46 protein-coding genes and 4 tRNA genes are annotated in these 42,004 nt (G+C 63.3%); 31 read left to right on the top strand and 19 right to left on the bottom strand.

The genetic code is table 11. The annotated features are described in order from the left end of the window. Positions 1 to 268: 268 nt before the first annotated feature. Genes EKH80_RS21645 through ftsY form a run of 4 tightly spaced genes read right to left on the bottom strand, consistent with a single transcriptional unit; the run spans position 269 to position 3,774 of the window. Positions 269 to 541, bottom strand: a complete 273-nt coding sequence (locus EKH80_RS21645; RefSeq protein WP_126686880.1) for an oxidative damage protection protein — start codon at positions 539 to 541, stop codon at positions 269 to 271. Between the two features lie 25 nt (positions 542 to 566). Continuing rightward, positions 567 to 1,616, bottom strand: a complete 1,050-nt coding sequence (mutY, locus tag EKH80_RS21640; protein ID WP_126686879.1) for an A/G-specific adenine glycosylase — start codon at positions 1,614 to 1,616, stop codon at positions 567 to 569. Next, complete coding sequence (locus tag EKH80_RS21635; RefSeq protein ID WP_329955495.1) at positions 1,613 to 2,698, bottom strand: AsmA family protein; 1,086 nt, start codon at positions 2,696 to 2,698, stop codon at positions 1,613 to 1,615. Before EKH80_RS21635 ends, mutY begins: the two co-directional genes overlap by 4 nt. After that, on the bottom strand, positions 2,698 to 3,774 hold the full coding sequence (gene ftsY, locus EKH80_RS21630; protein WP_126686878.1) for a signal recognition particle-docking protein FtsY: 1,077 nt from the start codon (positions 3,772 to 3,774) through the stop codon (positions 2,698 to 2,700). Before ftsY ends, EKH80_RS21635 begins: the two co-directional genes overlap by 1 nt. Positions 3,775 to 3,848: 74 nt before the next feature. Here ftsY and rsmD point away from each other — a divergent pair, with 74 nt between their 5' ends. The 7 genes from rsmD (at position 3,849) to EKH80_RS21595 (ending at position 9,618) form a co-directional block, all read left to right on the top strand. Then, positions 3,849 to 4,424, top strand: a complete 576-nt coding sequence (gene rsmD, locus EKH80_RS21625) for a 16S rRNA (guanine(966)-N(2))-methyltransferase RsmD (protein WP_126686877.1) — start codon at positions 3,849 to 3,851, stop codon at positions 4,422 to 4,424. Between the two features lie 29 nt (positions 4,425 to 4,453). Next, positions 4,454 to 4,987: a pantetheine-phosphate adenylyltransferase gene (gene coaD, locus EKH80_RS21620; RefSeq protein ID WP_126686876.1), complete on the top strand. Its 534-nt coding sequence runs from the start codon at positions 4,454 to 4,456 to the stop codon at positions 4,985 to 4,987. Further along, positions 4,980 to 5,489, top strand: a complete 510-nt coding sequence (locus EKH80_RS21615) for a hypothetical protein (protein WP_126686875.1) — start codon at positions 4,980 to 4,982, stop codon at positions 5,487 to 5,489. The genes coaD and EKH80_RS21615 overlap by 8 nt, the downstream gene beginning before the upstream one ends. Positions 5,490 to 5,618: 129 nt before the next feature. Beyond that, entirely contained in the window at positions 5,619 to 5,873 is a 255-nt protein-coding gene (locus EKH80_RS21610; RefSeq protein WP_126686874.1) for a YfhL family 4Fe-4S dicluster ferredoxin, read from the top strand. Further along, positions 5,870 to 7,585 carry a gamma-glutamyltransferase gene (gene ggt, locus EKH80_RS21605; protein WP_126686873.1) on the top strand — a complete coding sequence of 572 codons (1,716 nt, stop codon included), beginning with the start codon at positions 5,870 to 5,872 and terminating at the stop codon, positions 7,583 to 7,585. The genes EKH80_RS21610 and ggt overlap by 4 nt, the downstream gene beginning before the upstream one ends. Positions 7,586 to 7,703: 118 nt before the next feature. Then, positions 7,704 to 8,552: an MBL fold metallo-hydrolase gene (locus EKH80_RS21600; protein ID WP_126686872.1), complete on the top strand. Its 849-nt coding sequence runs from the start codon at positions 7,704 to 7,706 to the stop codon at positions 8,550 to 8,552. Between the two features lie 25 nt (positions 8,553 to 8,577). Continuing rightward, positions 8,578 to 9,618, top strand: coding sequence for a TMEM43 family protein (locus EKH80_RS21595; RefSeq protein WP_126686871.1), 1,041 nt, complete (start codon positions 8,578 to 8,580; stop codon positions 9,616 to 9,618). Between the two features lie 188 nt (positions 9,619 to 9,806). Here the strand turns inward: EKH80_RS21595 and EKH80_RS21590 are convergent, their stop codons facing one another. After that, complete coding sequence (locus EKH80_RS21590) at positions 9,807 to 10,373, bottom strand: NUDIX hydrolase (RefSeq protein WP_126686870.1); 567 nt, start codon at positions 10,371 to 10,373, stop codon at positions 9,807 to 9,809. Positions 10,374 to 10,517: 144 nt separating this feature from the next. Between EKH80_RS21590 and EKH80_RS21585 the strand changes: the two genes are divergently transcribed. Further along, positions 10,518 to 13,097 carry a LysM peptidoglycan-binding domain-containing protein gene (locus EKH80_RS21585; RefSeq protein ID WP_126686869.1) on the top strand — a complete coding sequence of 860 codons (2,580 nt, stop codon included), beginning with the start codon at positions 10,518 to 10,520 and terminating at the stop codon, positions 13,095 to 13,097. 72 nt (positions 13,098 to 13,169) lie between these two features. Here the strand turns inward: EKH80_RS21585 and EKH80_RS21580 are convergent, their stop codons facing one another. Both EKH80_RS21580 and EKH80_RS21575 read right to left on the bottom strand, forming a co-directional pair. After that, positions 13,170 to 14,066, bottom strand: a complete 897-nt coding sequence (locus EKH80_RS21580; protein ID WP_425481170.1) for a 5'-3' exonuclease — start codon at positions 14,064 to 14,066, stop codon at positions 13,170 to 13,172. Between the two features lie 4 nt (positions 14,067 to 14,070). Next, entirely contained in the window at positions 14,071 to 14,640 is a 570-nt protein-coding gene (locus tag EKH80_RS21575; protein ID WP_126686868.1) for a nitroreductase family protein, read from the bottom strand. Positions 14,641 to 14,768: 128 nt separating this feature from the next. Here EKH80_RS21575 and EKH80_RS21570 point away from each other — a divergent pair, with 128 nt between their 5' ends. Continuing rightward, positions 14,769 to 15,662 (top strand): alpha/beta fold hydrolase, encoded by an 894-nt coding sequence (locus tag EKH80_RS21570; protein ID WP_158628917.1) that lies wholly within the window; start codon positions 14,769 to 14,771, stop codon positions 15,660 to 15,662. Here the strand turns inward: EKH80_RS21570 and cdd are convergent. After that, on the bottom strand, positions 15,654 to 16,067 hold the full coding sequence (gene cdd, locus EKH80_RS21565) for a cytidine deaminase (RefSeq protein ID WP_126686866.1): 414 nt from the start codon (positions 16,065 to 16,067) through the stop codon (positions 15,654 to 15,656). The genes EKH80_RS21570 and cdd overlap by 9 nt on opposite strands. Positions 16,068 to 16,154: 87 nt before the next feature. Between cdd and EKH80_RS21560 the strand changes: the two genes are divergently transcribed. After that, positions 16,155 to 17,255 (top strand): NAD(P) transhydrogenase subunit alpha, encoded by a 1,101-nt coding sequence (locus tag EKH80_RS21560; RefSeq protein WP_126686865.1) that lies wholly within the window; start codon positions 16,155 to 16,157, stop codon positions 17,253 to 17,255. Positions 17,256 to 17,284: 29 nt separating this feature from the next. Here EKH80_RS21560 and EKH80_RS21555 read toward each other — a convergent pair whose 3' ends face one another. Genes EKH80_RS21555 through EKH80_RS21545 form a run of 3 tightly spaced genes read right to left on the bottom strand, consistent with a single transcriptional unit; the run spans position 17,285 to position 18,762 of the window. After that, the gene (locus EKH80_RS21555; protein ID WP_126686864.1) at positions 17,285 to 17,800 is read right to left on the bottom strand and encodes a DUF3106 domain-containing protein; all 516 of its coding nucleotides are present in this window, start codon (positions 17,798 to 17,800) and stop codon (positions 17,285 to 17,287) included. 3 nt (positions 17,801 to 17,803) lie between these two features. Beyond that, a complete protein-coding gene (locus EKH80_RS21550; protein WP_126686863.1) occupies positions 17,804 to 18,178 on the bottom strand; it encodes a DUF3619 family protein in 375 nt (124 codons plus the stop codon). Then, positions 18,175 to 18,762 (bottom strand): RNA polymerase sigma factor, encoded by a 588-nt coding sequence (locus EKH80_RS21545; protein ID WP_126686862.1) that lies wholly within the window; start codon positions 18,760 to 18,762, stop codon positions 18,175 to 18,177. The genes EKH80_RS21550 and EKH80_RS21545 overlap by 4 nt, the downstream gene beginning before the upstream one ends. A 204-nt stretch (positions 18,763 to 18,966) precedes the next feature. Between EKH80_RS21545 and EKH80_RS21540 the strand changes: the two genes are divergently transcribed. Next, positions 18,967 to 19,275 carry an NAD(P) transhydrogenase subunit alpha part 2 gene (locus tag EKH80_RS21540; protein WP_126686861.1) on the top strand — a complete coding sequence of 103 codons (309 nt, stop codon included), beginning with the start codon at positions 18,967 to 18,969 and terminating at the stop codon, positions 19,273 to 19,275. Then, complete coding sequence (locus EKH80_RS21535; protein WP_126686860.1) at positions 19,275 to 20,744, top strand: NAD(P)(+) transhydrogenase (Re/Si-specific) subunit beta; 1,470 nt, start codon at positions 19,275 to 19,277, stop codon at positions 20,742 to 20,744. Before EKH80_RS21540 ends, EKH80_RS21535 begins: the two co-directional genes overlap by 1 nt. Here EKH80_RS21535 and EKH80_RS21530 read toward each other — a convergent pair. Beyond that, on the bottom strand, positions 20,741 to 21,184 hold the full coding sequence (locus EKH80_RS21530) for a hypothetical protein (protein ID WP_230473872.1): 444 nt from the start codon (positions 21,182 to 21,184) through the stop codon (positions 20,741 to 20,743). The genes EKH80_RS21535 and EKH80_RS21530 overlap by 4 nt on opposite strands. Before the next feature lie 211 nt (positions 21,185 to 21,395). Here EKH80_RS21530 and sufT point away from each other — a divergent pair, with 211 nt between their 5' ends. Next, the gene (sufT, locus tag EKH80_RS21525) at positions 21,396 to 21,953 is read left to right on the top strand and encodes a putative Fe-S cluster assembly protein SufT (RefSeq protein ID WP_126686859.1); all 558 of its coding nucleotides are present in this window, start codon (positions 21,396 to 21,398) and stop codon (positions 21,951 to 21,953) included. A 156-nt stretch (positions 21,954 to 22,109) separates the two neighbouring features. Here the strand turns inward: sufT and EKH80_RS21520 are convergent, their stop codons facing one another. The 4 genes from EKH80_RS21520 to wrbA form a co-directional block, all read right to left on the bottom strand. Further along, on the bottom strand, positions 22,110 to 22,601 hold the full coding sequence (locus EKH80_RS21520) for an asparaginase domain-containing protein (protein ID WP_126686858.1): 492 nt from the start codon (positions 22,599 to 22,601) through the stop codon (positions 22,110 to 22,112). A 55-nt stretch (positions 22,602 to 22,656) separates the two neighbouring features. Beyond that, on the bottom strand, positions 22,657 to 24,300 hold the full coding sequence (locus EKH80_RS21515; protein ID WP_126686857.1) for an acyl-CoA dehydrogenase family protein: 1,644 nt from the start codon (positions 24,298 to 24,300) through the stop codon (positions 22,657 to 22,659). Positions 24,301 to 24,371: 71 nt separating this feature from the next. Next, the gene (locus EKH80_RS21510) at positions 24,372 to 24,707 is read right to left on the bottom strand and encodes a DUF2069 domain-containing protein (RefSeq protein ID WP_126686856.1); all 336 of its coding nucleotides are present in this window, start codon (positions 24,705 to 24,707) and stop codon (positions 24,372 to 24,374) included. Beyond that, positions 24,704 to 25,303 (bottom strand): NAD(P)H:quinone oxidoreductase, encoded by a 600-nt coding sequence (gene wrbA / locus EKH80_RS21505; RefSeq protein WP_196240420.1) that lies wholly within the window; start codon positions 25,301 to 25,303, stop codon positions 24,704 to 24,706. Before wrbA ends, EKH80_RS21510 begins: the two co-directional genes overlap by 4 nt. 71 nt (positions 25,304 to 25,374) lie before the next feature. Between wrbA and EKH80_RS21500 the strand changes: the two genes are divergently transcribed. The 3 genes from EKH80_RS21500 to EKH80_RS21490 are packed head-to-tail and all read left to right on the top strand — an operon-like array spanning position 25,375 to position 27,399. After that, entirely contained in the window at positions 25,375 to 26,664 is a 1,290-nt protein-coding gene (locus EKH80_RS21500) for a YihY family inner membrane protein (protein ID WP_126686854.1), read from the top strand. Continuing rightward, on the top strand, positions 26,661 to 27,128 hold the full coding sequence (locus tag EKH80_RS21495) for a TlpA family protein disulfide reductase (RefSeq protein WP_126686853.1): 468 nt from the start codon (positions 26,661 to 26,663) through the stop codon (positions 27,126 to 27,128). Before EKH80_RS21500 ends, EKH80_RS21495 begins: the two co-directional genes overlap by 4 nt. 4 nt (positions 27,129 to 27,132) lie before the next feature. Continuing rightward, positions 27,133 to 27,399: an acylphosphatase gene (locus EKH80_RS21490; RefSeq protein ID WP_126686852.1), complete on the top strand. Its 267-nt coding sequence runs from the start codon at positions 27,133 to 27,135 to the stop codon at positions 27,397 to 27,399. A gap of 44 nt (positions 27,400 to 27,443) precedes the next feature. Here the strand turns inward: EKH80_RS21490 and EKH80_RS21485 are convergent, their stop codons facing one another. From EKH80_RS21485 to hemA, 3 genes are all read right to left on the bottom strand, one after another. Next, positions 27,444 to 29,546, bottom strand: coding sequence for an O-linked N-acetylglucosamine transferase, SPINDLY family protein (locus EKH80_RS21485; RefSeq protein WP_126686851.1), 2,103 nt, complete (start codon positions 29,544 to 29,546; stop codon positions 27,444 to 27,446). Between the two features lie 190 nt (positions 29,547 to 29,736). Further along, positions 29,737 to 30,816 carry a peptide chain release factor 1 gene (prfA, locus tag EKH80_RS21480; RefSeq protein ID WP_126686850.1) on the bottom strand — a complete coding sequence of 360 codons (1,080 nt, stop codon included), beginning with the start codon at positions 30,814 to 30,816 and terminating at the stop codon, positions 29,737 to 29,739. A 67-nt stretch (positions 30,817 to 30,883) separates the two neighbouring features. After that, positions 30,884 to 32,158: a glutamyl-tRNA reductase gene (gene hemA, locus EKH80_RS21475; RefSeq protein WP_126686849.1), complete on the bottom strand. Its 1,275-nt coding sequence runs from the start codon at positions 32,156 to 32,158 to the stop codon at positions 30,884 to 30,886. A 63-nt stretch (positions 32,159 to 32,221) separates the two neighbouring features. Between hemA and EKH80_RS21470 the strand changes: the two genes are divergently transcribed. The 15 genes from EKH80_RS21470 to EKH80_RS21400 all read left to right on the top strand — a co-directional run. Continuing rightward, positions 32,222 to 33,979 carry a tetratricopeptide repeat protein gene (locus EKH80_RS21470; RefSeq protein WP_126686848.1) on the top strand — a complete coding sequence of 586 codons (1,758 nt, stop codon included), beginning with the start codon at positions 32,222 to 32,224 and terminating at the stop codon, positions 33,977 to 33,979. Further along, on the top strand, positions 33,976 to 34,584 hold the full coding sequence (lolB, locus tag EKH80_RS21465) for a lipoprotein insertase outer membrane protein LolB (RefSeq protein WP_126686847.1): 609 nt from the start codon (positions 33,976 to 33,978) through the stop codon (positions 34,582 to 34,584). The genes EKH80_RS21470 and lolB overlap by 4 nt, the downstream gene beginning before the upstream one ends. A gap of 26 nt (positions 34,585 to 34,610) precedes the next feature. After that, a complete protein-coding gene (locus tag EKH80_RS21460; protein ID WP_126686846.1) occupies positions 34,611 to 35,132 on the top strand; it encodes a GNAT family N-acetyltransferase in 522 nt (173 codons plus the stop codon). A gap of 119 nt (positions 35,133 to 35,251) precedes the next feature. Next, positions 35,252 to 35,328, top strand: a tRNA-Gln gene (locus tag EKH80_RS21455). Between the two features lie 206 nt (positions 35,329 to 35,534). Continuing rightward, positions 35,535 to 36,473, top strand: coding sequence for a ribose-phosphate diphosphokinase (locus EKH80_RS21450; RefSeq protein ID WP_126686881.1), 939 nt, complete (start codon positions 35,535 to 35,537; stop codon positions 36,471 to 36,473). Positions 36,474 to 36,688: 215 nt separating this feature from the next. Then, complete coding sequence (locus EKH80_RS21445) at positions 36,689 to 37,345, top strand: 50S ribosomal protein L25/general stress protein Ctc (RefSeq protein WP_126686845.1); 657 nt, start codon at positions 36,689 to 36,691, stop codon at positions 37,343 to 37,345. Positions 37,346 to 37,431: 86 nt separating this feature from the next. Beyond that, complete coding sequence (gene pth, locus EKH80_RS21440) at positions 37,432 to 38,016, top strand: aminoacyl-tRNA hydrolase (protein WP_126686844.1); 585 nt, start codon at positions 37,432 to 37,434, stop codon at positions 38,014 to 38,016. Between the two features lie 57 nt (positions 38,017 to 38,073). Next, complete coding sequence (gene ychF / locus EKH80_RS21435) at positions 38,074 to 39,165, top strand: redox-regulated ATPase YchF (RefSeq protein WP_126686843.1); 1,092 nt, start codon at positions 38,074 to 38,076, stop codon at positions 39,163 to 39,165. A gap of 256 nt (positions 39,166 to 39,421) precedes the next feature. Next, positions 39,422 to 40,132, top strand: coding sequence for a class I SAM-dependent methyltransferase (locus EKH80_RS21430; protein ID WP_158628916.1), 711 nt, complete (start codon positions 39,422 to 39,424; stop codon positions 40,130 to 40,132). 96 nt (positions 40,133 to 40,228) lie between these two features. After that, positions 40,229 to 40,732 carry a GNAT family N-acetyltransferase gene (locus EKH80_RS21425; protein WP_126686841.1) on the top strand — a complete coding sequence of 168 codons (504 nt, stop codon included), beginning with the start codon at positions 40,229 to 40,231 and terminating at the stop codon, positions 40,730 to 40,732. A 41-nt stretch (positions 40,733 to 40,773) separates the two neighbouring features. Then, positions 40,774 to 41,262, top strand: coding sequence for an acyl-CoA thioesterase (locus EKH80_RS21420; RefSeq protein ID WP_126686840.1), 489 nt, complete (start codon positions 40,774 to 40,776; stop codon positions 41,260 to 41,262). A gap of 105 nt (positions 41,263 to 41,367) precedes the next feature. Next, positions 41,368 to 41,453, top strand: a tRNA-Tyr gene (locus EKH80_RS21415). A gap of 110 nt (positions 41,454 to 41,563) precedes the next feature. Further along, positions 41,564 to 41,637 (top strand) — tRNA-Gly (locus tag EKH80_RS21410). Positions 41,638 to 41,752: 115 nt separating this feature from the next. Beyond that, positions 41,753 to 41,828, top strand: a tRNA-Thr gene (locus tag EKH80_RS21405). 81 nt (positions 41,829 to 41,909) lie between these two features. Then, on the top strand, positions 41,910 to 42,004 hold a 95-nt coding region (locus tag EKH80_RS21400), incomplete at its 3' end, for a GTP-binding protein (RefSeq protein ID WP_038054197.1).

The raw sequence follows: 42,004 nt of genomic DNA, 5'->3' as shown, positions 1-42,004 counted from the left end.
TGGCTGCCGGCTTACTCCGATCCCGCCCCTTGCCGGAGCGGGATCTACGAAACCCTACTGAGACTCGACGCTAATCAAGTGCAAGCAGGGGAGGGAGCTGCATGCCGCACAGCTGAGACATGGCGCTAATCAGGTGCAAGCAGGGGAGGGAACGACCTATCGTGCGGCTCAGATTCGTCGCTGATCACGGCGCGGGGAAGGGGGCGACCAGAGACCCCATTGAAAAAGGCCACCGCGTGGGGTGGCCTGGGTCGATAAGCGAGAGAACTTAAGCCTCCGGGGGCTTGTAGCCTTCGGGCTTCTTCGCCTCGCCCCCGAACAGGAATTTTTCCATTTCCCCGCTCAGGAACTGGCGGGACTTGGGATCGAGCGGGTTGAGGCGGTATTCGTTGAGCAGCATGGTCTGGTGGGCCAGCCACTGCTGCCAGGCGGGCTTGGAAATCTCCGCGAAAATGCGCTGCCCCAGCGGGCCGGGCCAGGGGGCGAAATCCAGGCCTTCGGCTTCAATGCCGAGCTTGGCGCAATGAACGGTACGGCTCATCGAGATATCTCTGCTCTTTATGGGTTTACAACGCGGTGGGTTCGGGCAGTGCCATCAGCAGCGAGCGTACTGGTGCGGGCAGGCCCAGCATGAGCAGCTCGCTGATGGGGTACCAGCGCAGGTCGGCATTATCGGCGATGGCGTGCACGGCTGTCGCGCCATCGAACAGCAGCGGCTGGATCTGCAGGCGATAGTGGCTGAAGACGTGCACGAACGACGTCAGTGGCTGGGCGTCGTCGATGCGCGCATGCCGTTGCGCTTTACGCCAGGCTTCGTCGGTATCGTCAGCCTCCGGCAGGCTCCACAGGCCCGACCACACGCCTTGTTCACCGCGCCGCTGCAGCAGCACGCGACCGTCGATGTCGCGCAGGATCAGCATGGTCGTGCTGCGCGTGGGAATGGCCTTGCCAGGTTTGGGTGTGGGGAGTTGCGCGGTGAGATTGTCGCGATACGCGACGCAGTCACTATGCATGGGGCACATCGCACATGCCGGGCGCGTGCGCACGCAGACAGTCGCGCCCAGGTCCATGATCGCCTGGGTGTAGTCAGCGGTGCGTTCTGCCGGCGTGTGGGCATCTGCGCGTTGCCATAGCTGCTTCTCGACTTCGCGCTCGCCCGGATGGCCAGCAATGCCGTGATAGCGCGTCAGCACGCGTTTCACATTGCCATCGAGAATGGGAAACTTGAGCCCATAGGCCTGGGCCAGGATCGCGCCCGCGGTGGATCGGCCAATGCCGGGCAACGCCGCCAGCGCGTCAAAGTCGCGCGGAAGTTCGCCGGCATGTTTTTCCACGCAGGCCTGCGCGGCGCGATGCAGGAAACGTGCACGACGGTAGTAGCCCAGGCCCGACCACAGCGCTAGCACCGTATCTTCATCGGCCGCGGCAAGATCGCGCAGCGTGGGCAGTTGCGTCACGAAGCGCTGAAAGTAGGGAATGACCGTGACCACCTGCGTCTGCTGCAGCATGATCTCGGACAGCCACACGCGATACGCATCACGCGGATGTTGCCATGGCAAGTCATGGCGGCCGTGGCGGTCGAACCAGGCGAGCAGGTGGCTGGCGAAAGAAGTCACTGCGGTCGTGGGGTTACAGGGGTTGTGGCGGGCGGTGCGGTACTTTCCGCCGCGGCGGGCGCCGCATCGTCGGTTTGTACGCTCAGCCCCTCGATATGGACCTTGCCCAGGTCGAGCCTGGCCATGTCGATCTGGCCGCTGCCCGGAGGCGTGGACAATTGCGGGCCCTGCGGATTGGCAAGCTGGTTCCACCACTGCGCCAGCGCGAGCGGCGGCAGTTCGAGATCGATATGGTTGTCGGCGCCGAGCAGCTTCAGATGCAGCAGCAAAGGCTTGCCCTGCGCGGCGGGCGTAAGCATCACGGCAGCGTCGTAATCGCCTTCGCCGGAGAGATGGAATTTGCCCTGCAATTGCATGGATGCATCGGCCGAACCCAGCCAGCGCGCCTGGCCGGCCAGGTGCAAGGTGGTGGCGCTGCTATCGGAAACGTGGATGTCGATGGCGTCCAGTTTCAGCGCGCCGTCGGCGATGCTGGGCACGCTGGAGAACTGCCATTGCAGCGGTCTGCCGTCGGTTTCCTTGGCGGACATACTCACCCAGAACGCCTGGCCCGGCGCCAGCCGCCCGGTGTCGAGCGACACGTTGCTGAGCCATTCGCTATTGTTTTGCACCACACTGCCGTTGCGAATGCGCACGCCGGTGGCGATGCGGGGAATCGCCTCCGGTACCGTGGCCGATTGCGGCGGCAGGTTCATCAGCCACGCTTGCAGGGCATCCAGGTCCACTCGCGGCGAGTTGATCTGCATGCGCGAGATCACCACCTCATGCCCGAAGATCGTGTTCCAGGGCAACACCAGCCGGCCGTTGGCGGCCAGCAGGATCGGCATGGCGCTGGGGCCGGGGTTGCTCGCGGCGAGGGTGATGCCCTCCAAATGCAGGGCCGGGCGCGGAAACAGGGTCGGGCTGGCCGGGCTAGACAGCGTAAGCTGCAGGCCAGCCTCGTGCGCCTGCTCTTTCAGCATGGCGGTGAAACGATCCGGCTGCAGCAGCAGGTACAGCTCCACCAGTACAACCAGCACTATGCCGCCTGCGATGCTGGCCAGAGCAATCAGCAGCAGTCGCAGTGGGCGGGGGATCGTCATCAGGCTCGCGCGAAATCGGCGGGGAGCAAACCATCGACATAGGCATCCGCGTCGAACACACGCAGGTCCGTGGCGGTTTCACCCAGGCCGACATAGCGAATCGGCAAGCCGAACTCACGCGCCAGCGCGAACACTACGCCGCCCTTGGCAGTGCCATCGAGCTTGGTCACCACCAGGCCGGTGACGCCGACGATCTGGCGGAACTGGCGCACCTGGCTTACCGCGTTCTGCCCGGTGGTGCCGTCGATCACCATCAGCACTTCGTGCGGCGCTTGCGCATCCAGCTTCTTGAGCACGCGCGCGATCTTGCCCAGTTCGTCCATCAGCCCGCCTTGGGTATGCAGGCGGCCGGCGGTGTCGGCGATCAACACGTCGGCGTTGCGCGAGCGCGCAGCCTGCAAGGCATCGAAGATCACGCTGGCGGCATCCGCGTCCTGGCCTTGCGATATCACCGGCACCTGGTTGCGTTCGCCCCAGGTTTTCAGCTGCTCGACGGCGGCAGCGCGGAAGGTGTCGCCGGCGGCGAGCAGCACCTGGCGCTGTTCATCGCGCCAGCGGCGGGCGAGTTTGCCGATGGTGGTGGTCTTGCCCACGCCGTTGATGCCGACGATGAGCACCACGAACGGCTTGTGACCGTTGATTTCCAGCGGCTGCTGCACCGGCTTGAGCAAGGTCACCAGTTCCTGCCGCAGCGCCTGCAGCAGGGCACCGGCGTCGGCGAACTCACGCTTGTGCATGCGCTTGCGCAGGTTCTCCACCAGCGAGGTGCTGGCCTCGATGCCTACGTCGGCAGTGATCAGCGTGGTTTCCAGTTCATCCAGCAGGCTGTCGTCCAGCTTGGGATGACGGGCGAACAGGGAGGAAAGCCCGCGCGCAAAGCTGCTGCCCGACAGGCGCTCGCGCCAGCTTCGCTTGGGCAGGGCCGTCTCTTCCGCAGGCTCGGCGGCGAGAGTGTTTTCCACAACGGGCGCTGCTTCAACACGCGCTGGCGCTGCTTCGACAGCTGCCTGCGGGGCCGCTTCCTCGTTTTCCCCGGCGCCCTGGTCGGCGGGTTTCTTTTTCCAGAACTTGAGCATGAGGGGAGCAATTCAAAGACAATGCCGCACATGCTAACACCCCGATCCGTACTGTCCGCTGAGAAGCCCAGCGCATGAAGGCCATGCCGGGACGAATCCGTATCATCGGCGGCAATTTGCGCAATTCGCGCCTGAACGTGCCCGATCTGCCCGGCCTCCGGCCTACGCCGGAGCGGGTGCGCGAAACCCTCTTCAACTGGCTGGCGCCGACGATTGCCGGCGTCCGGGCGCTGGATCTGTGCGCGGGCACCGGCGCACTGGGCATCGAGGCGCTCTCACGCGGTGCCGCGGCGGTACAGTTCGTCGAGCCGGAGCGCGCCTCGGCCGAAGCCCTGCGCGGCAACCTCTCCCGGCTGAAGGCGGAAGCCGCAGACGTGGCGCAAATGGATGCCATGCAGTTCCTGCGGGGCGCGCCGCGGCCGTTCGGGCTGGCGTTTCTCGATCCGCCGTTTGCCCTTGGGCTGTGGGCGCCACTGGCGCGGCAGATGGAGCAGGGCGGCTGGCTAGTCGAAGGGGCGCAAATTTATGTTGAATCGCCGCGCGGCCAGGCCCTGGCGCTCCCGCCGAACTGGATGCCATACCGGGAGGGGCATGCCGGTGACGTGAGTTATGCGCTCTATCGCCGCTCGCAAATCGTTCCGTTAAGCTAGGGCCTTCCTTGCCCGCCATGCTTTCTTAAGTGAACCAGCCACCGGTCAATAAACGCCTTGCTGTCTACCCGGGCACCTTCGACCCGATCACCAATGGCCATGCGGATCTCGTGGCGCGCGCTGCACCGCTGTTCGAACGTATCGTGGTGGCCGTGGCCGAAAGCCCCAACAAGGGGCCTGGCTTCTCGATACAGGAGCGCATCACGCTGGCGCGCCTGGCGCTGGCGGACCTGCCCAATGTGGAAGTCCGCGGCTTCGATTGCCTGCTGGCCCAACTGGTCAGCGAGCTGGGCGCCGGGGTGATCATCCGCGGACTGCGCGCCGTGTCGGATTTCGAGTACGAGTTCCAGCTGGCGAGCATGAACCGTCATCTCATTCCGCAGGCGGAGACGCTATTCTTGACGCCGGCCGAGCAGTACAGCTTCATTTCTTCCTCGCTGGTACGCGAAATCGGTCGCCTCGGCGGCGACATTTCCGGTTTCGTGCATCCGGCGGTCCAACAAGCCATGCGGCAGCGCTGGCAAAAAAAGCAACCTGAAACCGAAGGGGACAACAATGCGTAAACTCACTTTGATCGCCACCACCCTTGCGTTGACCGGCTGCCTGGCACTGTCTGCCTGCAACAACCAGCAAAACGAGGGCCAGCAGCAGGCACAGCAGCAAGAGCAACAGGTGAGCAAGCCCGCTGACCCGAACGACAGCAAGGCCTGGGGCGCTTACCTCGGGCAGATGGTGCAGAAGAACATGCAGGGCATGACTGCGCCGCAGCCGTATGCCTATCTGGTGCCGGCAGGCGACACCGAGGAGGCCAAGGATGCCCGCGACCGTCAGCTCAGCAACATCCAGGACATCGTGGCCCGTGGCGTGCTGCCGGGCAACCTGCTGGCGATCGGCGGCCCGGATTCGGGCAAGACGGCTGACGTGGTCACCACCGCCTTCAAGGATGCCAAGGCCGGTTCCTTCAAGGGCGTGATCGTGGTCGTGATCGGTGCCAGCGCCGACCAGCAGCGCGTGGAAGACGTGCTGAAGCCGACCAATGCCACCATCCGCTACGTGCAGATGTAAGTAGCAAGGCCAAGGCGGCATAGGCTGAGAGGTAATCCCAGCCTACGCCGCCTAGCCGGTTCACGGAGCGAATGCTTAGGCGTTTTCCTACGCACAAGCTCCGGCCGGCCCAGGTAAACTAACCCAAGCATGTCCCTCAAGATCCTCGATACCTGCGTCAACTGCGACGTCTGCGAACCCGCCTGCCCCAACAAGGCGATCTCGCTCGGCGAGGAGTTCTACGTTATCGATCCCGCGTTGTGCACCGAATGCGTCGGCCATCACGATGAGCCGCAATGCGTGGTCGTGTGTCCGGTGGAATGCATCATCATCGATCCCGCGCATGCCGAATCGCGCGAGCAGCTCGAAGACAAGTACAAACATCTGATGGAGACCAAGGGATGAGGCTTGCATTGCGTTGGCAAGTATTGCTGTGGAGTTTTCTTTTGGGTGCGGGCAGCGCAATCGCTGCGGACAAGCCCATCCCATCCACTCAGGCGGTACAGCTGGCGCAGCGTCCCGGTCATGCCGGCATTGCCAGTGCGAACACGCTTGCCACGCAAGCGGGCTTCGAAGTGCTGGCCAAGGGCGGCAACGCCTTCGATGCGGCAGTCGCGGTAGCTTCCACGCTGTCGGTAGTGGAGCCGGAAAGCTCCGGCATCGGCGGCGGCTTCATGGCCACTATGTATGTGGCTGCCGGCAAGCGTACGGTGTTCGTGGATGCGCGCGAAACGGCGCCGGCAGCGGTCAATTCGAAGGACTATCTCAATCCCGACGGCAGCCCCAATCGCGATACCGCGCTGAAGGGGCCGCTGTCGGCGGGCATCCCCGGCGAGCCGGCCGGCCTGGCGTGGCTGGCCAAGCACTACGGCAAGCTCCCGCTTAACGTTTCGCTGGCGCCGGCCATCCGCATCGCAAGCGACGGTTTCAAGCCGGACGGCCGTCTGCTGGGCTCGATCAAGGAAGAGCAGAACAACTTCGCGCGTTGGCCTGCTTCCGCAGAGAAATTCCTGCCGGGCGGCAAGGTGCCGGCAGCCGGCGAAATCTGGCGCGATCCCGGCCAGGCGCACACTCTGGAGCTGTTGGCGAAATACGGCGAGGCCGGTTTCTACAGCGGCGAAACCGCGCAGAAGCTGGTCGAAGCGGTGCGCGCGGCGGGCGGCAACTGGACGCTGAAGGACCTGGCTTCCTACCGCGTGAAAGAGCGCGCCCCCCTTACCGTCGACTATCGCGGCTACCAAGTCATCACTGCGCCGCCGCCGTCGTCGGGTGGCGTGGCGATTGCCGAGATTCTCAACATTCTTTCCGGCTTCGACCTGGCCAAGCTGGATGAAGCGCACCGTGACCATCTGGTGATCGAAGCGATGCGCCGCGCGTTCCGCGACCACAACGATTACCTGGGCGATCCGGATTTCGTGAAGGTGCCGCTGAACATGCTGTTGTCGCCGTACTACGCCGACGGCCTGCGCCAGACCATCCTGCCGGACAAGGCCACGCCCTCCTCGATGCTGGCGCCGTCCAATGGCCAGGACCCGGGCATGCACACCACGCATTTCTCGATCATCGACGCCGACGGCAACATGGTGGCGATGACTTGCACCGTGAACTACACACTTGGGTCCACGTTCGTTGCCGCCGGCACCGGTGTGCTGCTCAACGATGAGATGGACGATTTCGCGCTGGTGCCGAACAAGCCGAACGTCTATGGCCTGCTGGGCAGCAAGGCGAACGCACCCGAGCCCGGCAAGCGCATGCTGTCGTCGATGTCGCCCAGCATCGTGATCGGTGCGGACCGCACGGCTGTGATCGGCTCGCCGGGTGGTTCCACCATCATCACGCAGGTGCTGGAAGGCATTCTTGCGGTCATCGATGGCGGCGACGCGCATCAAGCCGTGGGAAAGAAGCGCTTCCATCACCAATTCATGCCGGACGTGGTGATGGTTGAGCCCGGTGCGTTTGACGCGGCCACCACCAATGCGTTGACGCAGATGGGTCATACCTTCAAGCAGCGCGAGCCGTGGGGCTTCATGAACGTGGTGATCTGGGATCGGCGCAGCAACAAGCTGGATGCAGCGAGCGATCCGCGCAGGGAAGACGGCTTGGGCAAGGTGCAGTAGCGACTGCCCTTTACCTGGCGGCATAGATGGAGGCTGGGATGCCAATCCCAGCACTTTCCGCGCCTTGATGCTGGGATTGTCATCCCAGCCTTCGCCCTCACTGCTAGAGGCTTAAGTCATGCAACTGCGGTCGCTCAACGGCAATACCCAAAAACTCGATGGCGGCGCGATGTTCGGCAATGCGCCGAAGTCGATGTGGTCGCGCTGGATCGAGCCGGACGAGTCCAACCGTATTCCTCTGGCCTGCCGCTGCCTGCTGGCCACGGATCTGGAAGGCCGTCATGTGCTGTTCGAAACCGGCATAGGCGCCTTCTTCGAGCCTGCATTACGCGAGCGCTACGGTGTGGTGGAAAGCCGACATGTGCTGCTCGATTCGCTCGCGGCGGTCGGCTTGTCGCATGAAGATATCGACGTGGTGGTGCTCTCGCATCTGCACTTCGACCACGCCGGCGGTTTGCTGGCGGCATGGGAGGAGGGCAGGGCACCACGGTTGTTGTTCCCGCATGCGCGCTTCCTGGTCGGCGCCCAGCACTGGCAGCGCGCGTTGAAGCCGCATCCGCGTGATCGCGCTTCCTTCATTCCCGAGCTGCATCAGCTGCTTGAGGACAGCGGGCGGCTGGAACTGGTGGCGGGCGAGTATTCGCAGGCGCTCGGGCGGACCGTGCGCTTCCACTTTTCGGACGGCCACACGCCTGGCCTGATGCTGTCGGAAGTGGCCGGCGTGGTTTTTTGCGCAGACCTGATTCCAGGGCGGTCCTGGGTGCATCTGCCCATCACCATGGGCTACGACCGCTTTGCGGAGGTGCTGATCGACGAAAAGCGCGCGTTCCTTGAAGACAAGCTGGCGCGCAACGTGAGGCTGTTCTTCACGCATGATCACGCCTGTGCGGTAGCTCGCGTGACACGCGATGAGCGCGGGCGCTATGGTACGGCTGACGAGCAGCCCGAACTACGCGGCATTGCTTGAACACATCCCCCCAGCCGGAGGTTTGATGAGCGGCGAGCGAAAGCCACTCTCCATCCGTGATTTGTTGCTGCCTGCCCTGGGTGCAGTCCTGCTGCTGCTGGGTGCCGGTTCGGGGGCGGTGGTCGAAAGGGGCCAGCTCGATTACAGCGCACAAATGAAGCGGCATGGCGGCGACGTGCTGGATCTTGGCGCCAATGGCCGCCCTGATGCCAGCCTGCAGGGCTACATGGTGCGCGTGGCCGGCCCTGTGCAGGTGGTGGAGGCGCCGCTCGATCCGCAGTTCAACCAGCAAACCGACCAGCCGGTGCTGATACGCCACGTGCAGATGTTCCAGTGGCGCGAGCTTCACTACGGCGATACGCCGACCTATGAATTGGACTGGCAGGATCATCCCGTCGATTCGGCCCATTATCCGCAAGGCCATGCCAATCCAGACAAGTTTCCGCTTGAAGGCGCCCAGTTCGATGCGAGCTTGGTGCGCTTGAACGATTTCGTGCTCGCCCCGGCGCTGGTACATGCGCTTATCGGCAGTGAGCCGGTCAAGCCCGATCTGCGTAGGCTGCCCGGCAATCTCGCTGCAAGTTTCAGCCTGTATGACGATGGACTGGTCACCAGCCCGGTGCCTTCGCATCCGCAAGTCGGTGATCTGCGCGTGACATGGGAAGCCGTGCCGGCGCAGACCGTCACCATCGTGGCGAGGGTCGAAGGCAACAAGCTGCTTCCGGCGATCGACGCGACCGATGGTATCGGTTTCGCGGTGCAACCCGGGGATGTGCCGCTGTCGGTGATTTTTCCCGATTCGCCGTTGCAACCCGAATATCCCTGGCCGCGTCGCCTGCTTGCTGTGCTGCTGGCCGGCTTGGGCGCAGCCTTGCTGCTGCGCTGGCACTACCGGCGTGTCGACCCGATTCTTGCGCCGGCCATAGCTGTGCTGGTGATCGGGGCGGTCAATGCGGTGTTGTGGCTCGGCAATGGCAACTCGACCGCTGCCGTCTGGTTTGCGCTCGCGGTGGTGGGCGCCGCCCTGGCGTTTTGGCGCGCACGCGTGCTGAGGGTCGACGCGTAAATTCGCCCGCACGGATGAGGATTCCGAGGCCAGCCTAAACGGCAGATCGGGGTGTACCCATGTCCTGCCCCACCTGGAGCCCTACATCGCACAGAGAGGGTAGGCTGGGATGTTAATCCCAGCCTCTGGAAGCTGGCATGGAGCTGGGATTGTCATCCCAGCCTGTCTTGTGCGCGGCCGGGAGAGGTTCAACCGAAGGACGCGGCATGCTCGATGAACCACAAGCCCGCGAACAGCTTCGGATCGACCGAGTACCCGTCTTTCGCACGCGCCATCAGCCACGCGCCCGCTTCGCGTCGCGGCACTTCGTGCACGGTGATGTTTTCGGTGGCATCGCCGCCGCCATCACTCACTTTCACCAGATTGTGTGCGCGCACGAACGTGATCAGCTCGTTGCTCATGCCGGAGGATGACGGACCTTCGTGCACATAACTGACGTGGCTGCAGCGATAGCCGGTTTCTTCTTCCAGTTCGCGCTGCGCGGCGATGAGTGCGCCCTCATGCTGTTGATCAGCCAGATCGCCGACCAGACCGGCCGGCATCTCGATGGTGAACTTTTGCACGGCTACGCGATATTGCTCCACGAACAGCAGCTTGTCTTCCGGCGTTACGGCAAGAATGATCACGGCACCGCCGGGATTGTTGCGTTCGGCGTATTCCCAGCGCCCACGGCGGCGCAAGCGCAGCCAGCGTCCCTGATGCAGCGTTTCGGGAGCAGCGTCCGCGTCTTCAGGTTTGTGTTTGATGTCGTTCATGAGAGCCACTTCGCCAGAAAGCCGGTGTTCCATTATGGGAGCTCAGGCGGAGGGTAGGAAGGCATTCATCTAGGGAAATCCCTTATTGCAGGAGGATGACAATCGACCTCAAATGCCCGGAATGGTCCCTGGTGGAGGTTCGCAATGCGTCCTGCAGATTCCGGCTCCATTTCCGTCGCTCAATACGTCCAACCCCCGGCCTCGTCTGCGCAATACACCGTGCAGCCGCACGACACGGTACAAAGCGTAGCCGCAGCCCACAGCGTTACCCCGGAAGAGCTGGCGCGGACCAACCACATCAGCGTGGATAGCGATCTCTCGCACATAGCGCTGCTTGCCTTGCCGTCCCATGCGGTAACACCGGCGAACGACGATCAGCCGCCACCGACACAGACGCCCGCACAGAAAACCGATGCAGCAATCGCCGCCTACGATGCGGCCGTGAAGCAACGCGATGACGCCCTTCGCAATGCGCCGCACAATGGCGCGATACGGCAGGAAATTGCTGAATCCTCCGGCGTGGATCAGGCCCAGAAGGCGATGGACACGGCCATAAGGGATGAAATCGGTAGCCAGATCGCCAGTCGCAACGGCGGCGTGCCGGCCGAGTTCCAAACGCCAACCGACCAGATCATCCAAAGCGCCGGCGACGCCATCGCGGCACGGCACCAGGGCGATTCGGTGGCGCAGTCAGCCATCAGCGCCTCGGTCGGCGCTTATCAGATCGAGCAGCAAACCAACGCGCTGATTCCCTCTTTCTCAGGCCCGTGGAGTGCCAGCGACAAGCTGGCTGCGCTGAGCAATAACTTGCAAGGAAAATCGCAGGACGTGATCGATCACGTCATCGCCGATCCTCGTGTGCAAGGCTGGATCAATGATGCCGCCAAGGAGGCCGCCCACAAACCCACTGTAGACGGCGCGAAGGATCTTGCCGACCTGGTCCAGAAGGTGCCGCCGGATATTGCGCGGCAAGTCATCCAGACCTGGTGGACCCCTTCCGACCCCAACGATCTGACGGCGCAAATGTCGCCGGCCAACGTGGCCTCCCTGGCCGCGACGGATAAGGAAACTTACAAGAATCTCGCCGCTGTCTATCGTGCTTTGGGTGACGATGCACAAAGTCAGACGCTGCGGCAGCAGATGGCAAGCACCATCGCTAGCCAACAGCAGGACAACCCTACGTTTGCCCAGCACACGTTTACCGACGCCATCAGCGAGGGTGGCGATGCGAAGCTGGCCATCGACGTGGCAAGCCAATTGCAGGCGGCAGGAAAATCGGACGCGGCGAAGCTCATCCTGGGTTCGGCCATCGGAGGTATGCACACTCTGCAGAAGCAAACGCTGTCGCAAGACATGCAGACGTATGCCAAGCAGACCCAGGAACTCAATGAGCTGATCAAGGATCTCGGTCCCGGCCTGACCTCGGAGCAGGAACAAAAGGCGATCGACTCGTATATCGCATCCAAGGGCAAGGACTGGCAGGACCAGCTGGCCGCCACCAAGGACAAGCTGGTGAGCGATGCGCGCGCCTTCAGTGGCGATCTCGGCGAATTGCTGAATGTGCCCGACAATTTGAAGTCCATCGCCCCGACGCGGGACGACTTGGGCAAGCTGACCGACGACGACACCACGCGTCAGGCGATCGCCTTCGCCGCCACGCAAGATCCGAGCATCTTCGACGGCAAGGATGCCGGCGAAGCCGCCAAGCTCATGATTGAGGTTTCCCATAAGAACAAGGAGTTTCTCAACAGCGTAGGGCCGGCCTATCTGTCACGCAACGTGCTGCCTGCGCTTGCCAGCCTCAATCCCACCGATCCGGCCAGCGTGGCCAAGGTCAATGAAACCTTGGCCAATCTCAAGGAGGTTGCCGGGTTCATGGGACTGCCCAAGTCCGATATCGACGAAGGGACCAAAAAGCTGCAGGAGGAAATTGAAGCGCTGAAGACCGAGTCGCTGGCGGATGCCTCCAAGGGCAAGGGCATCAATGCGGTAGCTGCAACCCGCAATGAGCTGAGCGAAATGAAGGAAATGAGCTTCAGCAGCGGTGCTGCAGGCGTGTTGTTCCGCGCCGCCGCACTGGCCATATCCGGTGGTGCGCTGATCAATCAGAGCGGCACGACCGCGGACGACCCCAGCCTGAAGAATCAGCTTGCCGAACTGGCGGTCTCGGTGGGCGCCGTCCAGGATACAGCGGCCTTCGGCGTCGCCGTCGGTTTGGTCGACCGCAGCGGCGGTCTCGGCAAATGGGGGCTGGGCGCGAACCTGGCGGGCGCGGCTACCGAGAAATTCATCGGCGTCCTCAACGTTTTGTATTTCGCGCAGACCGCCCAGGAAGGCTACGAGAAGCACGACATTCCCACGCAGGTCCTGTCGCTCGTCGGCGCTGCAGGAGTCGGCCTTAGCGTATTCGGAGGCGCTGACATCCTGGGTGGCATGGCCGGTCCGATCGGCCTGGGTGTCGCCGTGGTTGCTTCGCTTGGCATAGGTGTCGCCGAGCACTACGTCAAGGAACGCGAATACCATGAAGCGGAAGACAAGTTCCTGGAGGGCGCGGGCGTCGCGGACGCGGGTGCCCGCTCACAGATGATCAGTGTCGGCGGCGAACAACTTCAGGCCATGCGCGATCGCGGCATGTCGCCGGAGGAAATTCAGGACATCGCCAAGAACCACCCCGAATGGATGCACATCGCCTACACCAACGATCCTCTCGGCCGTCCTTATTGACGATCCTCAGGTTTCTATGATCGGCACGGGATGCCTACTGGCATTTCGTGCCGGCACCTTGCAGCCGAAGGTTCAGCCGCTGGTGAGCGCGCGTAGGCGATTGCGCGTCAACGGGCCAAAACGAAGCTGTTCGCACAGCGCGTCCAGCGTGCTCACGTCACGCCGACGAACCAGTACTTCGGCACTGCCTTCGATCGGGGCATCCAGTGCGATGCGGGTGAGCCGGCGATAGAGCCTGGCGGCATCGGCATGCTCGCGCAGTTTCGCGGCGCAGCTGGCTGCACCGCGCAAGCGCAGGAAGGGCACCTCCTCCACGCGATCGAGCAACTCGTCCAGGCTGCCGAAATGGGCGAGCAGCGCGGCAGCCGTCTTTGCGCCAATGCCAGGTACCCCGGGAATGTTGTCCACGGCATCGCCACACAAGGCAAGGAAATCCGCTACCTGCTCGGGATGCACACCCAAACGCTCGAACACACCGGCGGGGCCCCAGCGCAAGTTGCGCGCGAAATCCCATTGTTCGTCATGTTCGCCGAGCAACTGGCCGAAATCCTTGTCAGCGGAGACGATCACGCTGCGAAAGCCATGTGCGCGCAGTCCCCACAGCGTGCTGCCGATCAGATCGTCGGCCTCAAAGCTGTGATCGATCATCACGTGGATGCCGAGTGCTTCGGTTACGGCGCGGCACTGTACGAATTGCCGCTCCAGATCGGGCGGCGGCAATTCGCGGTTCGCCTTGTAGGCCGGATAAATCGCGTTGCGGAACGACGTGGTGAGCGAGGCGTCGAACGCGACGGCCAGATGCGACGGCTTTTCCCGCTCCAGCAGTTCGCACAGAAAGCGTGTGTAGCCATGCACCGCGTTGACCGGATGGCCGTCGGCGTCGTGAAACTCGTCCGGCATCGAATGCCAGGCGCGAAACACATACAGGCTGCCGTCGATCAGGTGCGCGGTGGGCAGACGAGATGCCACGTGCTCAATCCTTCCATTCCGTAAGCAGATCGTCGAGCGCCGGGCGATCGCGGTCAGGGATCTCGGCCTGCGGCGTGCCGATGTGCACAAAACCGATCACGCATTCGTGGTTCGCCAGGCCCAGCAGTTCGGCCACTTCCGGGTCATAGGCGGCCCAGCCGGTCAGCCACTGGGCACCGAAGCCGAGCGCATACGCGCCTTGCAGGATGTTGTAGGCCACGTTGCCGGCACAGAGCTTCTGTTCGATTTCCGGAATGCCGTGCTCGTGGTCGATGCGCGCGATCACCACCATCACCAGCGGCGCGAAGGTATACCGCAGGCGTTCTTTTTCGCGCTTGGACTCGGGCAGGTCCGGATCGCGCCGGATGGCGCGTGCGGCCAGCAAGGCACCGAACTTCAGCTTGGCCTCGCCGCGCAGGGCGATCAGGCGGAAGGGCACCAGCTTGCCGTGATCGGGCACGCGAATGGCGGCCTCCAGCATGCTGCGCAGGGTGGCTGCGTCGGGGGCCGGTTCGCCGAGCTGGCGCGAAGGCGCGGAATGGCGTTGCTGCAGCAGGGAAAGCGCGTCGAGCATGGCGGAGGGGTCTGGGAAAACGCTTATCGTACAACCGTCTGCGCCCGGTCACGACGCCTTTCAGTCACACAGACTTTGGAGCGGCGCCGGGTCTACGATCCATGCGCCTATTCCAAGGGACTCCCCGTATGAAACGGCTGCAAGGCTTGGTTGCAAGTGTGCTGGTCGCCCTGGCGCCGGTGATACATGCCGATCAGGCGGCTGCGATCGGCAATGGCTATTTTTCCACCGATGACGGCGCGCGCATTCATTATTTGCAGGCCGGCCAGGATCGGGCGGCGCCCGCACTGGTGCTGATTCCCGGTTGGACGCTGACGGCGTCGCTGTGGCGCGAGCAATTGCAGCGGTTTTCCGCGCATCGGCGGGTGATTGCGGTGGACTCCCGTTCGCAGGGTGAGTCATCGGTCATGCCGACCGGCAATACGCCGGAAAGGCGCGCACGAGATCTGCATGAATTGCTCGCATCGTTGGGTATCGAACGCTGCGTGCTGGTGGGCTGGTCGCAAGGGGCGCAGGATGTCGCCGCGTATGTACAGCAGTTTGGCACCGGCTCGCTTGCCGGGGTGGTGTTCGTGGATTCGCCGGTTTCCGCAGGGACGAACGAACTGGATCTGAACAAGGCATTCAGCAAGGCCATTCTTGGCGGCCTGTCGCGCTATGCGGCCCAGCCTGCCGACTACAGCGCGGGCATGGTGCGTTCCATCTTCCGGCAGCCCCCGGCCGATATCGATGCGGTGATCGCGCAGGCGCAGCACACCCCGCCTGCAGTGGGGACTGCGATGCTGGTTGCGGATATCTTTGGCGCCGATCGCCGGCCGGCCCTCAAGAAGATCGATCGCCCCACACTGGTGATCGCCTCGGCGCAGTCGCCCTTGCTCGACGCGCAGAGGCAAATGGCCGCAAGCATCGGTGGCGCTCGCTTCATCGCCGTGCCAAACACACGCCATGCCGTGTTCGTGGATGATCCGCAGGCATTCGACGCAGCGTTGGAGCAATTGTTGACTGCCAAGAGCTCACGCTGAGGGAGATAGCCTGAATCCGTCGGGCAGCAGGGTTGCTACCGTTGTCTGCCGGGTGGCGCCGCCGGTGTTGGCCAGCAGCACCGGCATGTCGCCCAGGCACAATTCGGCCAGCACCTGTCGGCAGGAGCCGCAGGGCGTTACGGGTTCCGGCGTGTCGGCGATAACTGCGATGGCGATGAAATCGCCTGGCTTGTAGCCGGCTGCGATGGCACTGAAGAGTGCAGTGCGTTCGGCGCAATTGCACAGGCCATAGGCGGCGTTTTCCACATTGCAGCCGGTGAACACGCAGCCATCGCCGGTCTGCAAGGCGGCGCCCACCTGGAAGCGGGAGTAGGGGGCGTAGGCCAGCTCGCGCACGCTACGGGCAAGGTCCAACAAGGTGGTACTGTCGAACGGCTCGGACACTAGGGTTCCCTCATCCCAAGAATCTGGCTAGCCAGTCTAACCTGCGCATAGGCTAGGATGGGAAGACTCATCCGCAGGAGATGGCCGATGTCGATCACCGTGTCCGCATTGCGCGAAACCGCCGCCGGCGAACGCCGCGTGGCGATCACGCCGGAAGTGGCAAAGAAACTGCGCGGCAAGGGGCTGCGCGTGCTGCTCGAACAGGATGCCGGGAGGGCAGCGGGCTTTCCGGATGCAAGTTATGCGGATGTTGAATTCGGTAGCGTCGCCGAGGTGCTGGCCCAGGCCGATCTGCTGGCGTGCGTATTGCCACCGGACGACACGGCGCTGACCGGCCTGCGCGAAGGCGTCGTCGTAGTAGGACAGTTGCGTCCACACGGTGCGGCATCACGCGTTTCGACGCTCTCGCAGAAGAAGCTCACCGCGTTCGCGCTGGAACTGTTGCCGCGTACCACGCGTGCACAGGCGATGGATGTGCTCAGTTCGCAAGCCGCGGTGGCGGGGTATCGCGCCATGCTGATCGCCGCCGAGAACGCACCGAAATTCTTTCCCATGCTGACCACGGCGGCCGGCACCATCCGGCCCTCGCGCGTGCTGGTGATCGGTGCCGGCGTGGCCGGCTTGCAGGCCATTGCGACCGCGCGGCGCCTCGGTGCGCAAATCGAAGGCTACGACGTGCGTCCGGAAACCCGCGAACAGGTCGAATCGCTGGGCGCGAAATTCCTGGAGCTGGGAGTGAGCGCGGCCGGCAGCGGCGGCTATGCGCGCGAACTCACCCAGGAAGAGCGCGCGGCGCAGCAGCAGGCGCTGGCGGAGCTCTTGAAAGCCTTCGACGCGGTGGTCACCACAGCGGCCGTTCCAGGGCGTGCCGCGCCGAAGATTCTCACGACCGCGATGGTCGAAGGCATGAAGCCAGGCGCGTTGATTGTCGATCTTGCTGCCGACAGCGGCGGCAATTGCGAACTTACACGTCCCGGCGAGCGCGTGGAGCACGGTGGCGTGACCATCCTCGGGCCGCTCAGTCTCGCGGCCGGCGCACCCTTGCATGCTTCGGAGATGTACGCACGCAACATCTACAATTTTGCCGAGTTGCTGGTACGCGACGGTGCGCTGCGGCCTGATTTCGACGACGAGCTGGTAGCGAAGAGTTGCGTGACGCGCAACGGCGAGGTGCTGTTCAACGCCTGATCGTTGGGGTTTGCACCCCAATCTACGCTTCAGTGCCGGCCGCGAGGCATGCCGAAGGCGCGCCCTGCAGGCAAGGTCGAATGCGGCCCCATGTGATCCAGCCATTGCCGGTGTTCTTCGGGCGACTGTTGCTGCCATCGCCGGCGCAGCTCCTCACGCTGATCAGGCGAAAGTTGCTGGTAGCGCTTGAAGGCCTCGTGCAGCTGCTGCTGTTTGTCGGCCGGCAGGTTTTCGTACAGATGCTGGTTCTGGCGCGCCTGTTCACGCTGTTCGGGCGTCATCTGCTGCCAGCGTTGGATCCGCTCGCGGATTTCCTGCTGGCGTTCCGGCGGAAGCTTCATCCATTCCTGGGTTCGCTGGATCATATGATCCTGCCGTGCCGGCGGCAGGGTGCTCCATTGCGACTGCAGCGGCGCAAGCAGGTATTGCTGCTGCGGACTCAGGCTGCCCCATGGATGCGTACCCTGCGCGTACGACGGTACTGCGATCGTCAGACCGAACACAAAGACCAGCAGGTTTGGCAGTCGCATTCTTTGTAGCAGCATGGATCAGCGTTTGTCCTGGCTGCTGTCGTTGGCAGCGAGCCAGCTATAGAAGTCGAGATTTTGGTAAAGGCCAGGATCGGCTTTATCGGCATTGGAGGGCAAGAATTCATTCTCTTGCTCGACTATGGCCACTTGCTTGCCTTCGGGCTGCGGGCCGGGAGCGGGCTGCCAGATCATGAGCGCGGCCAAGCCCACGGCAGCCAGCGCGCTCACCGGTAGCAGCACGCGTGCGCGATGGTGCGGCGAGGCAGTCGCAGCTTCGAGGGCAGTGCGGCGTGCAGCGCGCAAACGTCCGGCGGTCACCGGATCGATGCTTTGGGTCGCCTCCTGGTAGAGCGCGCGGGCGCGCTGTGCGAATTGTTTGTCGGACGAGTTCATCGCCACTCCTCCAGTTGCTCGCGCAGGTGTTGCATGGCCCGCGAGAGGTGGGTTTTCACGCTGCCCTCCGAGCAGCCCATCGCCATGGCAGTTTCGGCCACGTCCAGCCCCTCGAGCACGCGCAGGATGAAGGCTTCGCGCTGTCGCTGCGGAAGTTTCTTTACGGCTGCAGCCATGTCCGCGTAGGACTGTTCTCCATGCAATTTTTCCAACGGGTCCGGACCTGTATCGGCCGGTTCCCAGGCCGGTAGCTCGTCACCGTCCTCGTCGTGGCCGCCACCCAGCCAGCCGACCACGATGGAGCGCACCTTGCGGCGGCGCTGCAGATCCACGATGCGCCGGCGCAGGATGCCCCAGAACAGCGGCGTCCATTCGCCCGCGGGTTTGCCGCGGTAATGCTTGACCAGGCGGAGCATGGCGTCCTGCACGGCATCGAGCGCATCCTCGCGGTTGCCCAGGTGCAGCTCGGCCATACGGAAAGCCCGCCGCTCCATGCTCGCCAGGAACGCGTCCAGGCTGGCCGGCGCGGCTTGGCCGTCCTGCGCAAGAAGTTCCGCCTCGAAAACGGCTGAGACGCCGCTCATGGCGCCATTTTCCGGATCGTCGGGGCGAGCATCCTGGGGCTCCATCTGTTCGACTCTCGCCATCAACGCACGAAGCCCGCGCAGGTTGACTTTGGCGCTGGCCCGGGGCCTCCGCTGGCCTCACGGTGTGGCGCAATGCCATGGATCACGGCGACCCGCTCACCGTATGATGCGGTGAATATGACCGATTGGCGGGGGATGCACATGCTGGATGGGTTCCTGGCACTTTATGTCTTCATGCTGGCCGCGTTCACGGGCTACGAAATCATCGCGCGGGTACCGGTGATCCTGCACACGCCATTGATGTCCGGCTCCAACTTCATCCACGGCATTGTGCTGGTTGGCGCCATGATAGCGCTAGGTCATGCGCATACGTCGTTTGAACTTACGATTGGCTTCATCGGCGTACTCCTGGGTGCCGGCAACGCGGCAGGAGGTTACGTGGTCACCGAGCGCATGCTGGAGATGTTCAAATCCAGCAAGCCGGGACAGCGCAGCGGGGAGGCCAAGTGATGGCCTGGCCGCAAACGCTGATCGACGCCTGTTATTTCATCGCAGCTCTTTTGTTCATCCTCGGCCTGAAACGCATGAGCTCCCCGCGCACGGCGCGTGGCGGCATCGTGTGGGCAGGCTTTGGCATGCTGCTGGCGGTGCTGGCCACTCTGCTGTTGCCGGACATGCACAACCGCGGCTTGATCATCGCCGCCGTGGTGGTCGGCGTAACCGCGGCCTGGTGGTCGGGAAGGCGGGTGGCGATGACCGCCATGCCGCAGATGGTGGCGCTCTACAACGGCATGGGTGGTGGCGCTGCAGCGGCAATCGGCGCAGCCGAGCTGGTCAGCCATGCGCAGGATCTTGCGGCGCTTGTGATGGCGCCGAACACCCTTCCGCTGATGCCGGAAAGCTGGTCGCCGCTGCGCGAGGCGGCCGCCGTCACACCGCTCAGCCCGGTGGCCTTGGCCCTGGGTGTGCTCGGGGCGTTGATCGGCTCGGTGAGCTTTTCCGGTTCGTTGATCGCCTTCGCCAAATTGCAGGGCTGGCTGGACCGGCGGTTCGTCTTTCCCGGCCAACAGGCGGTGAACCTGCTGGTACTGGCGGCAGCGGTGGTGACGGGCGTGGTGCTGGCCACCGGGCACATCACGATTGCCCTGGTCTGCGCGTTCTTCGTACTGGCGTTGCTGTTCGGCGTGCTGATGACGCTGCCGATCGGTGGCGCCGACATGCCGGTGGTGATTTCCCTCTACAACGCCTTTACCGGCCTGGCCGTGGCGTTCGAGGGCTTTGTGCTGCAGAACGAGGCGATGATCATCGCCGGCATGGTGGTAGGTGCGGCCGGTACGCTGCTGACACAATTGATGGCGAAGGCCATGAATCGCTCGATCGGCAACGTGCTGTTCGGCAATTTCGGTGCGGCGGCCGGAGGTGCGGCGCAAGCCATCAGCGGCAGCCAGAAGCCGATCGAAGCCGCCGATGCCGCGGTGATGATGGCCTATGCCGAGCGCGTGGTGATCGTGCCCGGCTACGGCATGGCGGTGGCACAGGCGCAGCATAAGGTGTGGGAGTTCGCGCAACTGCTGATCGCCCGCGGGGTGAAAGTGAAATTCGCCATCCATCCCGTGGCGGGCCGCATGCCCGGCCATATGAACGTGCTGCTTGCCGAGGCCGGCGTGCCGTACGACCTCATCGTGGACATGGAAGACATCAATCCGGAATTTCCCGTTACCGACGTCGCGCTGGTGATCGGCGCCAACGATGTGGTCAATCCGGTGGCGAAAACCGATCCGTCCTCGCCGATCTACGGCATGCCGATTCTCGATGTGGCCGACGCCAAGCAGGTGATCGTGGTCAAGCGCGGCAAGGGCACTGGCTTTGCCGGGATCGAGAATGCGCTGTTCTACGCGGACAACGCGCGGATGCTCTATGGTGACGGCCAGGCGGCGGCCGGCCAATTGGTGACGCAGCTGAAAACGCTGGACGGCTAATTCTGCTTGCGCGATGTTGCGGCAGGCGAACGCATCGCCGTCACTGCCGCAACCACGACGCCCGCTGCAGTCCAGACTATGTCCAGCTTGCTGGTTGCCAGTCGCGTAAGGTCCAGCAGCATGGGCAGGCCCGCAGTACGCGCCGCGCCGAGCAAACCGTAATCGGTCATCGCAGAAATATTGACCGCGGTAATCAGTACGCGGCTGTACGCGCTTGCCACCACCGTAGCGAGCGCTGCCAGTGCCACGGCGTTCCACTTCTTGCCATGCACCCACTGCCTGATGGCGACACCGAGCAGCCAGCCTGCAAGCACCGCCAGCCAGGGCAGCGGCCGGTGCAGGAATACGGTAGGCAGCAGCCAGACGGCCCCGGCCGCCAAGCCGAGCATGACGGCGCAAAACAAGGCGAAGCATTCACCGGCGAGCTGGCGCATGCTCATGTCGGGTCACGATGGATGGCGGGGGGCTGGGTCACGCGGTGTCCTGCAGCAAGGCAAAGCGGGCATCTTAACGTGACTTAATTTAGCCAGGCCATGGCCTTGAGATTGGGTGGATTGGGCCTGATGTTGGGGACAGGCCGCGCGGGTGGCCGCATAATAGGGGACCGGATCGCCACCGGTCGGCTTTCCTTAATGATTTCCAAGAGATGGCATGAGCGGTTTCAGTCTTAGCAGCGAGCCCTTTACCCTGGAACGGGATTGCAACGCAGTCATGGTGCCCCAGGGGGAGAACGTGGTGCTGCCGGCCGGCCAGGTGGGCTACATCACGCAGGCGCTTGGCGGCAGTTTTACCGTGTACGTGGAAGGCAACCTGTTCCGCATCGCCGGCAACGATGCCGACGCCCTGGGCAAGGAGCCGCCGCCGCCGCTTCAGCTGCCTGAGGACGCCACGGATTCGGACGTGGAAAACCTGGTCTGGCAGCAGTTGCGCACTGTGTTCGACCCGGAGATTCCGATCAATGTGGTGGAGCTTGGCCTGGTCTACGACGTGAGTCTGGAGACCATCGCCGCGGACGAGCGCAAGGTGTACGTGAAGATGACCCTTACCGCGCCGGGTTGCGGCATGGGCGACGTGCTGGTCGATGATGCGCGCACCAAGCTCGAACTGGTCCCGACCGTCAAGGAAGCAGACGTCGACCTGGTGTTCGACCCGCCGTGGAATCACTCGATGATGTCGGAAGCGGCGAAGCTGGAAACAGGGATGCTTTGAAGCCCGTCATTCCGGCGCAGGCCGCAATCCAGTTCAAATACCTGTCCTAAGGACGCAAAACCAGGTGTTGAGTGCTTCGCACGGCGTTTCGACACTGGATGCCGGCCTGCGCCGGAATGACGGTGAGGCGGGATTTGGCAGCGTGCCAGGTCTGAATCAGCCGCCCGTTTCCTCGAACCGGTTCGCCTCGCGATTCTTGCGTACTTTCGCCGGATCCCACACGCGGCCGTTCATGGCGATGTAAACCCCATCGGGCAGCGTCTGCACCGCGGCCACCGCGCAGCCGATGTTGAACACCGCGTCCGAGCCCTGGAAGCGCGCGGGGTTCAGCGCGCCGGTAAGCACGATCACCTTGCCCTTGATGGCGGCGAGTTCTTGCGCGGTCTCTACCATCGTGTCGGTGCCGTGCGTCACCAGCACGTGCCGGCTGGGCTGCGCTTCGATGGCCGAGCGGATCAGTACGCGATCTTCCTGGGTAATGTGCAGGCTGTCCTTGCGCAGGATCGGAATCACGTCGAACTGGAACGCGACGCCCAGCTGGCTGAGGATGTCGCCGATTTGTGGCGCACCGATCTTGTAGTCCGACTTGTCGTCGAAGTAGATCTTGTCGATGGTGCCGCCGGTGGTGACGATGGTCAGATGCTGCATGATCGAAAGTGGCGTCGGGGGAGAGCGTGCATTCTAACCGGTCTGGCTCAGGCCATCATTCCAGCAGCAGGCGCGTATCTTCCCCGTCGATGTCCGCCAGGCGCAGCAGGCCGTGACCCAGGAAACGGCGGAGCGCTGCCGACGGTCGCTTGTCGCCGTGCGCCGTCGACCAGGCATCCTGGCGCGCCAGCAGCGCCGCCGCTGCACAGCGCGCCAGGGTTAAGGCGATTCCGCGTGCACCGGCCTCCAGCGTGGAGCGATCGAGCTTCTTTTCATCCAGATGCATGGCGGCCGCATCCAGCGCCGCGTGCACGGTAAACGAAGCCTGCGTGTTGTGAGCGGGCTTCAGCCAGTGGCCGATGAGTTTGCGCAAGGCGGCGAATCCATCGTTGCTGCCCAATGCACGCAGGCTGTCCATCGACAGCACGTTGGTGGTGCCTTCCCAGATCGCATACACCTGCGCATCGCGCAGCAACTGCGGCAGGCCGGTATCTTCGATGTAGCCGGCGCCGCCGAAGCATTCCAGCGCTTCGGAGCTGAGCTTGACCGCCAGCTTGCCGGTCCACAGCTTCACCAGCGGCGTGAGCAGGCGCAGCGAAGTGGCTTCATGCGCGGATGCGATGCCTTGTTCCACACGTCCCAGCAGTTGGGCTACTTCGAAGACCAGCGCAAAAGCGCCTTCGAATTCGGCCTGCATGTCAGCTAACGTTTGCGCATGCAAGGGATGTTCAAGCAATAGACGGCCAAACGCACTGCGACGCAGGGCGTAATCGCGGGCCAGGCTGATCGCGCGCGCCATGCCGGCAACGGCCCCGATTGCGTTCCACGTGCGGGTGATGTTGAGCATCGGCGCAATCTGTCGCACACCGTGTGCGAGTTCACCCACGGGCCAGGCAGGCAAGCCTTCCAGATGGATTTCCGCGGTGGGCAGTTCGTGCGTACCGAGCTTGTCCTTCAGGCGATCGATGACCAGCTCCGGCTTGCGCTCTGCGCCGTGCATCGTTTCCACGTAGAACAGCGCGAGCGATGCGGCGCCATGGCCTGCGCCGGTTGGCCGGGCGAGAGCCAGTGCGGCTTCGCCCACCACCGCGGAGCTGAACCACTTGCGGCCGTACAGACGCCATTGGCCTTCGGCATCCTGCCTGGCCACGGTTTCGGTGTTGCTTACATCGGAGCCGCCGGTGTTTTCCGTCATCCATTGCCCGGACAGCCAGAACCGGTCGACCTCCCGGCTCAGGAAATGCGGCAGGGCGCGATCGATCAAAGCCCGGTTGTCGGAGGCTTTCAGGGCGGTGGCCGCGCCATCGGTCATCGCTAACGGGCAGGTATAGAACTCGCTGGCGACGTGATAGACGTAGGCGCGCGCGAATTCCTCCAGCCGCGCGAATTCGTGGGCTTCATGTCCGCTGGCAAGAATGGCGTGGCGCGTCGTGAGCCCGGGACCTTCCTGCCATGCCGGGGTCAGTTCGACCCGGTCGACGCGGCGGCCCCAGCCATCCCACTGCGTAAGGACAGGCTTGCTGCGCGTGCTGCGGGCGCGCCGTTCGAATGCCATCAGGGCATAGTCGCCCAAGGCGTCCAGGTCGGCGTCCAGCGCGGCACGCCGCTCGGTCGGAAGCACGCGATCGAGCAGGGCGGTCAGCAAGCGATCGTTGCGGTACGGGTGCGCGAGTTGCGGAGCGTCTTGCAGGAATCCCATAGTGGTTTACCTCGGCAAGTCTGTACGTAACCTACCAAACTGCATCCCGCCTTGCCGGGGTTTGCCCCCGGCTATGCTTTTTGCCGGCGCCTGACACCTGCGCCGAGCGCGCCGATCAGCAGCAGGGCAAGCAGCACTTCCAGCAACGCCGGTGCGCGTTCCTGCGCCGAACTCCAGCTTTCGGCAATTCCATGGCAGAAATAGAACAGGCTGAGCATGCCCACCCAAAGCAGGGCGCGTCGCACGTTGCCTATTGCCAGGAACGGCAGCAGCAGCGGGACCACGGCCACGCCGAGCGCCAGCCACATCGGCATGCGCTGCGGCGGAAACAGCCACGCATACCAAACGCATTGCAGCAGGATCAGCGCCATCCACGCGGCCATGCCGATGCGATGCTTGACGTTCATGTGCCGGCCACCAGCTTGCGCGCGGTGTCGGCCAGGCGCCGGCCGAGCGCGCGTGCAAGTTCGCGCTCATGCTCGCTGATGCCGTTCTCGCCCTTGCTGCCGGAGACATGGCTGGCGCCGTAGGGCGTGCCGCCGCTCAGCGTGTGGCTGAGTGCCGGTTCCGTGTACGGAATGCCCAGCAGGAGCATGCCGTGATGGAGCAGGGGCAGCGCCATGCTCAACAAGGTGGATTCCTGGCCGCCGTGCATGGTGCTGGTGGCCGTGAACACGGCAGCCGGTTTGCCGACCAGCGTTCCGCTGGCCCACTCGGCGCCGGTGCTGTCCAGGAAATGTTTCAACGGCGCGGCCATGTTGCCGAAGCGTGTCGGGCTGCCCAGGGCCAGGCCTATGCATTCATGCAGGTCCTGCCGGGTGACGTAGGGTGCGCCTTCCTCCGGTTCCGGCGGCTGAGCCAATTCGGTGACCGGGGCCACCGGCGGCACCTGGCGCAGGCGAGCGCGCAGCCCCGGGATTTCCTCCACGCCGCGGGCGATCAGGCGCGCGAGCTGGGCGGTGTGGCCGGTACGGCTGTAGTACAGGATCAGGATGTCGCTCATCAGGCTTGGGCGGCTTGGACAGGATGGGGTAGTGTACGGGTGGTATCAGGGATGTTGAGCAGAATTACCGTATGAATAAGCGTTTCGACCGCGATCGCACGATGAGCCTCGGGCGCTTCCTGTGGAGGCGCTTTCTCGACGACAAGTGCTTTGAAACGGCCGGCGCTCTGTCGTATACCACGCTGGTTTCGCTGGTGCCGCTCACCGTGGCCGTGCTGGCCATGTTCGCGGCGTTTCCGATGTTCGAGGAAGCACGCGATACGCTGATCAATTTCGTCTTCAGCAATTTCGTGCCGGCAGCGGGTGAGACGGTGCAGAAGGCGCTGCTCGACTTCGCCTCCAATGCCAGCAAGCTCACCGGCATCAGTGTGCTGGTGATGCTGTTCAGCGCGGTGTCGATGATGATCAGCATCGAAGACCGCCTCAACCGCATCTGGAAGGTCCGGCAGCACCGTCCGTGGGGGCCGCGCCTGTTGCTGTATTGGGCCGCGCTCACGCTTGGGCCGATCCTGGTGGTCGGTGGCATTGCGGTAACCTCCTATGTGGCCGCCGTGCCCATGTTGCGCAGTGCCGGCGAAGAGCTTGGCATTGGCCAGCAGCTGCTGAAGGCGATGCCGTTCGTGGTGACGTTTCTCACCTTGTGGCTGATCTACACCACCGTGCCCAATCGGCGCGTCAACAGGAAACACACGGCGATCGGCGCCATGCTGGGTGCCGTCCTGTTCGAATTTGCGCGCTGGGGGTTCACCCACTACGTCCGCAGCGCCCATAACTATCAGCAAATCTACGGCGCGCTGGCGATCATTCCGTTGCTGCTGCTGTGGATCTACTTGTCGTGGGTGATCGTAATACTGTGCGCATCGGTGTCGGCTTCAGTGTCCGCCTTCGAATACCAGAAGCCGTGCGACGCGATGCCGGAAGGCTCGGAATTCCTCGGCTTGCTGGTGGTGTTGCGCCATTTCGTGGATGCGCAGCGTGCCGGGCGCTGTGTGGATGCCATCTTCATTCGAGAAGCGGAACCCTGTCTGCGCAGCGAGGCGATCGCGACCTATTTCGACGACCTGTCGCGGGCCGGTCTGATTCGTCGCAGCGAAACAGGCGGATGGTCGCTGGTGCGCAGCCTGGATAGCACCGATTTGTTGCAGGTCTATCGGCACAGCGGCTATCGCCTGCCGTTGAATCCGGCCGAACATGCTGCTGCCTCGGGCATCAAGCTGCCGCAGGAGCTGCTGTCCCTGCTTACCCGGCTGGCGCACTCGCTGGATGCCGCGCTCGGCACCCGCCTGGACAGGGTTTATCCTGTCTCGCCTCCACCGGCGTCGTCGCGCCAGGTCTCTCACACGCAGGAATCGGAATCATGAAGTGGTTCGTATCGTCCCTGTTGCTGGCGGCAAGCCTGCTGATCGCACCCGTGCACGCAGCCATGCCTGCTCAGCCTTCCCTCAAGGTAACCACACTGGACGGCAAACCGTACGACCTGGCTGCCGAGCGAGGGCACTGGGTGATCGTGAATTTCTGGGCGACCTGGTGCGTGCCGTGCATCAAGGAGATGCCGGGGATTTCCGAGTTCGTGAAGATGCACCCGAACGTGCACGCCATCGGCATTGCTTATGACGATACGGATCCTTCCGACATCCGTGCCTTCCTGAGCAAGCATCCGGTGGATTTTCCGGTGGCGCAGGTTACGCTGGACAAGCCGCTGACGGATTTCGACGAACCGCTAGGCCTGCCGACCACCTGGTTGATTGCCCCGGACGGCAAGGTGGCCAAGCATTTCATGGGGCCGATCACGCCCGCTTCGCTGAGCGCAGCCATCGGAAAATGACGGCATGAGCGGCGTACGCTTCATAGTCAGTGGCAAGGTCCAAGGCGTGTTCTTCCGTGCCAGTGCGCGTAACGAGGCAATGCGGCTGGGTTTGCATGGCTTCGCGCGCAATCTTGCCGACGGCCGAGTGGAAGTGCTCGCAAGCGGAAGCGAGGAGGCTTTGCGCGAACTGGAACAATGGCTTTGGGAAGGGCCGCCTGCCGCGAAGGTGACCGAAGTGGTTCGCAGTAACCATGCCGGCGAAGTGCGCGCGGGTTTTTTGGTTTTCTAACCCCGGCCGCGATGACCATCGTAGGCTGGGTTTGACAACCCAGCCTACAGATCGATATTCGCCGGCGGTCGCCCGATGCGATAGCGCGCACTGACGCTCAGTACAGCGCGCCGGAAGTCCGTTGCAAAGCCACGCATGTCGAACAATGGACTCTGCTTGCGTTGCTGCGTAATGTGCTTGCGCAATGTCGCCAATGCCTGCGGGTCGTTGCCCAGCGCAGTGGCCATGCCGACGAACGAGGTGTCGTCGCTCATGATCAGCTCGGCCAGGCCCAGGTGATGCAGCAAGCTTGCCACGGTGCGCGAAGCCATGGTTTCACCCGTGCGGGTAAGCACCGGACAGCCGGACCATAACGCATCGGAAGCCGGGGCGCGCGAGTTGATGGGCAGCGTGTCCAGATACAGATCTACGTGCGCGTAGCGCGCCAGGTGCTCAGAGTAGGGCAGGCGTGGCGAGAAGATCAGTCGCTCGGGTGCGACATCAAGCGCAGACGCCGCCTGGCGCAGTCGTAGGTCGGTATTCGCCGGCCCAGTGAGCAGCCACAGCACGCTATTGGGCACTTGCTGCAGGATCAGCATGCAGCGCGCGAACACCGCCGGGTTGATGGTCTGCGTTTCGTTCAAACAGGCAAACACAACACCTTGTTCCAGCAGCCCACAGGCAGCACGCGACGGAACTTCCGCCTGCATCCGATGCGGATCGCTCGGCTGCTGGCAGCGCGGGAGCCGGATGACCTTTTCGCTGACGTGTTCGCGCAGCTCGTGCGGCAGCACGATGGCATCGGTGAGCAGATAATCCATCCAGGGCGCGCCGGAACTGCCGTTGTGGCCGAGCCAGCTGACCTGAATCGGTGCGGCGCGCAAGGCCATTAGTTCTGCGTTGCGGCTGCTGCGATAACCGTTTACGTCGAACAGCACTTCGATCGCCGTGCCATGGATGCGCTGCGCAACCTGGAGGTGATTGAGCGCGGAAACGTCGTGCAGCGTTGCCGCCGCCGAGAGACGCTGCCGTACACGACTGCCGTCATCTGGCGTGGTGGCGAACAGATGGACGTCCAGGTCGCTGTCGGAGAGTGCTTCGATCAAGGCGACGATGTGCTGGCCGAATGCTGTTTCGTTCAGGCCTTCCACCAACATGCCTACGCGGACCGGCGTGTCCGGCATGGGCAGCTTGTGGCGCAGGTCGAGCTGCTGGCGAAAGGGTGCCGCCTGGCTTTCCAGCGCCGAAGCATGGGTTTTCGCGCAGCGCAGCTGCAGGTCGGCGTCGGCATCCTCGGCAAGGAAGGCGAATGGGTGCACGCCAGGCACTCCCGCGGAAACTGCGTGGATCACGCGTTCGCTGAGCGCATCGATGTCCTGCCAGCGGCACAACCGACGCCGCACGAACAGCAATTGCCCCATGACCGGCACGGAATCCGGCGCCCGCGCCATCGCCTCGGTAAAGGCATCGTGGGCGTTGATGAGATCGCCGGCTTCATCGAACATCAGCGCAGCCTGGAACACATGCTGCACGTTGTCCGGTGCCAGCTTGCCGGCCTGCAACAGCGAGGCGGCAGCCTCATGCGGGCGGTGTTGCAGATGCAACAGATGGCCCAGCATGGCATGCGCGACGTCCGTGCCTGCTGCCTGCTGCAGCACCTGTCGTAGCAAGGTTTCGGCTTCGGCAAGGCGCCCCAGTTCCATCTCCGCGGCAGCCAGGTTGAGGCGAATGGCGGGATGCTGCGGCATGGCCTGCAAGGCTTGCGCAAAGGCATCGCGCCCTTGTGCATACTGTGCGGTGGACATGTAGACCGCGCCCAGCGCTTGCAGCAGTGCCGGATGCCCGGGCGCTTTCGCCAGCGCCTTCTGCAGACGCTCCATGGCAGCGCCAACCTTGCCGTCGGCCATGGACAGGGCTGCCAGGTTGCACTGCAGTTCGATGTCGTTCGGCGCCAGTTCCGCGGCGCGATTCAAGGCCGTATGCGCATCTCGGCGCCGGCCTAGGCGCAGCAAGGCTAACCCGTGCAGGCGGATCAGCTCGGCCGACACCGGAAATTGCCTGCGCGCCGCCGCCGCGAATAGAGCTGCTTCCTCATTGGCGTCGCGCTGCAGCAACTCGGAGAGTTTTTGCAGGTTCGAGGCGATATCGGTGAGTGGCGCGTCGGTCATCGGCTGGGAGGGGGGGCGAAAGCAGGCAAGTAGGGAAAGCCCGCCAGCAGCGTCGACACGACGAGTTGGAAAGACTGGCCCCTGTAATACGGCTGTAGATTACCGCGAACCACGGCCGGGTAGGCTGGGATGACAATCCCAGCTTCAAGACTTTGCGTGGAGCTGGGATGGTCATCCCAGCCTACTTCGATCAGTGGCCGGCGAGCGATTTCAGCTCGTCTGCCTGGTGCTCGCGCGTGAGCGTGCCGAACAGCTCGTCCAGATGGCCTTGCATCACATCCGGCAGGTTGTGCAGGTCCAGGCCGATCCGGTGGTCGGTAATCAGATTGTCCTTGTAGCGATAGGTGCGGATGCGCTGGCTGCGATCGCCGGTGCCCACCTGCAGGCGCCGCGACTGCGCCTGCTCGGCCGTCTGTTTGGACTGCGCCTCGTCCAGCAGACGCGCCTTGAGCAGGCTCATGGCGCGGGCGCGGTTCTTGTGCTGGCTGCGCTCGTCCTGGCATTCCACCACGATGCCGGAAGGCAGATGCGTGATGCGGATCGCCGAATCGGTCTTGTTGACGTGCTGACCACCGGCGCCGGAGGCGCGGAAAGTGTCGACCTTCAGGTCGCTGGGCGAAATTTCGATGTTCTCGATCTCGTCCAGCTCAGGCAATACCGCCACGGTAGCGGTAGAGGTGTGCACGCGGCCCTGCGATTCGGTCACCGGCACGCGCTTCACGCAATGCACGCCCGATTCGAATTTCAGCTTGGAGTAGGCACCTTTGCCTTCAATGCGCGCGATGATTTCCTTGTAGCCGCCGTGCTCGCCGGGATTTTCGCTGAGTACTTCGACTTGCCAGCGCTGGCGCTCGGCATAGCGGGCGTACATGCGGAACAGGTCGCCGGCGAAGATGGCCGCTTCGTCACCGCCGGAACCGGCGCGCACTTCGAGATACAGGTTGGCTTCGTCGCGCGGATCCTTGGGAATCAGCAGCCATTGCAGGTCGCCGTCGAGTTTGGCCAGGCGGTTTTCCAGCTGCGCGATGTCCTCGGCGGCCATGTCGCGCAGCTCGGGATCATCCAGCATGGCGCGAGCGTCGGTGAGTTCGCGCTCGGTGTTGGACAGTTCGCGCATGGCGTCGGCGACCGCCTGGAGCTGCGCGTATTCGCGGGAAAGGTCGCGGAAACGCGTGTTGTCAGCCAGCACGTCGGCCTGGCCGAGCAGCAGGGCGAGTTCTTCGTGGCGTTCGACGGTGGCTTCGAGTTTGCGGCGGATAGAGGGTGTCATGAGGAGCAGGCGGCAGGGGAAGAGAGACGAGCGAAACGACGCATAGCGCGGCAGCCAGCCGCACTCGCTACTCGTCGCTCGTTTTTTCGTCTTCGTCCAGGCCGTACAGCCGTCCTGCGGCATGCAGCAGATCGTAGTCGCCGCTAAGCGTGGCTTCGCGCAGCCGTGCGCTGGGATGGTGCAGCAACTTGTTGGTCAGGGTATTGGCCAGGAACGCCAGTGCTTCGTCGGGGGACTTCCCGCGTGCAAGCATGGCACGCGCCTTGTCCAGAACCTGGTCGCGATAGGTCTCGGCGTGTGCGCGCAGATCCACGGCGGGATTGCGGACGGTGAGGGCACGGCGCCAGGCCATGTAGCGTTCGACTTGCAGGTCGATGATCGCATCCGCCTCGCGCGCAGCATTTTCGCGCGAACGGCGGTTGTCATCGATGACTTGGCGCAGGTCGTCGATGCCGTAGAGATAGACATCCGGCAGCTCGCCGACTGCCGGCTCGATATCGCGCGGTACGGCTATGTCCACCATGAACATGGGCTTGCGGCGGCGTGCGGCTATGGCCTTCTCCACCATTGCGCGCGTAAGCACCGGCTGCCGCGCGGCGGTGGAAGCGATCACGATATCTGCCTCGGCCAAGTGCTGTGGCAGATCGCTCAGGGCAATGGCATAGCCGCCATGGCGACCCGCCAGTTCCTGCGCGTTTTCCAGGGTGCGGTTGGCGACGATCAGCCGGCGCACCTGCTTTTCGGCCAGGTGGCGCACCGCCAGGTCGATGGTGTCGCCAGCGCCGATCAGCAGCACGCAGGCCTGGCGCAAATCCGTGAAAACCCGTTCGGCCAGGCGCACGGCGGTGAAGGCCACCGAAACGGTGTGTGCGCCGATCCGCGTATCGGTGCGCACGCGCTTGGCCACGGCGAAGGTATGCTGCAGCAAGCGATCCATGGGGGTCTTCAGTGCATGGGCTTCGCGCGCGTGCTGATAGGCTTCCTTCACCTGACCGAGGATCTGCGGTTCGCCCAGCACCATCGAATCCAGGCCGGTGGCGACCCGAAACATATGCCTCACGGCAGCTTCGTCATCATGGCGATACAGGAACTCGTCAAGCTTGCCGTGAGTCAGACGGTGGTGACGGCTGAGCCACTCCTGCGGAACGTTTTCCGCGCCTGCCGTTACGCTGACGTAAAGTTCAGTACGGTTGCAGGTCGAGAGGATCAGCGCTTCGTCAACGCCAGGCTCGCGCGCAAGCTCGCGCAGGGCGTCGCCGGCCGCGTTTTCGTCGAACGCCACCTGCTCGCGCAGGCTGACCGGCGCGGTGAGGTGGTTGAGCCCGAGGGCGATCAGCTTCATGACGTATAGCGAGTGAGGGCGACGGGCGTTGGCCGGCGTAGACTAGGTGAGCCAAAATGGCGAATGGTTTGGAGGAATAGTGTGCTGAGCAGGACGGTCCAGTTCAAGCAAGTGCGGCTGTTTGTAGCTGTTGGGTTGGTCGTGCTCGGGCTGGCCGGATGTGCGGCAGTATCCCATCGGGCAGGCAGCGCATCTACCGCGTCACCTCAGCCGTTGACGAGTCTGGTGGTGGCTACGCCGGACTCGGACCACGACCTGCTGGCCCAGTTGCTGGCGGGTGAGTTGGCGCTGTCGAGCTCCGATCTCAAGGCCGCGTCGCAGTTCTATGCCAACGCGATGATGATTTCCAGCGATCCGGAGGTGGCCGGCAAGGCTGTCGCCCTGGCCATCGCCATCCATGATCCGGAAGCTGCCCGGCACGCCATCGACCGATGGCGGAAGCTCGGCGTGAGTCCCGCGCAGCTGGCGCAGGCTCGTGCCCAACTGGCGGTAGAGCAAGGGCAGACGGAGGAAGCCAGTCGCCAGCTGGCCTTGCTGATCGGCAGCGGCGACAAGGACGCCTGGCGCATGTTCGGCCGCGTACTGATCGGCAGTCGTGATCCGGCGCTCGCCGGGCGCCTGCTGGAATCCCTGGGCACGCCCGAGCGCCTGCCGGCCGACCCCAAGGCGTGGCTGGCGATGAGCGAGCTGGGCGAGCAATTGAATCGCCACGTCTACGCGCAGCAGGTCGCCGACGGCGCCCTGAAGCGTTTCGGCACGGCCGAGACGTATGCCTGGGCCGCCCAGCTCAAGCTCAACAATGGCGATCGCAGCGGGGGCCTCAATCTGCTGCGCCAGGCGCAGGTGAAGGATCCGAACAACATCGGCCTGCGGCTGACCTATGCGTCCTTGCTGGGCCAAAGCGGCCAGTACGTCCAGGCGACCCATCTGCTCGAAAAAGGTCCGCAGAACGCGCAAACCTATGCGCTGCGCGCGGCCTTGGCCGCCAACGCCAAGGACAACAAGACGCTGCAACAGGTCTACACGCAGCTATCGCAGGCCTCGGATGAGGTGCGCAACACCAGCAATTACCTGCTTGGCCAGCTCGCCGAGGTGCTTGGCCGCAAAGAGGATGCGTTGAAGTGGTACGACCAGGTGTCGGACGAAGACGACCATGCCTTCGACGCCGACCTGCGCAGCGCGATCCTGCTGCAGGACCTGGGACGCAGCGTCGAAGCGCATCAGCAATTGGCGGAAATGCAGACGGACTATCTGGATCAGCCCGCGCAGCTGCGTCGTGCCTATGAAGTCGATGCCGACCTCTATCTGCGCGAAAAGCGTTACGGCGAGGCGATCGATTCCTTCAGCCATGCGCTGCAGGTGGCTCCCGATGATCCGGATCTGCTGTACGGGCGTGGGCTGGCGTACGCGGAGATCGGCAAGATCGATCCGGCTGTGGCGGATTTTCACCGCCTGCTGCAGGTCAAGCCGGGCGACGTCGACGCGAGCAATGCACTGGGTTTTACGCTGGCCGACGCCGGGCGCGATCTATCGGAAGCCGAGCAGCTGATTGCCACCGCGCGAGCAGCGAAACCGAACGATCCTTCGATCGCCGATTCGTGGGGCTGGCTGCAGTATCGGCTCGGCCACCTTGACCAGGCCGCCGAAGTGCTGCGCAACGCGTGGCAGACCGGCAAGGATGCCGACGTCGGCGTTCACCTCGGCGAAGTGCTGTGGAAACAGGGGCATCGCGAACAGGCACAGCAAGTGTTCGATGAGGTGCGCCGCGTGGATCCGCACAACGTTGCCCTGCAACAAACCTTGAAGCGGCTGGGGCCATGAAGTCATTTCTGCGCATTTTCGCAGCGCTCGCGCCGCTGCTGCTGGCTGCGTGCGCGACCCAACAACTGGTGCGCAACAGGGGAGATACGGCTGTGTTGGCGCAACAGGAAGCGCGCGAGCAGCAACTGGCGGGCGTCAACCATTGGGTCTTGCAAGGCAAGCTGGGCGTATCCAACGGCCAGGACGCCGGCAGCGGTGGTTTCACCTGGACGCAGGACGGCGATCATTACGAGTTCGTTTTCCGCACGCCGATTACCGGCAGGAGCTATCGCCTGACCGGTAGCCCGGATGGCGCCGAGCTGGATGGCGCGGAAGGCGGTCCTTTGCGCGGACCGGACGCGGAGAGCCTGATGCGCCGCGCGCTGCACTGGGAGGTTCCGCTCGACGAACTGCGTGCCTGGGTGCTCGGCTTGCGGGCGCAAGGGGCGCAGGCGGATCTGAGTTTTGGCGACGACCGCTTGCCGTCGGTACTGCAGCAGGATGGCTGGACGGTGACTTATCCCGCATGGGATACGACGCACCAGCCGCCGCTGCCAGCAAAGGTGTTTGCCGAAAAGCCGCCTTACAAGGTGCGCTTGGCGATCCAGTCGTGGAACCTGCAGTGAGTTTATTGCCTCAAGGATTCAAACCGATGTCATTCCGCATTCAGCGCGCCACGGCCGCCCATGTCGACGTTATCTGCGACATCGAACGCATGGCGGTGCAATTGTTCCGCGATCATCCGGCGTGGCGGTTCTATTCCCGCCTCTCGATCCCCAAGGACCTGCTCGCCGAAGAAATTCGGCGTGGCTTCGTATGGGTGGCCGTGGACGAAGCGAGCGGCGAGGTAGTGGGTTTCGTCTGGCTCGACGTAGAGTTGCATGGCGATGTAGTGAGCCTCGCCGAGATCGACGTGCTGCCGGAGTTTCATCGGCGTGGCATCGGCTCGGCGCTGCTCGAGCATGCCTGCGCGTGGGCGGAGGATAAGGGGTACCGCCGCATCGACCTGGGTACGCTGCCCGACGTACCGTGGAACGCGCCGTTCTACACCAGGCATGGCTTCGTGGTGGTCGACAAGAGCGATCCCGCGTTCGCTTACGCACGCGAGCGCGACCGCGAGAATGGGTTTCCGGAAGAGCTGCGTGTCTTCATGTCGCGCTCGTTTCAGGCCTGAGCGTAGGCACGCGGTCAACAAATTGAATTGACACGCATTGCGCCTCCCGCCACAATTTTCCTTCTTTGCTCCCCGGCGAGCCCTTGCGCGGATCCGGATAGCAGATTCCCAACGAATACTGGGGCGTCGCCAAGCTGGTTAAGGCACGGGATTTTGATTCCCGCATGCGTAGGTTCGAATCCTACCGCCCCAGCCATTTCGCACCGGGGGTCGTACGGCCCCCGCTTGCGCAGTCCAGGAATGGGCTGCATGGCAGCGGGCACTTGCGTGCCCGAAGTTTTTCAAGCTCCATTCGGACATGTGCCGAAGGGGCTGGCTGGAAGGGGCGGGAGCGCGTCTTTCCAGCCAAGCTGATTCCATAGCCAGGTTCTGAGGAAGACAATCGTGGATACGCCCAGCCCGATGCTGTTCACCGGCAATGCGCACCGCGCCCTGGCCGAGGATATTGCCCATCGCTTAGGGATACCGCTGGGCAAGGCCCTGGTCGGCAAGTTCAGCGACGGCGAAGTGCAGGTCGAGATCGAAGAGAACGTCCGCCGCCAGGAAGTGTTCGTGCTGCAGCCTACGGGGGCGCCGAGCGCGGAGAATCTGTTCGAGCTGATGACCCTGGTCGATGCGCTCAAGCGCGCCTCCGCGGCCAGCGTTACCGCGGTGATGCCGTATTTCGGCTACGCCCGCCAGGATCGCCGTCCGCGCTCGGCGCGCGTGCCGATCACCGCCAAGCTGGTGGCTCGCCTGATCGGCACCGCTGGCGTGGATCGGGTGCTTACCGTCGATTTGCATGCCGACCAGATCCAGGGCTTCTTTGACGTGCCGGTGGACAACGTCTACGCGTCGCCCATCCTGCTTGCCGACATCTGGCGCAGCTACAGCATGGACGACCTGATCGTGGTGAGCCCGGACGTGGGCGGCGTGGTGCGCGCACGCGCCATCGCCAAGCGCCTGGACGATGCGGACCTGGCCATCATCGACAAGCGCCGCCCCAAGGCCAACGTGGCCACGGTGATGAACATCATCGGTGACGTGGAGGGTAAAACCTGCGTGATGGTGGACGACATCGTCGACACTGCCGGTACCCTGTGCGCAGCGGCCGCCGCCCTGAAGGAACGTGGTGCCCGCAAGGTGGTCGCCTACTGTGTGCACCCGGTGCTGTCCGGTGCGGCGATCCGCAATCTCGAAGGTTCTCAGCTCGATCAGCTGGTGGTCACAAATACCTTGCCGTTGCGCGAGGATGCCAGGAATTGCGCCAAGATCCGCCAGCTTTCGGTCGCGGAACTGCTGGCGGAGACCATTCGGCGTATCGCTTTCGGCGAGTCGGTCAGTTCGCTCTATATCGACTAAGCGAGGCCCCTTCAGGGCGTAGGCTGGGATGACAATCCCAGCTTTCCAAGTGCCGTCTGGGTGCTGGGTGGTGAACCTGGTGGGCGACTGTCTGCATTTTCGGTATACTTGTGTGCTTTTCAGCCCGCGCCCGCGGGCTTTTCGGCTCTTCTGGTCGCGGGAGAGTCAGTCTGGTCGCCGCGAGGCGGCTTTCAAAAACCTAAGGCAATTCCAACATGGCCAAGACTCATGAAATCGTGGCGCAAGCGCGCAAAGACGAGGGGAAAGGTGCGAGCCGCCGCCTGCGTCGTGCGTCCTTCGTGCCCGCAGTGGTTTACGGCGCGGGTCAGCCCGCCGAGAGCATCCAGATCGAACACAACACCATCCTGCTCGCCGCCAGGCACGAGTGGTTCTTCTCTTCCGTGCTGGACCTGAACGTCGACGGCAAGGTGCAGAAGGTGCTGGTGCGCGACTGGCAGAAGCATCCGTTCAAGCAGCAGATGCTGCATATGGACTTCCAGCGCATCAACGAGAACGAAGCGATCCGCGTGAATGTGCCGGTCCACTTCCTGAATCAGGAAAAATCCCCCGCCGGCAAGGCTGCGGGCGTGGTGATCTCGCACAACCTCAACGAAGTGGAAGTCTCCTGCCTGCCGAAGGACCTGCCGGAGTTCATCGAACTGGACCTGGTCGACCTCAAGCCCGGCGACATCATCCACCTGTCGCAGCTCAAGCTGCCGGCGAACGTGGACATCCCGGCACTGCACATGGGTGCAGACCACGACGTGGCGGTGGTCTCCGCTGTGACCGTGCAGGAAGAAGTGGAAGCAGCGCCGGCCGAAGGCGCCGAAGGCCAGCCTGCTGCTGAGGCTCCCAAGGAAACCAAGAAGTAAGCCGTTTCGGCTTCCCGCCCCCTCTCCCCGTCGGGGAGAGGGCTGGGGTGAGGGGCGAATCTCGCGGCCAACTCTCCAGTTCATTCATGGCAGGCCTACGACTCATAGTCGGACTGGGCAATCCCGGTACCGAATACCTCCGAACCCGGCACAACGCCGGGTTCTGGTTTGTTGACGCCTTGGCGGCGGGCCAGGGCGAACGCTTTGGCTTCGACGGCAAATTGCATGGCGAGACCTGCAAGCTGCGCATCGGCGGTGAATCGGTGTGGCTGCTGAAGCCCTCCACCTTCATGAACAAGAGCGGCATCGCCGTCGCTTCCGCGCTGCGTTACTACAAGATCGAGCCGGAGGAGTGCCTGGTCGCGCATGACGACCTGGATCTGCCTGCAGGTGCCGTGCGCCTTAAGTTCGATGGCGGCCACGGTGGCCAGAATGGCTTGCGTGACATCATGGCTCATCTGGGCCATGGCAAATTTCATCGACTGCGCCTTGGCATCGGTCATCCCGGCCACAAGGATCAAGTCACATCTTGGGTGCTGGGTCGCCCCTCCGCCATGGATGAAGACGCGATGCTGGACGGCATTGCTCGCGTGCTGAGCGTGTTGCCGCTGGCGGTTGACGGGCAATTCGACAAGGCGATGCAGCAGTTGCATACGCCGGCAATGCGTTGAGCGGCCGGTGGCCATTTACTATTTCCCTTTTCAGTTTCCTATCCGGATCAACAAACCATGGGCATCAAATGCGGCATCGTCGGCTTGCCTAACGTCGGCAAATCCACCTTGTTCAATGCGTTGACCAAGGCGGGCATTGCCGCAGCCAATTTCCCGTTCTGCACGATCGAACCGAACGTGGGCGTGGTGCCGGTGCCCGATCCGCGGCTTGAGGCGCTATCGGGCATCGTCAATCCGCAGAAGGTGATTCCCACCGCGGTGGAGTTCGTCGACATCGCAGGCCTGGTCGCGGGCGCCTCCAAGGGTGAAGGCCTGGGCAACAAGTTCCTGGCGCATATCCGCGAGGTGGATGCCATCGCCCATGTGGTGCGCTGCTTCGAGCACACCGATATCGTGCACGTGGCGGGCAAGGTCGATCCCATCGCCGACATCGACACCATCGATACCGAGCTGGCGCTGGCCGACCTGGATTCCGTCGAGAAGGCGCTGAACCGCGCCGAGCGCGCCGCCAAGGCCAACGACAAGGAGGCCCTGGCCAAGAAGCCGGTACTGCAAAAGCTTGCCGCCGGCCTCAATGAAGGCAGGACTGCGCGTAGCCTGGGCCTGGATGACGAGGAAAAGACGCTGGTGCGCGACCTGTTCCTGCTCACCCTGAAGCCCTTGATGTACATCGCCAACGTCCGCGAGGACGGCTTTGAAAACAATCCGCATCTCGATGCCGTTCGCCAACGTGCCGAGGCCGAAGGGGCTGAGGTGGTGCCGGTGTGCGCCGCGATCGAAGAAGAGCTTTCGCAGCTGGACGACGCCGACCGCGACGAATTCCTCAAGGATCTCGGCCTGGAAGAACCTGGCCTCAATCGCGTGATTCGCGCCGGCTACAAGCTGCTCAACCTGCAAACCTATTTCACCGCCGGTGTGAAGGAAGTGCGCGCCTGGACCATCAAGCGCGGCTTCACCGCGCCGCAGGCGGCTGGCGTGATTCATACCGATTTCGAGCGTGGCTTCATCCGTGCTGAAACGGTGGGCTATGACGACTTCATCCAGTACAAGGGCGAAGCCGGTGCCGCCGCGGCCGGCAAGCTGCGCAAGGAAGGCAAGGACTACGTGGTCAAGGATGGCGACGTGCTGCACTTCCTGTTCAACGTGTAGTTCGCTCCCGCGACGTCCCGCTCCGGTTCCTGGCGCTGCTATGGGATGAGGGTGTCCAGCAATGCGGTGGTGTCACCCGCGGCGCTATGGAGGAGCTTCGGCTCGCCATGGCGCCCTAGATGGTCGGTCAGGGATGGCCTGATCAAGCCAGTGCTGATTCTTCGGCCTGCGCTTGAAAACAGAGGCAAGCGAAGTGCAGTCTCCATTCGCGTGGAGACGACCAGGAAAGGTTCTCTATGCGATAAGGGGGAAAGTGTTGGACGGATCCAAGTTCAGGTATTCAGCGACCGGACTCCTTGAGTCGATCGAGACATCGCTGGCGAACTACAATCGGTGGATCGTCAGTCGATTTATTCGTGAGTTTCGCCGACACCGTTACCAATCCGTACTGGATTTCGGCGCCGGCATTGGTTCGTTGGCCGTCCTGTTCAAAGCCATGACCGGGGTCACTCCGTTGACTCTTGAGGTGGATGGCGAGCAGCGCGCAATGCTGTCACGTCGCGGTTTCAGTCCCGTTGCGTCGATCGACCAGCTTCCCGGCGATATCGACATGATCTACACGTCGAATGTTCTGGAGCACATTCCCGATGACATAGCGGCTTTGCGCGAGTTGCGTGATCATCTGGCGCCCGGCGGGCGCATCTTTATCTTCGTGCCGGCGTTTCCGGCGCTCTGGACAACGGTGGACGACAAGGTCGGTCACGTCCGTCGCTATACGAAGGCTGCACTGCGGCAGAGCCTGGATGAGGCGGGATTGAAGCTCGAAAGCATCCGATACACCGACCCGGTCGGCTTTCTGCTGGTGATCTTGTTCAAGCTTGTCGGTAGCCAATCGGGTGTGCCCAGTGACCGATCGTATTTCATCTTCGATCGACTGCTATTTCCCGTCAGTCGTCTCCTTGACTGGGTTACCTCGCCTTTCTTTGGGAGGAGTGTGTTCGCGGTAGCGAGTAAAGGCGAACCCTGAGACGGGTCGCGCCTGCTCTTGAAGCTACGGCGCGACCCAGGATTCGACGGGCTCAGGCGTTGGGCAAACGGGTCTTGCCATGAGAGCATGGTAGGCATGTTCGTACCTGGAAAGGCATTGCGAATACGACTTGGGCAGCCTGGCGACGCATCCGCCATCGGCGTGCTTAGCCGCCGGGTGGTGCGGCGTTGGGTCCTGCCCGATCAGTCACGCAAGATCGGTCGTGAGCTGCTGCTGCGTCTTGCTGCTCGCGCGCTTCGCCAGAAGATCATCGATGGCCAGCGTTTCCATCTGGCCTACCTGGGCGATAAATTGGTGGGCGTTGCGGCGATGCGCGACGACAGCCATCTGCTGCACTTTTACGTAAGCACGCGCTATCAAGGACGGGGTATTGCGCGAAGGCTCTGGCAGCGCGTGGTGCGAGACGCCGTTCGCCGGGCCGGTACGTGCCGCTTTACGCTTAATGCCACTCGCTGCGCCGTGCCGGTCTATGTGCGCCTGGGTTTCCGGACGGAAGGCGCGGAGCGGCCATCGCCCAACGGCGTGCTTACTACGCCAATGAGCCTGCGGCTGCCGCTGCGGCGCAGCAAGCAGGCATAATGCCGCCTGTACTAGCGACCGACCTTTTCGTTGGAGATTCCATGTCAGGCCAGCAGCACGAAGTCACCTTGCGTTTCCTTGCCCAGCCCACCGATGTGAATTTTGGTGGCAAGGTGCACGGCGGCATGGTGATGAAATGGATCGACCAGGCCGGCTATGCCTGCGCCGTGGGCTGGAGCGGGGCGTATTGCGTGACGGCGGCGGTAAGCGGTATCCAGTTCGTCAAACCGATCCTGATCGGCGACCTCGTCAACGTGCGGGCCAAGCTGATTCATACCGGTACGTCCAGCATGCAGATGGCAGTGGACGTGCTGGCGCGTGATCTGCGCACGGGCGAGGAGCGCCTGGCAACCAGTTGCGTGATGGTGTTCGTGGCGCTGGACAAGCCCGAGGGCAAACCCACGCCGGTGCCGCCATGGACGCCGCGTGACGAGAACGAGCGCCGGCTGCAGGAGCAGGCGCGGCATCTGCTTGAGCTTTCCAAGAGCATGGCGCAGTACGTGGACACGCGCGGCGCAGGAAACGATTGAAGCAAGGCCGCGCTTCGTTCGAAAAAAATCTTGGAAAACCGGCCGTTTCCCCGGTTCAGGTGTTGACACATACGGCCGCGATCCACACAATAGCCGTTCTTTGTTGGAGGGATACCCAAGCGGCCAACGGGGGCAGACTGTAAATCTGCTGGCTTACGCCTTCGGTGGTTCGAATCCACCTCCCTCCACCAGCTTTATCATCCTTGGATGGCTAAGGCTGGCGGAATGAAAGACCGGGGCTGTGGAGGTGGTTTACCCCATCGAAGCGGGTTGACGGTTCGATAGAAGAGTTCCGCACCGAGCGGGAGTAGTTCAATGGTAGAACCTCAGCCTTCCAAGCTGATGGTGCGGGTTCGATTCCCGTCTCCCGCTCCATTGCCATTCCCGCCAAAAAGGTCTGAGCGGCCCTCATCGGTCCAAGGCTTTTTTGAAGAGTCCAGCAAGGATGCTGGTTTGATCTTTGCCATCATGGAGGATGGCTGAAAAATAGGCTCATGTAGCTCAGTCGGTAGAGCACTTCCTTGGTAAGGAAGAGGTCGCTGGTTCGATTCCAGTCATGAGCACCACTTAATGTGGCTGCAAGCGGTATCGCCTGATAGCTCGTTTAGGTTTCCTCATCACTCAGACTCCATCGGGATTTTGCGCTCATGGCAAAGGGTAAATTCGAACGCACCAAGCCGCACGTGAACGTGGGCACGATCGGTCACGTGGACCACGGCAAGACGACGCTGACGGCGGCGCT

The organism is Dyella choica (assembly GCF_003977665.1).
GTDB classification, from domain to species: domain Bacteria; phylum Pseudomonadota; class Gammaproteobacteria; order Xanthomonadales; family Rhodanobacteraceae; genus Dyella_B; species Dyella_B choica.
The sequence above is the reverse complement of the archived record's forward strand: the minus strand, read 5'-3'. Positions and strand labels throughout refer to the sequence as shown.

Coding starts and splice junctions, on each gene's coding strand:
- ggt (WP_126686873.1), top strand. CDS start 5,870: ATGAGGCTTGCATTGCGTTGGCAAGTATTGCTGTGGAGTTTTCTTTTG.
- EKH80_RS21585 (WP_126686869.1), top strand. CDS start 10,518: ATGCGTCCTGCAGATTCCGGCTCCATTTCCGTCGCTCAATACGTCCAA.
- lolB (WP_126686847.1), top strand. CDS start 33,976: ATGAAGTCATTTCTGCGCATTTTCGCAGCGCTCGCGCCGCTGCTGCTG.
- EKH80_RS21515 (WP_126686857.1), bottom strand. CDS start 24,300: ATGGGATTCCTGCAAGACGCTCCGCAACTCGCGCACCCGTACCGCAAC.
- EKH80_RS21520 (WP_126686858.1), bottom strand. CDS start 22,601: ATGCAGCATCTGACCATCGTCACCACCGGCGGCACCATCGACAAGATC.
- pth (WP_126686844.1), top strand. CDS start 37,432: ATGGCAGGCCTACGACTCATAGTCGGACTGGGCAATCCCGGTACCGAA.
- EKH80_RS21555 (WP_126686864.1), bottom strand. CDS start 17,800: ATGCTGCTACAAAGAATGCGACTGCCAAACCTGCTGGTCTTTGTGTTC.
- EKH80_RS21425 (WP_126686841.1), top strand. CDS start 40,229: ATGTTCGTACCTGGAAAGGCATTGCGAATACGACTTGGGCAGCCTGGC.
- EKH80_RS21570 (WP_158628917.1), top strand. CDS start 14,769: ATGAAACGGCTGCAAGGCTTGGTTGCAAGTGTGCTGGTCGCCCTGGCG.
- EKH80_RS21460 (WP_126686846.1), top strand. CDS start 34,611: ATGTCATTCCGCATTCAGCGCGCCACGGCCGCCCATGTCGACGTTATC.
- sufT (WP_126686859.1), top strand. CDS start 21,396: ATGAGCGGTTTCAGTCTTAGCAGCGAGCCCTTTACCCTGGAACGGGAT.
- EKH80_RS21450 (WP_126686881.1), top strand. CDS start 35,535: ATGCTGTTCACCGGCAATGCGCACCGCGCCCTGGCCGAGGATATTGCC.
- prfA (WP_126686850.1), bottom strand. CDS start 30,816: ATGACACCCTCTATCCGCCGCAAACTCGAAGCCACCGTCGAACGCCAC.
- EKH80_RS21470 (WP_126686848.1), top strand. CDS start 32,222: ATGGTTTGGAGGAATAGTGTGCTGAGCAGGACGGTCCAGTTCAAGCAA.
- EKH80_RS21540 (WP_126686861.1), top strand. CDS start 18,967: ATGCTGGATGGGTTCCTGGCACTTTATGTCTTCATGCTGGCCGCGTTC.
- EKH80_RS21510 (WP_126686856.1), bottom strand. CDS start 24,707: ATGAACGTCAAGCATCGCATCGGCATGGCCGCGTGGATGGCGCTGATC.
- EKH80_RS21535 (WP_126686860.1), top strand. CDS start 19,275: ATGGCCTGGCCGCAAACGCTGATCGACGCCTGTTATTTCATCGCAGCT.
- EKH80_RS21550 (WP_126686863.1), bottom strand. CDS start 18,178: ATGAACTCGTCCGACAAACAATTCGCACAGCGCGCCCGCGCGCTCTAC.
- EKH80_RS21595 (WP_126686871.1), top strand. CDS start 8,578: ATGAGCGGCGAGCGAAAGCCACTCTCCATCCGTGATTTGTTGCTGCCT.
- EKH80_RS21420 (WP_126686840.1), top strand. CDS start 40,774: ATGTCAGGCCAGCAGCACGAAGTCACCTTGCGTTTCCTTGCCCAGCCC.
- EKH80_RS21575 (WP_126686868.1), bottom strand. CDS start 14,640: ATGCTCGACGCGCTTTCCCTGCTGCAGCAACGCCATTCCGCGCCTTCG.
- EKH80_RS21610 (WP_126686874.1), top strand. CDS start 5,619: ATGTCCCTCAAGATCCTCGATACCTGCGTCAACTGCGACGTCTGCGAA.
- EKH80_RS21635 (WP_329955495.1), bottom strand. CDS start 2,698: ATGACGATCCCCCGCCCACTGCGACTGCTGCTGATTGCTCTGGCCAGC.
- EKH80_RS21600 (WP_126686872.1), top strand. CDS start 7,704: ATGCAACTGCGGTCGCTCAACGGCAATACCCAAAAACTCGATGGCGGC.
- EKH80_RS21590 (WP_126686870.1), bottom strand. CDS start 10,373: ATGAACGACATCAAACACAAACCTGAAGACGCGGACGCTGCTCCCGAA.
- wrbA (WP_196240420.1), bottom strand. CDS start 25,303: ATGAGCGACATCCTGATCCTGTACTACAGCCGTACCGGCCACACCGCC.
- EKH80_RS21445 (WP_126686845.1), top strand. CDS start 36,689: ATGGCCAAGACTCATGAAATCGTGGCGCAAGCGCGCAAAGACGAGGGG.
- EKH80_RS21500 (WP_126686854.1), top strand. CDS start 25,375: ATGAATAAGCGTTTCGACCGCGATCGCACGATGAGCCTCGGGCGCTTC.
- ftsY (WP_126686878.1), bottom strand. CDS start 3,774: ATGCTCAAGTTCTGGAAAAAGAAACCCGCCGACCAGGGCGCCGGGGAA.
- EKH80_RS21495 (WP_126686853.1), top strand. CDS start 26,661: ATGAAGTGGTTCGTATCGTCCCTGTTGCTGGCGGCAAGCCTGCTGATC.
- EKH80_RS21615 (WP_126686875.1), top strand. CDS start 4,980: ATGCGTAAACTCACTTTGATCGCCACCACCCTTGCGTTGACCGGCTGC.
- EKH80_RS21545 (WP_126686862.1), bottom strand. CDS start 18,762: ATGAGCGGCGTCTCAGCCGTTTTCGAGGCGGAACTTCTTGCGCAGGAC.
- EKH80_RS21485 (WP_126686851.1), bottom strand. CDS start 29,546: ATGACCGACGCGCCACTCACCGATATCGCCTCGAACCTGCAAAAACTC.
- EKH80_RS21560 (WP_126686865.1), top strand. CDS start 16,155: ATGTCGATCACCGTGTCCGCATTGCGCGAAACCGCCGCCGGCGAACGC.
- hemA (WP_126686849.1), bottom strand. CDS start 32,158: ATGAAGCTGATCGCCCTCGGGCTCAACCACCTCACCGCGCCGGTCAGC.
- EKH80_RS21490 (WP_126686852.1), top strand. CDS start 27,133: ATGAGCGGCGTACGCTTCATAGTCAGTGGCAAGGTCCAAGGCGTGTTC.
- EKH80_RS21530 (WP_230473872.1), bottom strand. CDS start 21,184: ATGAGCATGCGCCAGCTCGCCGGTGAATGCTTCGCCTTGTTTTGCGCC.
- rsmD (WP_126686877.1), top strand. CDS start 3,849: ATGAAGGCCATGCCGGGACGAATCCGTATCATCGGCGGCAATTTGCGC.
- ychF (WP_126686843.1), top strand. CDS start 38,074: ATGGGCATCAAATGCGGCATCGTCGGCTTGCCTAACGTCGGCAAATCC.
- EKH80_RS21645 (WP_126686880.1), bottom strand. CDS start 541: ATGAGCCGTACCGTTCATTGCGCCAAGCTCGGCATTGAAGCCGAAGGC.